Here is a 57671-nt window from a genome sequence, read left to right as displayed (position 1 = left end):
CGAACAGGGAGGCGCGAAAGCAGCCAGAGATATTGATGATCTTGTCAGTGAAGTGACTGGTATGTTTGCCGGTGGACGGCTCAGTGACGAAGCGCTGGATGGCGCGATGAAGGCATTGAACGAGGCCTACTGGATTGCCAAAGAGAAGAACAAGAAATACACTCCGAAGAAGTACCGCAAGGGAGCGAATCAGCAGTAGCCGCATCATGCTATCTGCGATTCTCCCATCCCCGGGAGGTGAACACGATGAATGCTGAAAACCTCTCGAAAGTCGGCAGCAAACTTGTAAAGCGCTGCGGGACGCGAGATCCATTTCGCATAGCACGGCAGCTTGGCATCGAAGTCCTGTTCTGCGAAGACTTCGGCCCTCTGAAAGGGATGTACCGGGTGATCAAGCGCAGCCGTTTTATCTTCATAAACGAAAACCTGAGCGGTCGGATGCAGCGGATCGTCTGTGCTCACGAGCTTGGGCACGACCAGTTGCACCGCAATCTGGCAAAAGGAAGCGCAATACAGGAGTTCATGTTATATGACATGACTACAAAGCCGGAGTACGAGGCGAACATCATTGCAGCAGAAATCCTGCTCGACACCGATGAGATTCTTGAGTACATCTATGACTACGGCTATACATCCGAACAGATTGCACGGGCAATGGGCACGGACATTAACCTTGTCGCATTAAAAATTGCCCACTTGGCGGAAAGCGGATATGATCTCCGGCGCATTGAACATAGGAGCGACTTCCTGAAATGAAGACCTTAGAGGGAGGCGACGAACGATTTGAACTATGACTCCTATCTTGCCCGTGCCATAGAGATATTTAACGATAAGATGGATGCTGACTTTTCCCCTGATAATGTCATCCTTACCTGTTTCATGACCGACGATCAGGAAGAAATCTTTGAGCAGTTCTGCGCTCAGTATTTCCCTTACCGGCTGAAAGATCGGTATCAGGAGAAAGGCTACTTCGACTTCCGGGCATCCTCCTTTATCGGGATGGACAACGGCGGTAAGGACGGCATCCTGCTCCGCACGGACATACCCTACCATCCTGTTGAGCTGCTTCATATCTTCCTGCATGAGCTGGCGCACATTTACTGCGTCCATCATGAACTGGATGGGAAAAGCTTTTATGACGAATACTGTGAAGGCTATGCGCAGACCAACGAGGAAGACGGCATGATCAACGCCGGATATGCCGTCTGGCGGGAGTGCATTGCAGAGATTATTGCGATTGAATGCGACGATAACTGCGACATCTTTCCGATACGGGACAAAAAGAAGATGCTTGCCCAACTCAGGGACGAGATCGACCAGCGGGACGGCAAGCTGCTCGTAAGCGAGATTCTAACAGCGGTGATGACCAGTTCTGAGGTCGAGGCATCCCAAACATGGGACGAAGCTGAGAAAGCAATCCACAGCTTAAAGCTGTTTGATACCCCGCCGGAGCTGGATTTGATGAGGCTTGTCTTCAACCAGCTCCAGGCCAGGCTGATTGAAATTGATGTGGACTTTATTTCAGAACTGGGCTTCCTGTATCTGAATATTTTATCCCTTAGTTTACTGCGAAACTTCCAGATGCCTTGAAGGCAACATTTCGTATTGATATGAGACAGCAAATCGGGAGGTGTGAAGATGAGTATAAAAGAAGCGCTGATCGGAGTATTTTCAGATGATCCCATCAACTGGTTAAAATGGGGAATTGTATTTGCGATTCTAATTGGCGGTTATATTATTGCCATTCCGCTTTATGGGAAAGTCTCATCCCGTCTGAGCTGGGAGCGCAAGCGGGATATTGCGCGAAGCAGGGACCATGTGATTAAGGCAGCTCTTGTTAAAAAGCATCCAAAAGGCGAAGTTGGAAAGTACGATTGGAGCGCTACCTACCATTACGAATTACAGGGTGAAGAGCGAGAATATCACGCCTACTTCAAAGAACCAACCAGACCGCCTGTTTATCTGTATCTGTACTATTTGGATAATCCCCGCAAGCTGTTTTCGGTGGAGGAATATCACTATGAGAACCACAAAGCAATCCTGCTTCTGCCTGTCATTTTTCTCCCGTGGATTTTGGCGTTAGCTGCGATGTTCCTTTTGAACATCCCGTTGCCAACAAGGTGAGTCGGAACCAATAGAATTTGCATGGAGAAATATAAAATGGAAAATACCGTATTTGAACGCAATTATGAGATTGTAGAAAAAGATGACCGCGCAACGGCTGTATTTGAGCGAGCCTTTGCCCCCCGTGGCTTTATGGAAGAGTTTACAAAGAAAATGGACGCAATCCCGAAGGTGGTTGTGCCGAAGGATAAGGAGAATTATGAATATCTGCTTGACCGGTGCGATGACTATGCAAAGCGGCATCACGGTAGGATTCGCGGTGTTGTAGACTATGAGCATTGGGACGCACACATCGACCTCTACCTGAGAATGCTGGAATTTGACGATGCTGAGGATATGGCCTTTGTAAAAGACATCGGTGAGAAAGCCCACTACCTCTGCATCACGCCGGAAGAAAGCGGCGGGTATCGTGTCCATATCATGATCAACTATTTTGAAGAGCTGATGTCCGAAGAATACCGCTCCTATCTCAAATACGAGACGCTTATGGAGGATGAAGAGCTGGCATCCATGTTTGATATACCGGAGTTGTCCCCGGAGGAAGAGGCGGTTGTCCAGTTGATCAATGAAATCCTTGACCGGTTTGATAATGAAACCCAACTGGACAGGACAACGGCCTTCAAGGCTGCAATCTGTTATTTGACGCAGCAGGACGAAGAAAATGCTTTAAGCTTTGAGAAAATCGCTGCGACCCTGACTGCACTTCTCGAAAAGGTACTTGACGAAGAAAAGGAAATGGAGGAACAGGACTCATGAAATACATTCTCTACCGCTCTTTTGGCGATCTTGATAAGGATATTAAAAAGCATGAGCTGGTGGCTGTTGAAACCGGAAAGAACATTGATGATGTGGCCGATGCCCTGATTAAAGCGGCAGCAGATGACCTTGCCGGTATGCCGGAGTATGAGCACTGCGAAACAGCGGCCTATGCCCCGGAGCCGATCAAAGACTTTCGGAAGGTGCGGCGCTATCAGTATGAGATGACGGGCATCGTATATCCGCCTAATGCAGAGAAGAACATCTTGGTTGACTTTGGCATTATAGAAACAGAAGAATAGATAAAATTTTCATCTACAAATTCATTGATTTGTGAGGCAGAACGACAAATCGCAGTTTTATGGAGGCATATATGAAAATTGAACATATTGCTGTATATGTGAATGACCTTGAAAAGGTCAGAAATTTCTTTATGAAATATTTGGGTGCGACATCCAATGACGGATATTACAATCCCCAAACCAACTTTCGCTCATATTTTCTTTCTTTCGATAATGGGACCCGACTTGAAATCATGAACAAACCGGGAATGTCTGACCTCCCCAAAAACCTTTCTCGCACAGGGTATGCGCATATCGCTTTTAGTGTGGGCAGCAAAGAAAAGGTAGATGATTTGACTGCTGTGCTGCGAGCTGATGGCTATGAGGTTGTCAGTGGTCCTCGAACAACTGGTGATGGTTATTATGAAAGCTGCATTGTTGCCATTGAACAGAACCAAATTGAAATCACGATTTAAGAACTATAACAGCCAATCATTCAAGATGACAGGTTAAATTAAAAAACACATTTTGAAGACACGAAAGGTGGGTGGTATTGTGCCTCTTCAAATTGTCAGAAATGACATTACCAAGATGAAGGTTGACGCTATTGTCAACGCAGCGAACAGCTCCCTTCTGGGAGGCGGCGGTGTTGACGGCTGCATCCATCGAGCGGCAGGGCCGGGACTTCTGGCCGAGTGTAAGGCGCTTGGCGGCTGCGAAACCGGCAGTGCAAAAATAACAAAGGGATATAGGCTTCCCTGCAAGTATGTGATCCATGCCGTCGGACCGCGCTGGCGGGACGGAAAACACGGAGAACGGGAAAAGCTTGTCTCCTGTTACCGCACTTCCTTGGCACTGGCGAAGGAGCACGGCTGTGAGACGGTTGCCTTTCCGCTAATCTCATCGGGCATCTATGGCTACCCGAAAGACCAGGCGTTGAAAGTCGCCATAGACACGATCAGCGACTTTCTTCTGGAAAATGACATGACGGTCTATATCGTCATCTTCGACCGCAAGGCATATCAGATCGGCGAGAAGCTGTTCTCCGACATTGCCGCATACATAGACGACACCTATGTGGACGAGCATACGGATAGCCGCGCTTCGCAGCTTCGCCGGATGCAGATGCTTTCAGAAGAACCGGAGAAAGCAATATATGGCGCTCCAATGGCGGCAAGCGCGAAAAGCCTTGACGATGCCCTTTCGCAGATCGACGAGAGCTTTTCCGAGATGCTGCTTCGTAAGATTGACGAGAAAGGCATGACCGATGCGCAGTGCTACAAGAAAGCAAACATCGACCGCAAGCTCTTCTCGAAGATCCGCAGCGACTGGCTGTATAAGCCGTCGAAGCCCACGGCGCTTGCATTTGCGATTGCCTTGGAACTTCCGCTGGATGAAACGAAAGAAATGCTCATGAAGGCGGGCTTTGCCCTCTCACACTCCAACAAGTTTGACATTATCATTGAGTATTTCATTGAGAACGGGAACTACAATGTCTTCGAGATCAATGAGGCTTTGTTCGCCTTTGACCAAAGCTTGCTCGGAGCGTAAGGAGATAGATATGGGTAATTATGTGAAGAAGAAAAAGGATATGGTCTTTCAAAGTGTCGATTCTCTGCAACAAGTGGTCAATGTTCTGAACGAAGCCGCTGTTGCAGTAAATGACAAAACAAGAACTATCCGGCATAGCGCAATTCCAGAGGTTTTGACGGGAGCTTTGGGCGCTGGAATTGGAGGTGTAGGTTCCTTCCTTGCGCTCTACGGTTTGGGTACAGTAGGATTATCTGCGGCTGGTATCACTTCGGGTCTTGCAGCGGCAGGGGCTATCGTTGGCGGAGGAATGGTGGCAGGCGTGTTCGTCTTGGCTGCTCCGGTAGCTGCCCTTGCTGCGGGAGGGGTTGGCGTTGCCGCTCATCTCAAGAGCAAACAGCTCAGGCAAGAGAAAGAACGCCTCTACAAAGAAGCCATTCAAAAGCACGAAGGTATAATCAAGGCGCTAAAAGAGGAAGCCGATGCAGCCAAAGAGCGTATTGACTACTTGCAAAGCCTTAATATCCTTCTGCAACAGGCCATCAAAGATTTGAGTAAGGATTTGGGCGTTGCATAGGAGGGCGAATATGGGCAATCTGATTTTCAACAGTAAAGACTCCATGCAAAATCTCATAAAGCTTGTGAACGAAGCCGCCGAGGCGGTTGGAAAGGTTTTTGGCGGTGGAAAAGGAACCGGAGCATTTGTTTTGGCTGCTCCGTGGCTGCATTGATTGTCTCCGGTGTTGCTGACTACATAGATGATAAACAACAAAAACAGATCCAAGCTGAAAAGGAGCGTCTTCAAAAAGAGGCAATAAGTAAGCAAGCGGCACTTATTCAAGCGTTAAGAGACGATGCACAGATGAGCCGCGAGCGTCAAGATTACTTGGAGTGCCTGAATCAGCAGCTACAAAAAGCATTGGAGGATTTCCAGAGAGAGGCGGTACAGGATGAGCAAGTATAACTATTCGGATTTTGAAAGACAGTTGAATATGGTACTTGCACATCAGTCTGCGGAACTTTCTGAAATACATTTCCCCTCTACTGAAAGTGCCGATGCTTGTATCGCATCCAGCGAGGCGTTGTTGAGAAAGCTCGGTTATAAAATTGAAAAGCCTAATTTGCAGGTTGCCCCATCTAATCGTGTGGCGGTGCTTGTCCCTAAATGGGAATCCCTTTGCGTTGAAGCCGAGCGTCATGTTGGCACAGATTGCGATTTGGAATCACTTTTTACAGAAGATGAGTTGAGAGAAAACTCTGCCGCTGTCAGGAAGCTCAATGCCGAATATGCGGCACTAAATCGTCTTGACAGAATGGATGTTGCAATCAGTGCTTTTGCCGCTTTGACAAGCGCAGCTATTGACCTTCTTCTTGTGGGGATTCCAAAGAAGGGTCCAGAAGGATTGTCGGCTGGGACGCTCTCAAACTATATCCGAGACTATTTTGAGAAAAAATACCCGGAAGACGAAATGCAAAAGTTAGCTAATAGCAAAGAAAGCAAAGTGCCTTACGATGCGCAGGACAACCGGAATACCACTGAGTATGTTCACGGCTTATCGGCATACTATCATCGGCTTCTCTCTCTGGGGCATGATCCATTGCTGGGGCTTGTTGTTGGCGTAATTGATATTCTTACAGGCAGAATGACAACAATCGACAAAGCCGGTAACATTGTCTCTCAGGTTATGGAGAATTATGCCGACCGGAAAGAGAGTGATATTTTTGCAGCGATTGCCAAGCAGATCATCCATTTCAAGACGGACATAACAACCTCGATGGGCTTACCGGCTCCGCTGATGGGACTTTTCAATCTTTTGCAATTTGGGAGCATCGGCGAAGAAGAACAGACGATTGCCGAGATTGTTCAAGGTATGTACTACGAGGGATATGACTTTATCCATTTTTGTTCTCAGTCCATTCCCGTTATGGTGTCCGAGGTAATCGTTCGACTTGGTTATGCGATAAAGCGTATCAAAGAAGGCAACAGCATTCGAGCATCTATTCCAATTTCGCTTAACCGAGAGAAACATCCCAAGTTGGCAACAATGCTGTTTATAGCTCATGCAGGAGCTACGGCTGCGAATGCCGGAAAGATTTACTTCACGAAAAATCCGATGGCAATAAACTATCCGCAGTGGCTTGCATTCGCCAAATATTCGTATTCGCAACTTAAATGGGTTATTATCAATAAGCCCGAGGCGCAAAACGCCTATGTGATGGGAAAGTTGAATGACGAATTGTTTAGTGTGATTGACAGCACAAACGAGATGTTTGAGGATTTTGCTAAAGACTACATTGTAGTCTTTGAGTGACTGAAACGGAGGCGCGTTTATTGAACCGCGAACAGTTCATACAATACATTTCAGATGAATATGGCGTTGATGAGGAATACCTCTTCGCAAAGCATCCGCTCTTCTGTGTGTTCCGGCATTCAAATAACCGTAAATGGTTTGCGGTTGTGATGGATGTGCCTAAGAACAAGCTGGGATTAGAGGGCGCAGATGCTCTTGATGTGGTAAACCTCAAATGCGACCCCATCCTCATCGGCTCGCTACGGAAAGAACCCGGTGTCTTTCCAGCTTACCACATGAGCAAAGCGAACTGGGTCTCAGTCGCCTTAGACGGCAGTGTGCCGGACGAACAGATAAAATTGCTGTTGGATATGAGCTATGACGCAACCGCGCCCAAGATAAAGAGAAAAGCCAAACAAAGCTGATACCGTTGAAAGGAGGCAGCCGAAGCATGAAGCAGCGCACCTATATCGCAATCGATCTGAAAAGCTTTTATGCTTCGGTCGAGTGCCGTGAAAGAAACTTAGACCCGCTGGACACAAACCTCGTCGTTGCGGATGAGAGCCGGACGGACAAGACCATCTGCCTTGCGGTCACGCCCTCGCTCAAGAGCTACGGTATCTCCGGGCGTGGGAGGCTGTTTGAAGTCAAGCAGCGCGTCAAGGAAGCAAACGCCGGACGGCAGCATGACGCGCCGGGACGAAAGCTGGAAGGCTCGTCGTATCTCTTCTCTGAGCTGCAAGAGAACCCGTCCCTTGCCATTGACTTCATCATCGCGCCGCCGCGCATGGCTTACTACATGGAGTACAGCACCCGCATCTATCAGGTTTACATGAAGTATGTTGCGCCGGAGGACATCATCGTCTACTCTATCGACGAGGTGTTCATGGATGTCACCGACTACCTCGCCACCTACAAGCTGTCTCCCCACGACCTTGCCATGAAGATCATTCTGGATGTTCTCACGACAACCGGTATCACGGCAACTGCGGGAATTGGCACAAACCTCTACCTCTGCAAAGTGGCGATGGATATTGTCGCCAAGCACATTCCGGCAGACAAAAACGGAGTCCGCATTGCCGAGCTGGATGAGATGAGCTATCGCAAGACGCTTTGGTCACACCAGCCCCTCACCGATTTCTGGCGGGTAGGCAAAGGGTACGCCAAGAAGCTTGAAGAAAACGGGATGTTCACAATGGGCGATGTCGCCCGCCGCTCCGTCACGGATGAGGACTTGCTTTACAAGCTTTTCGGAAAGAACGCGGAACTGCTAATCGACCATGCTTGGGGCTGGGAGCCTTGCACCATTGAGGCAGTTAAGGCGTACAAGCCGGAAAGCAACAGCTTGGGTTCTGGACAGGTACTACACCAGCCTTATGAGGCAGACAAAGCGCGGCTCGTCCTTCGGGAAATGGCGGACCTTCTCTCGATGGACTTGGTTGACAAAGGCTTTGTCACCGACCAGCTTGTTATCACGATTGGCTATGACATCGAAAATCTGACTGACCCGGAGCGTCGGAAAAAGTATCACGGCGATATAGTAAAAGACCATTACGGGCGGCAGATACCGAAACACGCCCACGGCACAATCAATCTGGAACGCTACACCTCTTCCACGAAGCAGATCATGGATTCCGCCGGGGAATTGTTCGACCGGATCACAGACAAGAGCTTGCTCATCCGGCGGTTGAACATCACAGCGACCCATGTGATCGACGAAGCTTCTGCCCCCTCTGCAAAAGGAGATTTTGAGCAGCTTGACCTCTTCACTGATTATGCTGCACTCGACGCGAAGCGCAAGCAGGAAGATGAAGAGCTGGTACGAGAAAAGAAAGTTCAACAAGCCATGCTCACCATCAAAAAGAAGTTTGGGAAGAACGCTATTCTCAAAGGGATGAACCTTGAGGAAGGCGCAACCGCGAAGGACAGGAACGCGCAGATCGGAGGGCATAAGGCATGAGTGACGAATACAGAGACATCATCAATCTTCCGCACCATGTCTCATCGAAGAGGCCGCAGATGTCGATGCTGGACAGGGCTGCACAGTTCTCACCGTTTGCTGCTCTCACCGGCTATGATGACGCAATTCATGAAACCGCACGGCTTACAAATGATAAGGTTGACCTCAGCGAAGAGGAAAAGGAAACACTGGACAGAAAGCAACAAATCCTCTTAGAAAGACTTGGCGAGCATCCCGCGCTGACCGTCACCTACTTTATCCCGGATGCAAAAAAATCCGGCGGAGCGTATGTGACAAAGAGTGGAAGCCTCAAAAAGATAGACGGGTTTGAACGCTGGATGATGCTCACAGACGGGACAAAAATCCCTCTGGATGATGTCGCTGACATTGAAAGCGAACTGTTCCGCGATATGTTTTGAATGTCGCTTTCCATGCGACCAAACCGAAGACGATTTCTCCTATACTGTGACTGTAAGCAAAAGCAGTCACAGTTTTTCTATATGGGAGGAATCATCATGAAAAAGAACTTAACCGAGATCGTCTTTATCCTTGACCGCAGCGGCTCGATGAGCGGACTGGAAGCCGACACCATCGGCGGCTTCAACTCCATGATCGAGAAGCAGAGAAAGGCAGACGGCGAAGCGCTTGTCTCCACAGTCCTCTTCGACAATATGAGCGAGGTGATCCATGACCGCGTGAACATCCGCGACATCAAACCAATGACAGACAGGGATTATACCGTCCGGGGCTGCACGGCTCTTCTGGATGCCATCGGCGGTGCGATCCATCACATCGGCAATATCCATAAGTACGCCCGACCGGAGGATGTCCCGGAGCATACGCTATTTATCATCACCACGGACGGAATGGAGAATGCGAGCCGGTTTTACAGCAGTGACAGGGTGAAGCAGATGATCGAGCGGCAGAAGGCGAAGTATGGCTGGGAGTTCCTGTTTCTCGGCGCAAACATCGACGCAGTGGAAACAGCACGGCATTTTGGGATCGGAGCTGACCGGGCTGCCAACTACAACTCTGACAGTGCCGGGACACAGCTCAACTATGAAGTGTTGAGTGAGGCGATCTCCGCGGTCCGTTGCAGCGCTCCGCTCGGCGCAGATTGGAAGCGCCGGATTGACGAGGACTACGAGAAACGCGGTAAAGAGAAAAAGAAATAAGCTACACAAGCATGAGGAAAGGCGCTTTCGAGCGCCTTTTTTATATCTGCTACCAAGTTTTTCGCAAAAATTGTCCGTTGTAAAGTGAAGGGGATTTTTATGGGGAGAAGCACCGGGAATACGATTTTGAGAGAATAGCAAGCACAGCCGGTGTATATACACACGGCGATTTTCGGGTAAGGGAACCCTGCCCTTACTCTTCAATATGCTTGTTGGGAAGCCTCCCAAACCCTCTATCTTTATGAAAGGACGAAATGCCTATGGCAAACAGAACACGGCCAAATCAGATACTCTTCTTTGTCTCTGATGAAGAAAAAAGAATCATAAAGGCGAAGATGGCTCAGCTCGGCACAAAGAATATGGGCGCGTATCTCAGGAAGATGGCGATTGACGGCTACATCATCAAGGTTGACTATACTCAGCAGAAAAAGCTCGCAGCCGCAGTCAGCCGTGCCGCGTCAAATATCAATCAGATTTGTCGCCGCATAAACTCAAAGGGGAACCTGTATGAGGACGATGTTGTCGAGCTGAAAGAGAGGCAAAAGGAAATATGGCAGTTACTAAAATCAAGCCAATCCGAGGAACTGTAAATAAGGCGCTTGCTTACATCCTTGACCCTAAGAAGACAGATGACCAGCTCTATGTTTCCTCCTTCGGTTGTGCGGCCAGCGATGCTGCGGCCAAAGAATTTGAGTGGACACGCAACCTCGCCGTCCAGCGGGGAATGCAGATGCCGAAGGTAATTGCCCGGCACCTGATCCAGTCTTTCGATGTTGGAGAAGTTACGCCTGAACAGGCGCACGAAATCGGCAAGCAGTTTGCAGACGAATGGCTCAAAGGAAAGTATGAATATGTGATCGCTACCCACATAGACAAGGGACATTGCCATAATCACATCATCTTCAACGCCGTCAACTTTGTGGACTATCATGCCTACCGAAGTAACCGGCGCACCTACCGGGAAATGCGTCAGCTCAGTGACGAAATCTGCAAGGAGCACGGGCTTTCTGTAATCCCGCCCTCACAGAGCAAGGGCATGGACTACAAAGAATACACTGAGGCCAAACGCGGCACGAGCTGGAAGCAAAAGCTCAAACAGACCATCGACCGCTGCATCATCACAGCGAAGGATTACGATGAGTTTTTGAAGCTCATGCAGGAAGCCGGATATGAAATCAAGACCGGAAAATACATCTCTTTCCGTACTGAGGGACAGGAGCGTTTTACCCGTGCAAAGACCATCGGCGACAACTACACCGAGGAACGGATCAAAGAGCGCATTCAGGGGCGCGGGAACCGCAAGCGCCAGATGCAGACCTCTCGCCGTGGTATCTCCCTCATCAGCGATATTCAGGAGCGCATCCAGCTCATCGGCAGCAAAGGTTACGAGCATAAAGCGAAGCTCACAATTCTCAAAGAAGCTGCGCGAACACTCAACTATCTCACCGAGAACAACCTTCTCCAATATGCCGACCTTGAAGCAAAGGCTGAGGACATTCACAGCTCCTATGACCGCATCAGCAAGGATCTGAAAGGTGTCGAAGCCAGACTTCGGGAGATACAGCCGCTAATCAAAAATATCGGCAACTATCAGCGGCTCAAGCCGGTCAATGAAGCCTATCAGAAAGCCAAAGACAAGACCGCATTCCGGGCAAAGCATGAAGCCGAGTTGGTGATCTTTGAGGCAGCAAAGAGTACGCTCCTTGCCGTTCAGGGTGATAGAAAACTTCCCAGAATGAAGGCTCTACAAGCAGAACAAGAACGACTGACCGAAGAGCAGCAGCGGCTCTATGACAAAAGAGCCAAGCTCAAGAAGGAAGCCAAGCAAATCGACACTATCAAGGCGAATGTCGATAGTTATTTGAGGCCCATTGCATCTCAGGAGCAGAAAACCAAGAGAAGAAGCGAACTGGAATAATGAAAAGCTCATCAATCCATCAAGAGTAACGGATTGATGAGCTTTTTCATATTGAATTAAGGCTTGACCAGTGTTATAGCTCTTCGTCTAATATGTTCAGACATTTCCCACAGACGATACGATTATATAGCTCGCGTTCTTGAAACTTTTTTGTGAATTATCAGAGGAACTAATTGAAAACACCGAATATGTATGCTATAATTTAATCTGTATATCTGTATCCACACTGGTGCATGAAAGCTTGGGGTGTAATATGAAGATAAGCTATAAACGGCTATGGGTACTGCTTATTCAAAAAGACATTACGAAAGTTACACTAAAAAGGGATGTCGGCATCTCTGCCGGAACAATGTGTAAGCTTAACAAAGGAGAGGAAGTAGCTCTTTCTGTCCTTCTGCGCATTTGCGATTACTTGGACTGCGACATTGGCGATATTTGTGAGGCTGTAAAAATTGAAGGAGAATAAGTCCGTTTTTTTGTACTTTGTATTTGCTATACTTATGTTGAGAAGCTGTAAATCTAATTCCACGAAAGGAGGGGTCATTCATGTGGTGCAACAACTGTAATATTGAAACTAACGATAGCATTTGCCCTCTTTGTGGTGCTCAAACTATTGAGGACCTCCCCGTGGAAATATATTGGTGCGACCATTGTCACACGCCAATAATTCAAACAGCGTCTCAAGCGGATAAAGGTACTTGCCCCCTCTGCAAGGGTAAAACAAAATATATGACCGCTGACCTTCGTCCTGTATTTCCCGAGGAGCGGTTACTTGTTGAGCTTCTTCTGAAAAAAGAACCGCATCAGTATATTGAGAACTCGGTATGGGCAAGCAACAATCGTTATTACATTGATGGCAAATCTATTTCAATTCCTAACGGGCTATACCAAAATGTTGACACTGATAAAATCGCAGAGCTGCTGCATCAGTACCAGAGTGAGAATACATACAAGTTTTTTGATAAGCACATGGCGACCTTCGTCTCGGCTAACCGTGACCGGTTAAATTATCTCATAGATGAAGCACATAACTTCATTCGTAAAGCTGCCAAAAACTTCCCCGAAGAAAGAATCGTTTTGTCTTTCTCAGGAGGCAAAGATTCGACAGTTACAGCAGATTTGGCGGTTAAGGCTTTGAGCAACCCGTCGCTTGTTCATATATTTGGAAACACGACATTAGAGTTTCCAAGCACAATAGAGTATGCTCAGCGTTTTCGGGATAACCATCCTGATGCAATTTTTCAGGTAGCCAAAAATGACGATCAAAACTTCTATGATGTCTGCGAAGATATAGGACCACCTGCAAGAATGATGCGCTGGTGCTGTTCTATGTTCAAAACAGGACCAATTACAAGAGTAATAAATAGTTTGTACCGTAGTCAGCAAATACTCACATTCTATGGAATTAGGAAATCGGAGTCTGTAAGCCGGAGCAAATATAATCGAATTGAAGATAGTGCCGATGCTGTAAAGATTCAGCAGCAAACAGTGGCATCTCCGATTTTCTTCTGGAAAGACATAGATATTTGGCTCTACATAATCGCAGAAAATGTAGACTTCAACGACGCTTATCGTCTCGGCTACGATCGTGTAGGCTGTTGGTGCTGCCCTAACAATAACCAACGCGCTCAGTTTTTGTCAAAAATCTATATGCCTGAGCAATCCAGAAAATGGCGTAACTTTTTGTTGGAGTTCGCAGAGAAAATAGGAAAACCAGATCCCGAAGTATATGTAGATACTGGAAAATGGAAAGCTCGTCAAGGCGGCAATGGTCTTGCATCAGCAAGTGATGTAAAGATTAGATTCACAAACTGCACAGCCGAAGATCATGCCAAAATATACCGGCTGGTCAGACCATTTGATGATGAGCTTATAGGGATGTTTGTACCGTTTGGACGAGTAGCACCTGAACTGGGTAGAAAGTTGCTAAGAGAAGTTGTTGTTCTCGATCACAAAACAAAAATCCCAATTCTCTCTCTCCAACCTTTTAGTCAAGACGGTTATGAATATGCCGTAAAAGTTAGAACAATGAATGTTGCAGACCATGACGATTTACAACGCATGGTTGGGTATCAAATAAGGAAATTCAACGCTTGTAGAAAGTGCTTGAAATGTGAGTCGCTTTGTCGAGCTGGTGCCATTACTATTAGCAGTTTCGGTTACTTCATCGACCCGGAAAAATGCGTCCATTGTAAGGCTTGTATGACTGCAAAGTATCTTGACGGCGGCTGCATGATGGACAAATATCTTAGGACAAAGTAAGCAATGGAGGTTTTTTTATGGCAATGAAGTTTCGTGCCCATGATACATTTTTTATAAGAAAAGGTTGGCTTAGCAAGGGCATGAAGTATGTCCAGAAGAAACCAGATGTGTTTGTTGCTAAAGACGAAAACCCTATGGATGTCCTCGGAATAGGCGCAAACATGGTTAAAGCTCTCCGCTATTGGCTTCAAGCAGTGGGCTTAACCGAAGAGCCGAGCAGCGGCAAGCGCGTTCAAACCTTTACTTCTCTCGGAAATAGTGTCTTTACAAATGATCGCTACATAGAAGAATTGGGTACGCTATACCTACTCCATTATCGGTTATCTTCAAATAAAGATGAGGCAACTGCGTGGTATTTTTTCTTTAATGAGTTTAATATGACGGAGTTCTCAAGAGATGACTTCGTAGAGTTTTTGCAGAGACGCATCCGCATGGAAGAAGGCGAGGTAAGTGTTGCAATACGATCCCTCAACGATGATTTCTCGTGTATCATAAATACTTATTTACCGCGATATAAATCCAACCCCAATCGCATAGCACCAGAGAGCAACATTGATTGTCCATTTGGAGAACTCGGACTGATCGACACACTCAGCAAAGAAAAGAAAACATATCGGAAAGCGATACCTCTCGCAAACTCAATCGATCCATGGATCGCTTTAGCTGTAATTGTTGATCAGGCAAAAGGAGCTAAAGAAATTAGCCTCAATGAATTACTAACTGCTCCCTGCAACATTGGCAAGACCTTCAATCTCGATGCAATCTCCATGCTTGATGTTTTATATCAGGTTGAGAGAATTGGAAAAATTAAAATTAACAGAACTGCCGGTTTGGATGTTATTCACATTTTAGAAGACCTTACATTCCAGGACTGTGTTGATGCGTATTATACAGGCATAAACAAGCAGTGACAGGAGATAGAACTATGAGCAAAATGATCTCTGTTGCATCAGGTTTCCAGTATTCGGTTAATATTGGATATGACCTGAGCAGCAATGAAAAACTGAAAAACTTCATACCTACAAAGTCATCACTCGGTCTCCTTGAAGAAATCCTTCTAAGCACTGCTGAGACATCCACTGAGCGTTCTCGTGTTTTGATCGGGGCATATGGCAAAGGAAAGTCACATATCGTTCTGACTATCCTCTCAATCCTGATGAAACGCGACTTGCGTTTGTTTGAAAAACTTCTCCCTAAACTGGAAGAACACCCAAAGCTAAAACAGTGTGTTCTCAATTATTATGAGAGTCCAAATAAAATACTTCCGGTTGTAATAACAGGTAGCAACACAAGTTTGTCCCAAGCTTTCCTACTGGCATTGCAAAGAACGCTCTCGGATAACGATCTTCTTGATGTCATGCCGGAAACGAATTACAAAGCTGCTATCTCTGTTATTGAAAGATGGGAAAAAGATTTTCCCGAAACCTATACGGCATTTGAAGCAGCTATTGATATGCCGGTTGCTGCATTTATAAATGCGCTTTCTACTTATGACATCTCTGCTTATGAGCAGTTTGAACGGGTTTATCCGACACTGACCGCAGGAAGTGTTTTCAATCCCTTTCTTGGTTTTGATGTTGTTGAACTATACGAAAGTGTAGCTAAGGGTTTGATGTCCAAAGGCTTCACTGGAATGTATGTGGTTTACGATGAATTCAGCAAATATCTTGAAGCAAATATTACGGAAGCATCTTTGAGTGATACTAAGATGCTCCAAGACTTTGCTGAAAAATGTAATCGAAGTGGCAAGATGCAGCTCCACTTGATGCTTATTTCCCACAAAGAAATTGCGAATTATATTGACAAACTGCCCAAGCAAAAAGTTGATGGGTGGCGTGGGGTGTCAGAGCGTTTCAAGCATATTCACTTGAACAACAATTTCTCTCAGACATATGAAATCATCTCATCCGTAATTCAAAAAGATGAGACTTTGTGGAGCGCCTTTATCAAGGAACATGAAGATGATTTTGGAGCAATTTCCCAGCGATATGCTACCCATCCGCTATTCTCTGAGAACAGCGATGAATTGAATATCGCATTATATGGCTGCTACCCTTTACACCCTGTTTCGACATTTATTCTGCCGAGACTATCTGAGCGCGTTGCGCAGAACGAACGCACTCTATTCACTTTTCTCTCCGCAGCGGGAAGTGCAACACTACCGTCTTACTTGGCGTGTTCAGACGATAGGTTTGAGTTTATTACCCCGGATGTCATTTATGACTACTTCGAGCCGCTTTTCAAGAAAGAAGTTTATGCCGGTGAGATACACCAGAACTATCTTTTAACTGCAAACATACTGTCACGGATTTCCAAAGAGTCTTTAGAGGCAAAAATCGTAAAGACGCTTTCTCTGTTCTATGTGCTTGGGCAATTTGATAGGCTAAAGCCCACAAAGGATGAGATCGTTGGCGTTTTCTCTTCTGCTTATACGGTGCCTGAGATCACGACTGCCATAGATAATCTTATTGAGCGTGATTATGTTATCTACCTCAAGAGAAGCAATGATTTTTTGAAACTGAAACAAACCTCTGGCGTAGATATTAAGCAGAAAATACACGATTATGCTGAATCTCACGCAAAAAAGGTTTCCGTAAAAGAAACCCTCAATGCCTCGAACTTCGACAACTATATGTATCCTTCCCGATACAACGATGACCGAGAGATGACTCGCTTCTTCTCTTTTGTGTTCATTGACGAAAGCGAGGTAAGACCCGATACAAACTGGGTTATTAAGAGCGAATCCATTGATGCAGATGGCGTGATTTACGCTATCATCCCACATAGTGAGGACTCCATAAAAAAATTAAAGGAAATCCTCCTCGATACAAGCAGAGAATGTGATAGGCATATCTTTATTTTGCCTAATCATTTCACAAGCATTGACGAGGCTGCGCATGAATATGAAGCTGTTTCTTTCCTGCGAGAGACTGCTTCTGACGATCCAGTATTGTTCGATGAGTACGATGTTGTGTATGAAGATTTGCGTGAAGTGATTAGTAACTTTATGTCTATTTATACACACCCTGAAAAATACAAGGCAAGCTATATTTTCAATGGCAGGATTCGCAATATACAACGGAAAGCTGCTCTAACAGAACTAATGGCTGACATATGTGATGATGTTTACTCCCTCACCCCAATTATTTGCAATGAGGCAGTAAATAGAGATGTCATCACAAATATTGCAAGCAATAGCCGGAGTAAGTTAGTTGCTGCACTGCTCCGTAACCAACTTGAAGCCAACTTGGGACTTTCTGGTACTGGGCAAGAGGTTTCTATCATGCGAAGCACATTGCTCAGAACAGGTATATTGGTGGAGCAAGGAGGAATGCCATCGCTTGACTTGCGTCCGGGCGATCCTAACCTTGCGAATATGTTAGAAACCATCGAGAACTTTGTCCTGAGCGCAAGACATAATGAGCGAATTGGATTTGATGTCCTGTACGATACTCTTACTCTTCCAGAGCATCATATTGGATTACGCAAGGGCTTGATTCCGATTTACTTAGCTGTTGTCCTCCATGAGTACAAACAACAAGTCGTGATATTGGATAAGTTTGGACAAGTTCCTACATCAGCAGATGTTCTTCTCCAAATCAATGCCGATCCCAAATCTTTCTCCCTATCTTATCTTGACTGGGACCCTGAAAAGGAGAACTTTGTAGAGCTGTTGGCTCAAGCATTTGCAAATCATATCATAGATGCAGAAAAAGGTGCAAACACATACGATTACATCGCAAATGCAATGAGGCGCTGGGTGATGTCTCTGCCAAAGTATGCGAAAGAAATCAAATGTCAGCCTAACGGGAAAAAAATTGATAGCAGGCATTTGTCATTGTTAAAGCTATTGAAGCAAAATACGAGTAGCTACGAACTGCTTTTCGATAAGCTTCCCAAAGCATACGGATATGCTGAGACTTTTTCGGCTGGATTGGCAGAAAACATTATTGCATCGAAAAACTTCATTGACAGACTTATTTCTGATTTGAAGAAGTCTCTGATTGCTCAGACCAAAGAGATTTTCATGCTGCCTCAGAACGAGCCACAGGCTAATAAAATGTCCTTAGCATCTACCATTAAGGAGTGGTGTGACTCGCTAAGTCCTTCCGTATTCAATCATATCTTTGCTGATGGCACGGATAAATGCCTTGTCTTGTTTAGGACTGTCACGAACGATGAAGATTCTTTCATTGTCCGTCTTGCAAAAGCTTCGACCGGCTTGAGGATTGAAGACTGGGATGATGGCACTTGCAAGACATTCACCAACAAACTCCAACAATATAAGCAAACCGCTGAAAGCTATGAAGGCGAAGCTGTACAAGAAAGCGCCGATTCTTCTAACTACAAGGTAACATTTGTAAATGCTGATGGATCCGCCACTACTAAGAGTTTTGAACGAGTAGCATACAGCAATCGTGGCAAACTTCTCTACAACCAAATCACTCAATCGTTGGACTCCATGGGACACGCCATTTCGGAACAGGAAAAGCGTCAGATCATCATGGAAATATTGCAAAAACTATGTTAAGGAGGTGAGCTGATGGCTTACTTTGATAATGCTGCAACTACTTACCCGAAACCTGAAATCGTTTATCAGAGTATGGATCAGTTTCAGCGTCATACCGGTGGCAGCTTTGGACGGGGCAACTATGGATTTTCAAGTTCCGCAAAGAGCATAGTTGACGATACAAGGGCTGCCCTCCAACAACTTCTTCATTGCCCTGCAAAACAGGTTATCTTTGAGCCATCAGCTACCATCTCTCTGAACATTATCATTCAGGGAATTATCGAAAAAGGCGCAAGGAACATATACATAAGCCCCTTTGAACACAATGCGGTAACGCGCACCCTTCACCATTATGAAACGAAGGGTTTGGTTAAGGTAGTTGAATTAACGGTAAACAAGGATCTTTGCTATGATATTCAACGGATCAGATTTCAGTTTGAGAATACAAAGCCTGATTTAGTCATAGTCAGTCACGCAAGTAATGTGATTGGTCTAGTTGCACCGGTCGAGGAAATATTTACGCTTGCAAAAGAGTTTCACTCGCTTACTCTTTTGGATATGGCTCAAACAGCAGGTCTTGTTGACTGTGATATTGGGAAAGACATTTTTGATTTTGCGGTATTCGCTGGTCACAAAACTCTGCTGGGTCCGACTGGTATATCAGGGTTTGTAATGAAACCAACCATTGACCTTGAACCGGTTTTCTTTGGAGGAACAGGGTTCGATTCTGCAAATCAAGATATGCCAGGATCGTTACCAGAGAGATTTGAATTTGGTACGATGAACACCATTGGAGTAGTTGGACTAAATGCGTCAGTTAAATGGATATTGCAGCAGGAAATAAACAATCTTGCCGCAGCAGAGTTGAAAAACAGAGCAAGACTAATTGAGATCCTGAACGAATATGACTTTATTTCTGTTGTTGGAAACTGTGACGGACGAGATTATGTCGGAATTGTCTCTTGTGTGCTTAATGACATAAGCAGTGACACAGCAGGACAGTTATTCAGCGAAAGAAACATTTCAGTTCGTACTGGATTGCAGTGCGCCCCTGCTGCGCATAGGTTCCTTAATACCTTCCCAGCAGGAACGGTACGGTTTAGTGTGAACTGCTTTACAACTGACGAGGACTTTGATGTTTTGAGAGAAGCACTTGATGACATCAATGATAATCTATAAGGAGATCGTATCATGAGCTTACAGGATGTTAGTGTAAAAAATGAATATCGTTCCCTTATAGACAATGTTGTTCAAGAGTTCTATATCCCATTGCTGGAACAGGCAAAGGTCTACAAAAGAGCAGTCGGTTTCTTTTCTTCGTCCTCTCTTGTAGAGATCACAAAAGGAATAGCAACTATGGCTTCAAATGGAGGTAAAATACAGATTGTTGCTTCTCCGTACCTCTCTGATGAAGATATAGAAGCCATTCAGAAGGGTTATGCAGAACGCAACAGCATTATCGAAAGGGCTATTCTGCGCCAAATAACCGGAGAGCAAGTTGATTACTATTCCATGCAGAGACTCAATCTTCTTGCTTGCCTGATTGCAGATGGGATTTTGGACATTCGCATTGCATACACAGAGGGAAAAAACGGTATTGGAATGTACCATGAAAAAATGGGACTTATCGAAGACGGTGAAGGAAATATTGTAGCCTTCTCCGGATCGATGAACGAATCTGCAACTGCAATGTCCATCAATTACGAAACAATAGATGTTTTTAGAAGCTGGGGCGATCAAAACGAAACTGACCGTGTAAGGCTAAAAGAGAACGCTTTTTTCTCTATTTGGAATGACAGTGAACCTAACATCAAAGTCTTGGAGTTTCCCAGCATATCACAAGCTCTTATTGATAAATACAGGAGGTCCCCGCCAAACTTTGACTTGGATAAGGAGCAGTTTCCATCGAAAGATTCAAAGATTCGCACACTGAAAGACGGAAATATTGAAATCGTAACGAGAGCCATAGGACCCCGCATACCTGAAAATATCTCTTTACATGATTATCAAAAAGAGGCTATTGCTTCGTGGGTAGGAGAAAATTATCACGGTATATTTGATATGGCAACAGGTACAGGCAAGACATTTACCGGACTTGGTGCAATTTCAAAGCTTTCCGAAGACTTGAACGACAAACTTGCAGTTGTAATCGTTTGCCCTTATCAGCATCTTGTTGAGCAATGGGTAGAAGATATTGTCCGCTTTAATATGAAACCCATCATCGGATATAGCAGCTCACCACAGAAAGACTGGAAACAACGATTATCGAAAGCTGTGAGGGACCAGAAGATTCGAGTAGACAAAAGTTTCTTCTGTTTTGTATGTACTAATGCTACATTCACGAATAGTTATGTTCAGGAACAAATAAGTAAAATACATTCACCCGTCTTGCTTGTCGTTGACGAAGCACATAATTTCGGAGCAGCTTCCTACGCAAGATTATTAGACGATCGTTTTACATACCGGTTGGCTCTGTCGGCTACCCTTGAAAGGCATCGCGATGAGGAAGGCACCGCGCTCCTATATGCCTTCTTTGGGAAAAAGTGCATTGAGTATTCTTTGGATCGAGCAATAGAAGAAGATAAGCTCACACCGTATAAATATTATCCTGTTGTTGTTCACCTAAATGATGACGAACTTACAGCTTATGAGCAATTATCCTATGAAATGTCGAAGTGCGTCATTAAAGGTAAAAATGGAAAGTATAAACTCAACAAGCATGGCGAGATTCTGGCACTGAAACGGGCAAGGATTGTAGCTGGTGCGTCTGAAAAGCTTGATGCTCTCAGGGAAGAGATCAGACCTTATATTCACGACAATAATATACTGGTGTACTGTGGTGCAACCAATGTGTTGGACGAGAACGCCGATTATACATCCTCTGATACAAGAGATATTCGACAAATCGAGGCAGTAACTCGTATTCTCGGCAATGAGTTTGGTATGGATGTAGCTCAATTTACATCCAGAGAAAATATGGAAACGAGAGCAGCAATCAAGGAGCAATTCCAGCGTGGAGATCGGCTTCAAGCAATAGTGGCGATCAAGTGCTTGGATGAAGGCGTCAATATTCCTGGTATTCGGACTGCTTTTATCTTGGCAAGCACAACAAATCCCAAAGAGTATATTCAGCGTCGGGGGCGTGTACTAAGGAAAGCGCCAAACAAACCTTATGCCGTGATTTATGACTTTGTGACCTTGCCTCGACCTCTTGATTCAGTGTCATCGCTAACAACTGAACAGGCTCAAAGAGATCTAGCCCTTGTGAAGAATGAACTGGCAAGGATAAAAGAATTTGGACGCTTATCTCAGAACTCAATGGACGCAAACAACTTGATTTGGGACATTCAGGAGGCATATCATATTACCGACGAAGAATCGGAGGAAGGTGGTTTCGAGTATGGAACAGATTGAGATAAACGAGAAGGCTGTTGAGCGCCTGAAACGCAAAATCATCCTTCAAGAAAATCAGAATCTCAAAACAAGGGCTATGACCGATCAGCAGATGGTCGCATGGATTAAGAAGCAGATCGAGGAGGAAGCGCAATGTTACTCGAATCGATAACACTGGAAAACTTTAGACAGTTCCGTCATGAATCCATCGACTTTGCACAGGGTGATAACGGGAAAAATGTCACGATCATAATTGGTGAAAATGGCACGGGTAAAACAACCTTCGCCCAAGCATTCTTTTGGTGTATGTATGGAGAGACAGAGTTTTCCGATAAGAATATGCTTAACAAACTTGTCGCAGCGGAAATGAAACCAGGTCAAGAAAGCAAAGTTCAAGTCATTCTCAAGCTGCGTCACGGAACTGTAAATTATACGCTCATGCGGGAGCAGACTTACCGTAAAGACTACTCAAATCGTGTCAAGGGCGATAATACGGTCTTCGATATTGCAATTAAAGACGCAAATGGCAATACATCCTATGTCAAAAAATCGCAATGTGAAAGTGAAGTTAAAGGAATCCTCCCGAAAGAATTGTCCAGATATTTCTTCTTTGACGGCGAAAGAATCGAGAAGATGAGTAAAGACATTTCAACCGGAAAGAAAGCCACTGACTTTGCAGAAGCAGTAAAAGGGCTTCTTGGATTGAATGCTATGTACAGTGCTATTCAGCATTTTAATCCGAAATCCAGACTTGGCGTTATCGGCAGTTATGAGAGTAGCTATGACTCCCACAGCAACTCAAAAATACAAGAGTACACTCAGACTATCGAACGATGCAAATCTGAAATAGCTAAAATTGATGCAAGATTGGAAGAACTGGAAAGTCAAATCGAGCAAGCAAGTGCGCGGAAGACTGAAAAGACTGAGGAAATCAAGCAGTACGCAGAAGGTGAAGAATTACAACGCCAAAAGGAACGGCTTATCCAAAAGATAGCAAGAGCGAAGGACTCTAAAGCAAATGTTGTTAAAGCAATTTGCAAGGACTTTAACAGCAACATGAGTTCCTTCTTCTCGGTTGCACTGATGTCTCGCGCACTTGAGCTTCTGTCCGACAGAGACTTCACTGGCAAGGACATTCCGTATATGCACGCAAAGACTATTGAATATTTGCTGAACCAGAAAGTCTGTATTTGCGGGACACATTTGGATGAAGGCTCAGTGCCATACACTAAAGTTAAGGCGCTTATCGACTTTTTGCCCCCTCAGTCCATCAGCAATATGATTAGCGACTTCAAAAAGGAAGCTAAGCGCCGTGCCAACGCTCAGCAGGATTTGTTTTCCCATATAAGTGATAATCTTGCTGTGATAAGCCAGCAGGATGAAGAAGTCACTGATCTTCAAGATGAACTACATACTATCGAAGGGAAACTTAGCGGTGGAGATGTTCGGAGCAAAGTCCGGGCAATCAACAGTGAGATTCAACTGTGCGACAAAGTTATCAGAGAAAGTGGAGCCGAAAAGGACCGTATCCTTTTAAGAAAAGGCGGTTATGAGTCTGAGGCTGAACGAGCAGACACAGAGCGTCGTAATCTTACCTTGTTGGATGATAAAAACAAGAAGATTGAGATCTACAAAGCATACGCCGAACGCATTTACCAAGAACTTCTTGAAGTTTATGCCACCAGCGAGGCTGAAATCCGCAGCAAATTGGAGACTACCATCAACGAAATATTCAAGCAGATTTATGAAGGTGGATTATACTTAACCATTGATGAGAAATATCATATTTCTGTATATGCAAATGACTATGATGGGGATGTCGAAACATCCACCGCTCAAAGCATCTCGGTAATTTTTGCCTTCATCACCGGCATTATAAAGATGGCTCGTGATAACAGAAACGCTTCGGATGATGATGCCAAGCTCCTGTCTTCTGAACCTTATCCTCTGGTGATGGATGCTCCCCTATCTGCTTTCGATAAGCGGCGTATCAAGACTGTTTGTGAGGCGCTTCCCAATACAGCGGAGCAGGTTATTATCTTTATCAAGGATACTGATGGTGAACTTGCAGAAGAGTACATGGGCGACAAGATCGGCTGTCGGCATTACTTTGATAAGAAAAACGAATTTGAAACTGTGTTGGTGTAAGGGGGTGGGCAAATGTTTGATAAACAATATCGCTTTCGTGGCAGACATGCTGTTCGTGTAGATGCTTTAACAAGCGTCTTTGACAGCAACAGTAAAGCCAAGTTATTTGATCGGAATGTTGATGTGTACGCAAATGCTCCGTTAGTCGGTTTCCTCTATGGCAGAACTGCCGAGCAAGATGATACTCGGAATCCTGAGACAAATCAGGTCTACAACCAAAATGTTATGGGCGATCGTGTTATCTATTCTCAGGAAGAACTCCAATTCAATTTTAGATTGATCATGTTGCTTGACAAAGATTATGAGCCTAACGAAGATGAGCGAATCGACAAGGCGTTTAAGCACATGGGAGAAAATCCCGATGATGAAGCTCGTTTTGACAGTTATGTTCGCGGCGGCGTAGATGTTCTTTATGAAAAACTTATTGAGGGAGTATCATCGCCGGATGAGTATGTAACAAGACTTTATGACTTTATTGAAGAGTTTCAAGAGAAGTTCAACGATGAAATATCAAGTGACGATATTTTGAAGCTTTGTTCTAAGTGAAATGTGGTGAATAGGGATGGAAAACCGTCAAACGGCATATGAAAAACTGATAGAGCTTGCCGAAAAGCAGGGCTATGTGACATTTGATAATATCATGGACTGTGCTGACGAATATTCCCTCCCTATTCAAGACTTTGATTGGCTCAGCAACTCTATTACAACTCGCGGAATCCTCGTTTATAGCGAAGCACCTACTCGTAATGTTCCTTCCGATGAAGATGATTTCGATGATTTTGCACAGAGTGATTATGATGCAGTATATACTCGCATCATCGAACTGAGTCCTTCTCTTGAATCCTTCGTAACTTATGTGAGAATGGTGATACCTCCACAAAGGGGGGAAATCAGGCAACTCAAATATCAAATTGTTGATGGCAATGCATATGCACGAGAACGGATGATTGAAATGCACTTGAGATTAGCTTTGCGAGTGGCATTGCAGAGAGCGGAAACATATGATATGGACATAGAAGATGCCATAGGATATGCTTGTATTGGGCTTGTAATTGCGGTTGATAAATATGATCCCGATACATCAGGAGCGTTTGCTTCATACGCATCTCTCTGGATGATTCAAAACATTTCTCGTGTACAAAGTACACAGCGACCTTTAATTTATTATCCCGTTCACCAGAAAGAGGGATATTTCGCTATGTACCCCGTGCTGAAAGCGCACGATTGCATAGGTTGTGAGCGGTTGAATGAATGCGCTTATGCCATTTCGATGGTTCAAGAAAAAATCGAATGCTCTCCGGATGAAGCAAAAAAGATCCTTGACCAAATGATACCCGATGCCCAAATTGAGGATCTTCTTGAATTATTTGAGAATTACGATGAGGAAGACACTCCCAGAGACACACTTATTGACACATTATTAAGCAATCTCTCCGAAGAAACCATTCTCTCTGATGAAGATGCACTGTCCACTGTTCAAAAGAATGCTCTTAAAGAGGAAGTCGCTTCTGTTCTAAGCAAACTAACACCAAAAGAGGAAAGAGTTCTCCGTTTAAGATATGGGTTCGATGGACACGAACGAACACTTGAAGAAGTGGGCGCTGAGTTTAATGTCACCCGTGAGAGAATCCGTCAAATCGAGGGGAAAGCACTCCGCAAACTAAGACATCCATCAAAAGCGAAAAAACTCAAGGAATATTATTAGAGCAATCACTCGAAAGGAGTCAGACTTGGACTGGGATCAATATTACGAAAAGTTCTACGACTGGGCTACGAGTACACAGATCAGCCGGATGTCATCCCTAACTTCTTATGGCGCATCCTCAGAGGTTGCCGAGGTTGCTCAGGAATACATGGACGAAAAGGCTGCATCCCGTCTCATCAAAAAAGCAGTGGCGTATGGAGTTCAGTTTACACCGGAAGAGATTTATGACCTATCCGGATGCTGCAACACAGAAGCTATGAATGTACTTCTTGATTCCTCGAAATGCAGATTCACAAAGGAGCAATTAGAAGACCTTTACGGTGCAGTCGATGATGAAGTCCTTGAAAGAGTAGCTGCGAGGAACAAGATAAGCCTCTTTGAAGATGACGAGGACGAAGAAATTGATGATGAGACTGTCGAGGAAGAGTTCTTCGATGAGCCGGTTGCTTCTGACCCTAAAATCGGCTTCTTTACAAAGTTTTTCGCAGGAATTGGAATTGCTGATGCACTCTCATCCTCTCACGCTTCTCATCCGGGACATTGTACCGGCGATTGTGCGAACTGTCCTCCCCATTATGGCTATCGCTATGGGCGATGGTATTATGGTCATGGTCATGTGCATGGCTGTGAGTTCGGCGGGAACAAAGGCGACGGAAGCCTGTAACGGAGTCATACATGTTGGGCTATAAGAAAAAGCCTCAAACGCAACCAAAAGGCGCGTTTGAGACTTTTTCTCAGTCAACAGACATCGTTTTCGGATTGATAATTGTGACCGGCTTGCCTTGCCGCTGGGCATACTGGACTGTCTTGCCCGTCCCGCTTGGTCTGCCGTCCCATACAGCTATGATGAAGTCTGCCTGATCCACCATGTAGCGGTTTCTCTTGTGCATACAGTCAGGGGTGTAGTGATGCTGGATCAATGTCTCCTTGTCGCACTTGGAGGCAATATCGAAATAGCGGTCTCTCTGTTCCTCAGTCCACTTCTCAGCCTGACTTTCACAAGGAATTGCGCTTTCAAGAGTAATGCCTTCATAGTTTGATTTAAGACCAAGTACAATTTCCGCTGCGTATATATCAACGCCGAGTGCCATGCCGCTGATGAAATGGGTAACGCCTTCCTGTTCGATGAGCCTGATAATCTCTGCACGGAGCGTTTGCTTGAGGGCAATGCAGCGTTCATCCGATTCGTTAAAGCCGAACGGAAGACTTTGTGGTCTATGACCGGTAAAAGCACATTTCTTCACTTTCATCTTTTTTTCTCCATCTATGTATTAGCGCGTGTATCTCATTCGCTTATACATAGTATAGCACATGATTGTGAAGAATTGTGTCGATTGATGTCAGAAAAAAACGAACCACACAATAAATTGCGTAGTTCGTTGAAGGAAGTCATTTGCTGTTGTTCTTTTCCTGCTCAATCATCAATTCTACCATCTGAATGATCCGCTTCTGGGCATCAAGAGGCAAGGTCTCAAGCTCTTCGGAGAGCTTATTCGCCTTGTACTTCGTAGAATGGTCAACCACATCACAGAAGATTGCATCCGCTGAAACCTCAAGTGCATTGAGCAGGGTGATCAGTTTTTCGCAGCGTGGGAAGGATGCCCCGCGCTCAAGGGTAGAAATGTAGTTTGCTGTAAAGCCGGTCTTTTCGGCAAATTGTTCCTGCGTCAGTCCAAGACGCTCACGGCATTGCTTTATTCGCTTGCCTATTCTATTATCGATCATGACACATACCATGTCCCTTTCCATGTATCTAATAATAAGTATATGGATTAGCGACACATCTATACAGAAACGCTAATGCACTGACTATGGATTAGCGTTAGATTTCTGGGAATTATTTACGAAAAAGACACAAAAAAAGCCTCAGCCGACACCCAAACGGGCATCGACCGAGGCTCTTTGCAGTAATAAGATTATGGCTGAAAACCGACCTTTATTCTCACATTGGCGGCGCTTGACTGCCACATGAGAAAACATACGGGGCTACATTTTCGCGCGGCTCTGGGAGGCTAAAAACCGTCATTTTCGACCTTTATCCTGACAGTAAATCGCTTCCTCCGACCGCTTTGAGATATAGTGCGGACAAGCGAGGATCACAGCGCGAAAACTCTGTTTGCAGTCATGAATGCAGCGTCGGCAGACCTCGCTATATTTACGCCGTCCGTCCGTATCTAAGAAGAATGCCCACTCCTGCTTCCATTTTGCACTTCGGCTCATAAGTCACGGTCAGGCTTGCGCTCCTTTACCGGCGCAGCCTTCTCCTTCGGAGGCTCGGTCTTTGCCGCTTTCAGCCTGTCCATGATGGAAGACTTCTCTCGCTTTTCGCTGCTTTCCTTCTCTTTGGAACCGTTGTTGATGATACCGTCAATCATGCCGTAGTCATCCTCAAGCGACATTTCAGCGGCTTTGAGTGGATTCTGCTTTTCCAGCTCGGCCACCCAATCCGCTTTCTCCACACCGAAGATACCGCCTTTGGCGGCGTGTTCCCTGATCTCCTTAGCGTCCAGAACCAGCCCCTCGGTATCGTCGCCGTACAGCCGGTAAATCTGGCACGACTTCATGACCTCCGCCGCAGCCTCTTCCCGCATGGGCAGCATCCCGCCCCATTTGTAGCCGTACTGCTTCATTTCCTCGATGCTGATGCTGTCATCCGGCATCTTCTCGACCGGCATGACCTCCTGACGGAGCAGATTGACTGCGGTCTCATCGAAACCGTCATAGATATGGGACAGTACCAGCTCGCCGCGCTCATCGACAATGATACAGGAGGCATCGTCCCCGAAGGTATCATGCTCCATCAGCCAAAAGGTGTGGCCATCGATCTCCTTATGGTCAATCGTGTGCCATGTGCCGATATGACCATCCACCGCCATGCCGGAGGTGTTTTCATTGACAATGGAGCTTTTCTCTTCAAGAACCGTCTGTTTTTGCTGTCCTTCGGAAATCATCGGGATAGCAACAATCCTGTCTCCGATTTTGGCAAACTGCTCCGGCATTTTGAACTCAGTCATAAACTGCCGCAGCAAATCCGGCGAAAGCGAGCCGAAGCTGTCATCCGTCAGACCCGTAACAAGGAAGGTACCGGCAACAATATCATAGATTTCACCGCTGTCATCCCGCAGAGCGCGGTTGAGAGGCAGCCCGTTCATCTTGCCTTCTTCATTGCAGACAATGGCAACCGGCTCTTCAAAGGGATAGACCGCCTCAATGTCCCCGCCAACCTCATGCTGTAAGGACTCGAGGCTGGAAGGGATTTCTTTCACATAGGGCTTCTTGTCCGGCTCAACCACCAGCACAGTGATCGTGCTCGGCTGCTCCAATTCTTCGCCGCTTCCGGTGACGCGGTACTCGTCGGGAATATCCTCAAGCGTCCCGTCAAAGTAGCGGTTCCAGCTATCGCCGGTAGGACGGATGTACCCGGCGTCGGTCAGTGTGCCGCCTTCATTGATTGCGCAGTCTTCGCCGTACCGCTCAAAGTCAATGTAATCCACAAAGCTGCCGAACTTGTTGTCGATGTTGTACCCACCCTCAAAGAAGTAGTAGCGACCGAGATCGTCATAGTCCTTGATGTCGGGGATAAAATCATAGTTGTCGAGATTGTAGGTCAGGTTGATCAGATCGTCGAGGTCATTTACTTCATCGCAGCCGCTATCCATGATTGCCACGAAATGCTCAAGCTCAGAGCGGGACATCTCATCCAGCCGGGCGGCGAGGTAGTTGAGCTTATCGAGGTTTTCGTATTCGCCAAGGAGATTGCTGACTCCATGAATGGAGCAGTCATAATCCGTGATAAACCATTCCTCATAGACCTGACCGAACTCATCCTTTGAGCCGATACCGATCCGCTCGAAAACCTTCTTCATTTCCTCTTCGGTGGTCGGGAAATGAACCCATTCACCGACAAGCTCGCCTTCGTTGTACTTGCCAAGATTGGTCACGAAGGCTTCAAAACTGCCATCCAATACGGGCATAGGCACCCTCCTTTCAATCGTCCATCATGCTGTCCGGCGCGATGTAGAGCTGGGCAAACGCCTCGTCGGTGATCCCCTCAAGCTTCCGAACGGTATGAAAAAGCAGCTCCGCCATCTCGTCGTCCAGCTCGTTGATGGGCAGCGACTTCATTTCAGCAATCAGCCTCTTGCGGCTGGAAGTGTCGAAGCAACACATCAGATTTGTCTCTTCCACGGTAAAAAACATAATCACATCTCCATTTCTTTTGATTTCGGTTTCTTTGTTTGCTCAGGCTTTTTAGCACCTTTGTCCGGCGCAGTCTGGGCGTGTTCTTTGAGCTTTGCTAGGACAGAAGTCTTCTTCTGAGAGGGATGCTCTCTGCGATCCATTGCTTTCCAGAGGCTTTCTGCCGGAGCGTCCTCCACATAGGAACGGACAATAGACAGCCGCTCATGGAATGGAACGGGATTCTTCCTGTCCGTGATGTCAGTCAGGCTAACTTCTTCATTTGGAAAATCCACTTTGTCAACGCGGACGGTTTTGCCGTCCATTTCCATTACCATGCCGACAGGGATGTAATCCTCAGCGAGAAGGTGTTTGACGGTTTCCTGTCTGCCGTCTTCACCGGGCTGCGTAACAAGGACATCGTTGCCTTGTCCCCACAGAGCCTTTGCCTTGGCAACCCACTGATCTTCCCGAAAGCCGGTCACGGCAACCTGTCCGCCGCCTTCCAGCTCTTTCATCAGAAGCTTCGACCCGAGCGCGGGCGCTGCCTTCTTCGCATCTTCCCCGTAAATCTCGAAGTAGCCGTTCTGGGCAAAGCAGACAATCGCTTCGGGATGGGCTTCCTTGACGGCGTTGTAAGCGGTCTGCGCTTCAAGGGGCAATATGCCAAGCTTTTCGGTCACGCCATGCTGAACGGCAAGCTTGTGAATGTGATCCTCAATACTGCCAGTTTTCGCATGGAAGCTCGTTTTGAAGCGCTCACGGCGGAGAATCATGTCAAGCTCAACCGCATTCTCAGGCAGATAACTCACCGACACGACCTCGCCGTGCTTTTCTTTCAGCGGGATCGCTCCGCGCCGGTAGCTGCGGAAAGGCAGATAAAAGGTGGCATCGTCCTTAAAGGTGACTGCCACTGTCTCAACCGGAACGGTGAGCTTTTGCATCCTCTCCACATGAGCGGCATAGTCCAGCTCAATGAGGTTGCCTCTGATGGTATCGCCCTCTACGCCCTTGATCTCGACTGCATAGGCAAGGATGGGATCGCGGGTTTGCTCATGGTAAAACTCCCACACTTTGTTTTCGTAGGAATCCTTCACATAGACTTCACGCTCAGGCAGGAGGTAAGTGCCGTTCGGACGGGACATCCAGAGAAGGTGCTTGTCCTCGGGGGATTGGGAACCGGCAAGGCTGTGAAGCAACCCGGCGTCCAGCTCAAAATCCTCTTTGTAGTTCTGGGTATGGATGTCCATAATCCGGCGAAGGGCATCCACAAGATTGATGTTTTCAAACTTCATAGGCATCACTCCAAACCGACATCGCGGGACTTCTGCTTGACCGGCGTTTTCCGCTCAGGCTGGCTCTTTGCCGCAGCGCGGAGCTGTTCTCGGATAGAAGGCTTTTCCCGCGCTGCTTCCTGAGTCTTCTCTTTGCCGATATATTCAAGCGTCGGTGTCAGCTCGCGGTAGCAGCCCTGTACCTTCTTCGCAGAATGGCGGCGGTGAATGGCGAACATCGGCTCGCCATCCCGGGTAACGGTGTTGCCCTCAATCCTGACCTTGTACTCCATCATCACCTTAAAGGACTGATTGGACGAACGGTAAGTAGCCAGCATCCCGTCGTTGCGACCGGAGATCTGCGCTTTGAGCGTGTCCATGACGGCTTCCTTGATTTTCTTTTCCTCCGGTGTGAGGCGATGCTTCACCGGTACCGCCTGTTCCGGCTCTTTGGGAGCCGGAGCTTCGGGAGCCTTCTCCGGCACAGCCGATTCGCTCTGTTCAGCCGGTGCCTGCTCCTGAGTTCTGCTGATGGCAGTCTGCCGGACAAACTCTTCGGTGAAAAGGCTGACCAGCCCCGGATTTACACTGTCAATAATGAGTTGAGCTGCATGATCCGGGCTGCCATCCATGCCCTTTGCCCATTCCTTGCAGTCTGGGGAAATGCGCCCGTCATGGTCTTTCTGCTGGATGGTTTGCGCGAGGACATAGGCGACGCGCTCAGGCGAGAATTTCTCAAGGATGCTCTTAACGGCGGACTCCGCCGCAAGTCGGTTGTTGCCGTAGTAGTCGTTGATGGTCTGCTCAATCGCCTCTTTACAGTCCATGTTGGCTTGCATCGAGGTGCGGTAAGCATCCAGCTCACCGGCTTCAAAGGCATACATCGCAGCTTCTCGGTAAACCGGAATCACCGCATCCCGCAGCGGCGTAGGGGCTTCCTGTTCCTTCACGGCAAGCCGCTCTTTGAGCTTTTCATCAATACCGGTGATCATCTCAGCCGCCGTTTTGCGGATGGTTTCCAGCGAGCCTTTCAGCTCCTTGGTCTCCTTGTCGGAGGACCAACCGGCGATATAGCCGAAAGAATAATCAGAGGTTTCAATGCCGTACCGCTGGCAGACGGTATAGGCGACGCTTTCTGCCTCGACCTCCTTAGTGCGCCGGTCTTTCTTGTCCTCGGGAGCAACCTTTTCGCCCGGAGTGACGGCATGGAGCTTGGCATGGGCAATCTCGTGGATCGCCGTCTTGATGGTCTGGATTTCACTCATACCCTCCTGAATGGCAATGCGGTTTTCTACATGAGAGAAGTAGCCTTTTGCGCCATCGGTGATGTTTTCAAAGGCAATGGGGACCGGAGACAGCTCTTTGAGAGCATCAAAAAAGGCGGCGTAGTTTTCCACGCTGCCTGTCAGCTCGTCTACGGCAATATCGGGAAGCTCTTTGCCGTCCGTCTGGGACACATCGAAGACGCTCACCACCTTGAAGGCGGGGCGGGTCACTTCAACCGTCTCAGTGACCGGCTTGCCGTCTTTGTCGAGAACGGGCTTCTGCGTTGCTGGGTCGAGTTTTTCCCGCTCTTCCTGCACCTTGTAGGGCGCAGGAGCAAGGATTTTGATACCCTTTTCGCCCTTCATCACATGGCGGTCGAAGTTGCGCTGCCATGCCGTGTAACCGGCGATCAGCGTCGCATCTGGCTTCTGCATGGCGATGAGAAGCGTATTGTTAAACGAGTAGTTGTAGAACTTGGACATCGTTTTCAGGTACTCTTTGAAGCGTTCGGATTCAAACAGTTCCTTGAGTCCCTGTTCCAGCTTGTCGGTGATTTCCCGGACTTGCTGGGCGTTTCTGTTTTCAGCCATTTCTAACCTCCAATCTTACTGATTTGAAATAGAAAACTCCGGCTGAGATTTGCCCGAAAGACGGGCTTTGATCTCAGACGGAGTTTCCGTTCTGGTCAATCTGCGATGATACAAATTATCTGTATGTTCCCATTCAATCAACTTCTCAAATAAGTCAGGGTGACGGTTGACCATGTGGGAAAGCTCAGAAGTCGATGCGTTCGGGCAGAACCAACAACCGTTGCGTTTGGAATGTTGATAACAGGGCGAGAGCATATCGTATTTCTCGCACAGCCGCCAAGCATCCGCTTCCGTCATGCCATACTTTGCAAGAAGGCTGATGTCCTTCTCCTTATTCAGTCTGGCAAGACGCTTTGGCTCGTCCAATGCAATACCTACATAGCTACGGGTGTCATCAGGTTGAGCCTTATGGTACTTGCGGAGCGGAGGCATTTTACAGTCCCGATTTACCGCGCACTTTCCCGGCCAGACAAAACCTCGAATCAGCCCTTCATAAGGTCCTCTTGTGATAATGTGATGGAACACATCATCGTAAGTTTTGTCACTTCGCAGAACCGTGAATTTGCATCCGAGTTCATTTTCAACGAACCGTTTGAGCTTTTGGTGGATAAAGTCCCGATGCTCCGGGACTTCTCCACTGATCTCCTGATCGAACATCACCTCACTGTAAATGACCTCATCCAACGGCTCGTTTTTCTCCGCAGCAAGAAGAATTGTTGCTACGCTGTCCTTGCCTCCGCTGCATGAGGCAATATATCGCGGGCGCGTCATCGGTCGAACTCCATCTTGAAGCTGACATACTTGCCGCCTGTATCATCCAGACGGATCACCGCATCATAGAGCTGCGGGCGCTTTGGCGTATAAAGCCCGGTCACTCTGCACCAACCCTTGTCCAGCAGTTCGGCGGCGATTTTCTTGGTCAGCTTCTTTTTCTTACTCGTAAAGAACTTGTTATCCTCCCACATACAGAAGGAGCATTCCTTGTTCGAGCAGTAGTAGTTTCCCTTGCCTACATAGACCGGCGAGCCGCAGCGCGGGCATTTGCCGATGGACTCTCTGCCGGTATCGAAGCGGTTTGCCTCGGAGTCCGAGAGGAAAGGATAGGCTTTGACCAGCTCGGAGGTCATCCCCACAATGCCGGAAAGGAACTTGTTCGAATCCGCATTGCCGCGCTCAATCTGCATCAGGGTATTTTCCCATTCTGCCGTCATGGAAGGAGAAGTGATCTGTTCGGGCAGGACGCATACAAGGTTGTTGCCATCCTTTGTAGGCACGAGAGATTTGCCCTTGCGCTCAACGAAGCCGCCTTTGACCAGCTTTTCGATGATACCGGCGCGGGTGGCGGGAGTGCCAAGCCCATTCTTTTCGGTATCATCGTCGAACTCAGCGTTTCCCGCAGTTTCCATTGCCGACAGAAGGGAGTCTTCGGTGTAGGGCTTCGGCGGGGATGTATAGTGCTCGGTAACGCTGGCATCGACAAAAGAGAGAATATCTTTCTCATTCAGAGAAGGCAGTGAGCGCTCCGGCTCGTCCTTTTCCTTGCTCTTGAGTGTTTCCTTGAAGTGGCGCTCAATGGCTTTCCATCCATCCTGCACGACCGTTTTGCCCTTTGCCTTGAACTCGTAACCCTCACAGGTGAGCGTAACCGAAGTCTCATCATAGATGTGCTTCTCACTGGTAGCGCTCAGAAGGCGCATGGCGACAAGCCGGATGATTTTCTGCTCCGACTCCGGCAGCTCGCCGAGATCCTGCTTTTCAAGCTGGACGGTGGGGATAATGGCATGATGGTCAGTGACCTTGGCGTTGTTGGTAATTCGCCCAATGTCCGGCTCATGAGTGATACCCTCGGAGAGCGGCAGCTTGCGGGAGACAATACCGATCACCTGACGGGCGGTGCTCTCCATATCCTCAGTGATGAACTGACTGTCCGTTCGGGGATAGGTAAGCAGCTTTTTCTCATAGAGGGACTGCACCAAATCGAGCGTCTGCTGGGCGGTAAAGCCATAGTAGCGGTTGGCTTCCCGCTGCAAGGTGGTCAGATCATAGAGCCTCGGCGGGTTGACCGTCTTCGTCTCCTTCTTGAGAGAAGAAACGACGGCTTGCTTTTTATTGCAAGCCGCCGCAATCGCCTTCGCCTCGTCTTCGGTTTTGACCTTTTCCATGTCCGCCGTCAGGCTGTCTTTGCTGATATGGACATTGAAGTATTTCTCCTTGTGGAAGGTTGTGATTTTGCCTTCACGCTCCACCAGCATTGCCAGCGTAGGCGTTTGGACGCGCCCGACCACCAGCTTCTTATGATAGAGTGTCGAGAACAGCCTTGTGCCGTTGATGCCGACAATCCAATCTGCCTTGGAACGGGCAAGCGCGGCTTCATAGAGCCGGTCATAGTCGCCGCTGTCTCGCAGATGGGCAAAGCCCTCCCGGATTGCGCTGTCTTCCAACGAGCTGATCCACAGGCGCTTGAAAGGCTTCGTGCAACCGGCTTTCTTGTAGACCAACCGGAAAATCAGCTCGCCCTCGCGCCCCGCATCGGTGGCGCAGACAAGCTCGGTTACACGCTTATCGCGCATGAGGTCGCACAGCACTTTGAACTGCTTCTGCTTGTCCTTCGGGACTTCAAACAGCCATTCCTCCGGGACGATGGGGAGATCGCTGTACCGCCATTTGGCAAAGCGCTCATCGTAGGAGCTTGCGTCCGCAAGCCCCACAAGATGACCGACGCACCATGAGACGATGTAGTTGTTTCCTTCGAGATAGCCGTCCCTACGGGAAGAAGCGCCCAGCACCTTCCCGATAGCGGCTCCAACACTTGGTTTTTCCGCAATCACTAAGATCAAATCGTTTCCTCCGTTTCTCTGGTTTCAGCCTCGTCATCCTCATCATCTGCAATGACAGTCTCTTCGTCCTCGTTGATATACGGCTCTTCCTCATAACCCTCGTCATCGAAGAAATCCAGATCCTCGTCCTTCTGCTTCTTGCCGCGCACGAACTTGAAGTAGTAATATGCACCACCGCCGATGCCGACCAGCGCGATGATACCGATGATCAGGGCAATGTTCGGGGAAGCGTTTTCCGGCTCTTCGGGCACCTCGGTTTCCTCGCCCTCGACCGGCTCTTCCGGCTCAGGTACAGCGCCGGTACACTCGCTCATGTTTGTTTTGCAGACTGGGCATTCCGTATTGACAGCTCCGGCCTCGCAGCGGGTATCGCAGTTACAGGTAGTAAGCGAAGATGCCGTTTCCTCATCCAACAGGGCAAGCAGATCGGCCTCGTCCACCATGTTGAGGAAATAGGTCTGGTACTGTTCCTCTTCCTCGTTGATGGGCGCATCGTAATCGATCACGACATAGAAGGTGTTGCCGGTCTTGGTCTGCACCGTGATGAACTGCTTATTCGTCGCCTTGTCATAGAGCAGATCGCGGGTATAAGCGTTGCCTTCACCGTCAATCGGCTCGCCCTCATACGGTTCAGGCTCTTCGGGTGCTGCGGTTTCCGGTGTTGCCTCGGGCTGGGTTGCCTCCGTGACCGGAAGCTCCTGCTCGGTGTCATCCGCATAGGCGAATGCGGATACAGTGAACGAGATACAAAGCGTGAAGCACAGTGCAAGCGCCGCCAGAAGGCGGATTCCTTTTCTCTTAGTCATTGTCCGTCACCTCCTGCTGGGTAGTGATAGGCTTTTCCGCCTTGCCGTCCTTCATCGCAGCGAGGAAGGCCATGATCTGATCCTTGTCCATGACCATTGCACGGACGGTGTTGACGATTTCAAGGTTTTCCAGCTCGGTTTTCTTGTCGTAAAGCTCCTTGAGCTGCCCCTGCAGGTCCTCGACCTTCTTCTCGGTTTTGGTGATTTCCGCGCAAACCTTCTGATATTTCGGGTTCATAAAAACGCTCCTTTCAGTTAATAGTTGGGTCTTCCAAAGGCATAAAAGTGAGACTGCCAGTAGGAAGTGTTGATGGATGTGTACTGGATGGGATCGCCGCAGTGCAACATCACATTGTCGCCCACATAGATGCCCACATGGGAAACGCCCGGTGTGTCATAAGTGCCGACAAAGAAGACGAGATCCCCCGGCTTCACATCGGCGCTGGAAACAGGCGAACAGACATTGTAAAGCCCCTGCGCACCCAGCCGTCCGGTGTTGACAAGTCCGCTGTTTGTGAGGACATAGCTGACGAATCCCGAACAGTCAAAGGAAGTGGACGGGTTTGAACCGCCCCAAACATACGGGTAGCCGAGATATTTTTCTGCCTCTGCGATGAGAGTTGCGAACTTCTCGTCCGTCAGATACGCCGCATTGACCGTGTAGTCATCGGGTGGGTTTTCAATGTACTTGTCCACATAGCCGGAGCCGGGGAACAAATCCTCACGGTTGCCCAGAGTTGACATATAGGCTGAGTACATGGAGAGCTGGTCTTCATTCATGATGTAGACCGGTAAATGGGAGAGGTCAAAGTTTTCCAGCGTGACAGTACAGATGTAGTAGTTATACGGCACTTCGACCTCATAGGTGTAAGTTTCCGTGCTGGTCTCGCCGGTTTCGGGATCGGTGACAGTCGTTGTCCCGGTACGGGTCTCTGTCCGGTAGCGTACCTCAACCTCCACATCTTCGGTGAGGATGTATTGCCGGTCAAAGAGCGTTTGAAGAAGCCCCTGAACTTCGTCCAGAGTGAACTCTCCTTCATTGAAGGCGGAGAGAATGGAAATGAGCACATAGGGATCGTGCTCAATCGCGTCGAGGTCAAAGTGGTACTCGTCGTAGTCGTGTGTGCTTTCGTAGTTGTCCAGATACGATTGCAGCTCGGCCTCCATCTGACAATACTGCGCCTCCGCGCCGGTCATGGCATCGTCCTCACTGAGGTAGGAAGTGGCGATGACAGACGAGGTGGTAGAGGTGAACATTGCCGTGCAGGAGCTAATCCCAGCAGACAACAGGATCAGAATCATCAAGCCAGCTCCCAGCCAAGCAAAGACCTTTTTGTTCTTGACGATAAAGTCCTTTACCTTATCCGACGCTTTCTCTCGGATGGTTTTACCGGTGGACTTGGTGGCGGTGGAGGCCGTTTGCGTCCCTGCCTTGCGAGCCGCAGCATATTCCTTCTTGATGTGCTGCTTCTGGTAGTGCTTATTCATATTGGCTCGGGAAGCCTTCATCTCAGGATTTTCGGCGACCGTCTTCTCAAAATGGAGCTTCCGGTCAGCGGCCTCGGCCTTCTGCTCCAGCTTGGACACCTTCTCGAACGGCTTGTTTGCACTGCGCTCTGTATGATGCTGGTAGTGGCGGACAACGGACTCGGCGGCAATCTCTGTCTTATGGGCAGCTTCTACACCGGAGTTTTCCTGCTCCACCTCATGGATTTTGCCGTGGATGCCAGAGGCAAGCGTATCGCCGACCTTGCGGACGGTCTTGTCTGCCTCAAACTGCAATTTGCTCTGTCCCTTGGGGACTTTCAGCTCGTCTTCAAAGTAGAGGCGGGTTTTGCCTTTACCGGTTTCCTCGTCAAAGACGCGCTCTTTTTTCAACACCTTCTTGGTGGGCAGCTTCTCACGGGCGGCATCCAGACGCTCATGCGCCTTCTGAGATTTTCGCTCCAACCGTTCAATCCGCCGGGAAGCTGGGGCATCGCCGTCAAGGTCCGGCATCTCTGCGGAGGTTTCCGCCGCTCTTTCCAGAACGGACTCTCCATCAATCTGCCTTTCAGCGCGAGGTCTGCTGACCTTACCGGTAACAGCGGTATCGGCAAATGCTTTTCCGTAGTCAACGGAATGGGTGCGGTATGTCTCAGAGTGCAGAGTGTGAGATGTGGGATCATCGCTGACGGGTAGATCGCCCGGATTGTACTCTTGCGCCGCATCTGCGGACTGTGTTTCGGCTTGAGCCTGACTCACTGCGTCTTCCAGCTCATCAGGACGAAGCTGCCGCCGCTTCTTGACCTCTTCGGCAATATCGCCGGTTTCCGTGTCATGGGGCGCGACAAGCTGGGCGTCCTCAAGCCGTTTTGACACTTTTTCTGAGGTGCCTTCGGTAAGGTTTTCTTCCACAGCGCCGTCTCTGGTCATCCGCAGGACAACCCGGTCTTTTGGCTTCAATTCATCATGAGGCATCAAATTTCACCTCCAATCCGCGCCTCGGCAAGTTCTTTATATTCAGGATTTAACTCGATCCCGACATAGTGACGGTCAAGCTGCTTTGCGACCATGCCGGTTGTGCCGCTTCCCATGAAGGGATCAAGGACAACGCCGTCTTTCGGGCATCCGGCAAGCAGACAGGTTTCAACCAGTTTAGGCGGGTATGCGGCATAGTGACCGCCTTTGAAGGGGACAGTGTTGATAATCCAGACATCCCGCTTGTTGCGCAGCGGGTTTATCATGTCATCGGTGATCTCGCCATGTTCCCGGCAAAGATTGATGGTTTGCTGCTTTACCTGTCCGGGGATAGGTTCCCCGTATTTGTTGCTTCCCTTGACCCCACGCTTGAGCCTGCTCGCTGTTCCGGGAGCAATCGGCTCGGAGATTGCCCGGTAGTCAAAGAAATACTTCCGTGACTTTGAGAACAGGAAGATGTGTTCATAGCAGCGGGTGCAGCGGTCTTTGACACTCTCCGGCATCGGGTTTTCTTTTATCCAGATAATGTCATTGCGCAAATACCAGCCGGAGTCGCGGAGCGAAAAGGCCAGCATCCACGGGATGCCGATCATGTCCTTGGGCTTGCAGCCCTCAACCTTGTAGTTAAGAGCCACAGCCTGACCATTTCTGCCCTTGGGATTTTTTGCGTCCACATAGCCGCCCTGATTGCCTTTCCCGGCATAGGTGTCGGAGATGTTAAGCCAGAGCGTCCCGTCTGAGCGCAGTACGCGCCTGACTTCGGTGAACACTTCCGTCAGGCGCGAGATGTATTCCTTTGGCGTTGCCTCTCTGCCGATCTGCCCGTCCACACCGTAATCGCGCAGCGCGTAATACGGCGGGGAGGTGATGCAGCAATGGACGCTTTCATCGGGCAGCGTTTTGAGGACTTCAAGACAATCGCCGGTGTAAATGTGATCAAGCTGTATGGGGACTCCCTCCTTTCTGCGAGACTTGATGCGCAATCAGTCGGAGAAATACTCGTCCGGCTCGTAGTCCTCGTCCTCGTCCAACTCATCCTCCCAGCGGTCGATGATGGACTCGGCCTCCTTCGCCGCTTCGCGGTACAGGGAAAGACGATTGCGCTCATAGGCGGCATAAGCGGGGATGAACTTGCCAAACTCCTGAATGGCGCGGACATCCTTGGTGCGCATATCCGATACCATGTCGATCAGCTCGGCCATCGTCAGCAGATCCTCAATCATGCTGTCGTACTTCTCCTTGGGGATGGTGACGAAATCATCCTCATACTCGTCTTCCTCATCCATATCAAAAGCGGAAGGAGAGCCGGACACACGGTAGATGTGTTCTTTCTCCTGAATGGAGTCGAGAATACCGCCGATGACCTCCGTCGCCTCATTGGCGCACTCGGCGATTTCCTCGCGGACATGGAGGTAAGCGCGGTGGTGCTTTTTCAGCTCGTCCTCCTTGCGGATCAGGTTGACCAACTCCACGGTCAGCCCCATCAGGCCGAAGAAGCTGTCCATGCCTTCCTTGACCTCGCGGAAGCTCATCTCAACCGGCGTATCGCCGAAAATCTCGGTCATCTCGTCAACGGTGATCTCAAAGTTCTCATTCATATTCTTTTTCATAAAGGTAGTCCTCCTTAATTCTGCAAGGTTTCTTCGGGTTTGGTGGTCATGTAACGATAGAGCATCGTGTCCTTCGGGAAGTCATCCTTGAAGGGGACGATGGTCGAGCCGTAGAAGATCAAGCCTTCACCGGCGTTGGAATTGGTGATGTAGTTCTGCTGGCTGGGCGAGATGTTCAGCGCCTTCGAGAGAATCTGCCGGTCGCCGGATGCCTGGTTCAGAAGGTAAACGAAGTCGGAGTTCTCGAAGATGTTCTCGATCTCACGGGAAGCCAGCAAATCCTTGACATTCTGCGTGATCCCGGTGGGGATGCCGCCCCATTTACGGAACCGCTTCCAAATCTCGACACTGTATGCCGCTGTCTGCTCTTCCTTGAGCAGAAGGTGGAACTCGTCCATGTAATAGCGCGTCGCCTTGTGCTGGGCACGGTTGATGGTCACGCGGTTCCAGACCTGATCCTGCACAATGAGCATCCCCAGCTTTTTGAGCTGCTTTCCGAGCTGCTTGATGTCATAGCAGACGAAGCGATTATTCACATCCACATTCGTCCGGTGATTGAAGACATTCAGCGAGCCATGCACATAGATTTCAAGGGCAGTGGCAATCCGCTGTGCCTCCGGCTCACTCTGACTGCGCAGGATGTTGTAGAGGTCTTCGAGAATAGGCATCTTCTCAGGGACCGGATCGGCAAGGTAGTCCTGATACACCTTGCGGACGCTGCGGTCGATGATGGTCTTTTCCACCGGTTGCAGCCCATCCTTGCCGCCCACAATCAGCTCACACATGGAGAGGATGAAGTCGGACTTCAAGGTCAGCGGGTTTTCCTCTTCCGAGTAGTTCACATTGATGTCCAGCGGATTGATGTAGTCGCTGCTTACCGGCGAGATGCGGATGACCTGACCGCCGAGCTTCTGCACAAGGGGATAATACTCTGCCTCGGGATCGCAGACGATGATGTCATCTTCTGTGATGAGGAAGGCGTTGGTCATTTCCCGCTTCGCCGAAAAGCTCTTGCCGGAGCCGGGGGTGCCGAGGATCAGACCGTTCGGGTTTTTGAGCTGTTTTCGGTCAACCATGATCATGTTGTTGGAGAGCGCATTCAGCCCGTAATACAGCGCCTCGCCGCCCTGAAAAAGCTCCTGCGTCGTGAACGGGACGAACACCGCCGTCGAAGAGGTGGTCAGCCCGCGCTCAATCTCGATCTGATTCAGGCCAATCGGAAGAGAGGACATCAGCCCTTCTTCCTGCTGGAAGTCCAGCCGCTTGAGCGCACAGTTGTATTTCTGGGCAATGGAAGCCGTCTGGAAGATGGCGTTTTCGAGCTTCTGGCGGGAGGCAGCGGTATTCATGATGAGGATGGTCACAAGGAACATTCTCTCGTTGCGCGTCTGAAGGTCCTGCAACAGGCGCTTGGCCTCACCGCCGTAGGTGGCAAGGTCGGACGGGATGATTTCCATGTCATATCCGCTTCTCACGGCCTTCTTCTGCTCTTCAATTTTCATCTTGTCGAGGTCAGTAATCTTCATCTTGATGCTCTTGATGGCTTTCGCCTGATCAATCGTGCGGATATGAAGATTGACCGTGATGTTGCTGTCCATGTCGAGGAAGTCAGCCAGCATCCGGTCATTGAGTTCCGGCGCGAGGATTTGCAGGAAGCTCACTGCGCCGATGGCCTTGCCCATCTTGAAGCACTTGCCTTCACGGAAGTCGAAGGAAGTGGGCGCGATGAAATCTTTGCTGCTGAGTCCCGTCCGGGCTACCATGTCAAAGGAGAAGCGGAACGGCTCGTTCGAGTCCATGTTGAACACATCATGGAGCACTTTCAGCCGTTCGTAGCCGGACAGCGGCTCGGTCTTCACACCGAGGGTTTTGAAATTGTTGAGGATGTCCGTCTCAATCCGATCCAGCTTGGCCTTCGCCATGCGCAGGGAGTCGGCCTCAATGCCGAAGGTAATGTACTTGCGCTTGATGAGGCCGTTGTTGCCCTTCGTGAGCTGGTTTTGCAGCATCTCGGAATACTCGCTGCGGATGTCGTTGAACTCGTCAGCCTGCTCCGGGATGTTGATCTGCTTCTTGAACTCGCTGATGCTCGTCCTCTGGTTGATGAAAGAGAACTGGACAAAAATCGAGCTGTCAAAGTAGTTCAGGAAGTCGCACCAGTTCTCGAAGATGGCCGTCTTGTCCTCGTTCTGGGCGAGCTGATAGTTGATGTCGTTGAAACGGATAGTCTTTGTATAAAGACGGCTGTTGACCTTGCAGATGCCGTCGCGGCACATCTCCACATAGGGGATGGTCTGCTGCGCCGATTTGCGGACTTTCTTTGCCTTCTTGTCCTTTTTCTTCTGCATGACCAGCTTCTTCTTTTCCTCGGCGGAGAGAAGATCGCCGTACACCTTGCCGTTTTTGGTAAGCCGCTTAGGTTCTGCGGCCTTTTTCGTGCTGCTGTGCAATCTGCAATTCCTCCTTCTCTTTGATTTCCTGCTGGATCGCAGCGTATAGGTTGCTCGTGCGGTATGGCCGCACCTTATCCCTCAAAAACATGGACTTGATCACATGACCGAGGATTTTTTCAGCCGGTTGCCCGTCCTTCTCATAGAGAGCGAAGAAGATAAACGGGAGCATGATGACCACCATCAGCATTGCCGAAGTGGAGATGCCGAGGCTGGGCTTAGTCAGGAAGAAGATCGGAACACCCGCTGCCGCAGCCAGCGCAAAGCAGATGAGCTGCCGCTTTGTCAGGTTGAACATGACCTTCGTCTTGACACGATTCAGGTCCTTCGGGACCGGTACAAACGCCATTGGGAACCTCCTTTCCAAGCGTGATGCTGCATTCGACCTCATTGCCCCATACATCCCAGCCTTCGGGGGACTGGCGGGCGAAAAGTTCGATGCGCGGGACATCGCCCATGAGCTGGACGATGCGGTTGCGGGCTTCCTCCGGTTTCTTGGAGTGCTCTTCGATGTGGCTCATGATGACCTGATGCACACCGGGGCTTGCCCGTTTGGGATGGCCTTTCGTTGCAAGGATGCAGAGTTCAGCATTCGCCCGTGTCCAGTACCCCATGCCCCAAAAGAGACTGTCGGACACCCGGTTCTGCTTGATCCAGACAAAAGCCGTCGTTTTGTATTCAAATCCCCATGCTTCAAGGACTTGGAACGCCTCCTGCATACAGGGGAAGGTAATCCACATGAAGAGCGCACAGTCTTTTGCTGCAAGCTCTCCAATAGGCAGAGCCTTGATGTCTTCAAGGCTCATGGTCGGGTAATGGCTTTCCGCTGAGCGGCCAAGCCCCTTCTTTGAGTAGACCTTGTACCGCCACGGAGGGTCGGCGTAGATCACGGAGTATTTCTTCAAGCTGACCCTCCTTTCTCAGTGGGCATTGAATAGTGACTTTGCAAGCGAACCTGTCTTGAACAGGGAGAAGCAAAGAATGACCGTATAAGCTGCCACCGAGAATAGCGCCGAGTGGATATTGGCTGCGATGATCATGTTGTTGATGAGCACGGCATAGATCGCAACGCACACCATGATGAGGAAGCCTTGGAATGCCAGCGCGAACAGCCCTTTGAGGTAGTTCGTGCCGATGCTGCCCCATTCGCGGTTGCTCATCGTCGCAATGGGAATGGGCGCGATGCTCACGGTGCAATAAATCTCAATCATACGGCCATAGAGAATGACCGTGATGAGAATGGACATGATCTTGAGGCACAGGCTGATCAGCAGCGTCTCTATGGACAAGCCGAGCAGTTCGCCAATGCCCATCGTTTCCATGCTGGCGCGCATTTGTTCAAGAGTGGATTCGATGTCGATATTCGTGTCGCCGCTTATGACACCGGCTGCACCGGCTACGACATTTTGACCGATGTCGAAGACCGCCATCACAATGTCAAAGGTGTTGGTAACGAGGTAGATCGCCACAGCTGCCTTGAAAAACCACTTGAAGAACATCCATGTGTCCATATCATGCAAGTTGTTTTTCTCGGTGATCATGGAAATCAGCTCGTAACACAGGACAAAGGTGATGATGATACCAGCGATGGGGACTATCACATTTTCGGATAGTCCCCGGATCATCTGGTATATGCTGCTATCCCATGAAGAGGGCGTTTTGCCTACCTCAGCAGCTATCGTCCCTACCTTGTCGTTGACATCGGTGAACATATTGGTCATGTTGCTTTCAATCCAGCCGATCAGAAGCTCTTTTATGGCTTCCTCGATTTTTTCAAGGATAAATCCCAATATTTCACCACCTTTCGGTTATGCTGGGGCTGCCGGATCAGAACAGGCCAGACAGGAGCGGGATAAGGGTCGTGCCGATGAGTACCACACCACCACCGGCCATCAACTGCTTGATTCCTTGGCTCTTGGCACCGGGATTGTCATTGCCGTACCCCTCCATGAGGTTGACCACGCCCCACACGGCAAGGCCAGCGCCAAGGGCGACAACGAGGGTCTGCAAAACGGTAACTGCCTGATTGATAAATTCCATAAATGACCTCCTTATGTTGGAAATTGATTAAAAATTAAGGGAGAGCGCGGCATTTCGCGCCCTCCCATGTGGACACGCGAACCGGTGATCAGAACAAACCGGACAGCAGGGGGATGAGGGTCGTGCCGATGAGTACCACGCCGCCACCGGCCATCAACTGCTTGATGCCCTGGCTCTTGGCACCGGGATTGTCATTGCCGTAGCCCTCCATGAGGTTGACCACACCCCACACAGCCAGACCGGCACCGAGGGCAACAACGAGCGTCTGAAGGACCGTAACCGCCTGATTGATAAATTCCATAGAGTGACCTCCTTGATTTTTGAGTGTGAATTATTGAAAATGGGCAAAAAAATAGAAGCCCCGTCATTGTTCTGCTTTGGGCATTGCCCATGCGCAGTGCATGACGGGGCTTCAATCGGCTTCAACCTCTCCCATGTCATAGAGGTCGAAGGTTTGGGTGGGCTTGACTACCAGCTTGTGAGAACGGTATTTCTCGATGTCAAAGGCGTTGCGCTTATCGTAGTCGGACAGCATTTTGTATTTTGGATGCTTCGTAATGTCGTACTTGTCACTGAGAAAAGGTCTCACGCCTCTAAGCTGCAAAATACATTTGCCGCCGTCCATGACAGCGATTTCGTCCTCCGACATGAGCTGCTTGCCGGTCTTCTGATAGTTCAGGCCGTATGAGTTGTTGGTCGAACGGGTTTCTGATGTGTTATATAGGTCGATTGTCTCCTTTCCGAGGATTTCACTGAGTTCCTTCAAAGTGGATTTTTCCTTGCCGCCGAGGAAGAGCGTACAGTCGCAGTTGCCGACAATCGTGTCCGCCGCGTCCTTGTAGATGGTCTTGAGCTGGCTCTGGGACTGCAAGATGATGGATGCTGAGATTTCCCGGCTTCGGATCGTAGCAATCAGTTTGTCGAATTTCGGGATTTGACCGATGTTCGCAAACTCGTCGAGCAGGCAGCGGACATGAACGGGAAGCCGCCCATTGTAGACATCATCCGCCTTATCGCAGAGCAAGTTAAAAAGCTGGGAGTACATAATCGCAACGACAAAGTTGAAGGTATCGTCGGTATCAGAGATAATGACAAACAGCGCCGTCTTGCGGTCGCCGATGCAATCCAGCTCCATCTCGTCGTAACTCATCAGCTCCCGCAGCTCCGCGATGTCAAACGGGGCAAGCCGTGCGCCGCAGCTAATCAGGATCGACTTGGCTGTTTTGCCAGCGGCTAACTTATATTTACGGTATTGCTTGACCGCGAAGTGGTCAGGGTCACGCTCTTCCAGCTCATCGAACATGAGGTCAACGGGATTTTTGAAAGTCTCGTCATCCTCTCTGGCCTCCGAAGCGTTGATCAATTCGAGCAAGGTAGTGAAGTTTTTCTCGTGTTCCGGCGCTTCGTACCAGATATAGCCGATGAGTGCGGTATAGTAGAGCTTTTCTGCCTTGACCCAGAAATCCTCCCCGGACTTATCGCCATCTCCCTTCGTGTTGACGATGATCGTATTGACCAGTTTGAGGATGTCCTTCTCTGACCTGATGTAAGCGAACGGGTTGTAGTGCATGGATTTACGGAAGTTGATCGTATTCAGCGACTTGATGACATACCCGTTTTTCTCAAGCATCTTTCCGCATTCGACCAATACTGTGCCCTTGGGATCAGTAACCACATAGGAGCTGTGCATCTGCATGAGGTTGGGCTTCACAAAGAAGCGGGTCTTGCCGGAGCCGGAACCGCCGATCACAAGGATGTTCTTATTCCTCGCGTACTTCGGCTGCTTCGGTCGGCTGTTCATCGTCAGCCCCTCGGTCTGGGTGAGGATGACATTGTTGGAGAAGTCGTCATCCATGTAAGGCCGGATGTCTTCCGGTCGCCCCCAACGGGCTGACCCGTATTCCTCCCCTTGGCGGAATTTCTTGCGGTTTTTGCCTTTGATGTAGACGGCCAGCTTGAGCAATGCGCCTCCTGCCACACCAATGAGAAGGTCTACCGGGTGGAAGCTGGGGAGCGGATTGGCAAACGCTGCGCCGAAATTGGCAAAGCCGCCGGTGAGCTTGTCAATAAACTCCGTACCGGGAGCCAGCCGGAAGACCGCCGCCAGCTTATCCACAAAGTAGAAGGCGAACACATACGGGAGATTGAGAAGGACGAGCTTTTTGATGTCGAGTTTCTTTTTCATAGCTCAACGCCCCGATCCTTCGTCTTAACCTTGACCTTCTCCTTGTGCTGGGCTTTAGACTGCTCCCTGCTGCGGGAGAGCTTCTGCTTGAGGGATTGCTTTTCTTTCTGCTTGACCGTCTTGGCGGAAAACTCCTTGAACGCCTGAGTCATCACATCCACATCCCGGCCTTTGAAGAAGACGAGATAGCGCGGCGGCTGCTCAGAGGTGTCTTTCTTGAGCGCGTAGTCGATCCCGTACTTGTTCGCTGTACGCTCGAAAGACTTGATGTTTCCGTCGGTCACTTCGATGTTGCTGATTGCGGCGTTCTGCTCGACAAGGTGCTTGATGGACTGCTTGCCCCGGTAGGTCTTGGGCTGAGAGGCTTGCTTTTCGGCCTTTTCAATTTCCTCAATGAATTTGGCGAGCGCCTTTTTCAGCACTTCCGCAGTGATCCTGCCGCCCTTAATGGCAATCGCAACGACTTTGGTATTTACTTCATCCTGCATGGGGACCTCCTTTCTGAGATTTGCGGGGCAATCCTGTCACTAAGGCGGGACACCGTGTAAAATGTGGATCATGTTTTCATCTCACCCCCTTTAAGTTGATTGAGAATGCTTACGCATCAGCCTTTTCCGTGAAAATCGTAGTTCACGCGGGCTGAATAGTAGTTGTCTATGGTCAGTGAAGCGTTATACAACGCCGTAAGCAGATATGCCCGGATGTTCCGAATGTCGGAAGGGCAATCGTTCATCGCTTGGAGCACATAGTCGATGTGACCGCTGTCCAGCTTGAGGAAGCGTGACTTAACCACCGGCTGCGGCATATCTTCTCCGTTGATACGGATGGTGGGTCTTGTGGAGCAAACAGCATCCAGCATGATCTCGACAATTTCATTTACCCGGTCAAGGTCATAGTGCCTATCCTGAGAGCGGATGTCGATCTCAAGGTTATCCCGGATCAATTCCCTGTATTGCTCCCGTTCATCCATCCTGTCCATCCCATCAAGATTGATAGATTGATAGTTTCTCAGAGAGTTATTTCTTTCGTTGGTAATTACTTGATTAGTATTTAATTGTGCGGGATTTTCCGTACACGGTTTTCCCGTGAACGGATTATCCGTGTCCGGCTTTTCCGTATGCGGTTTTTCCGTGTCCGGCAAACCCGTCTGCGGCTTCTCGTATATCTCGAAAACCATGCTGCTCATCCGGCCTTTTTCATCCCGTGACTGATGACGGACGAGATACCCTGCGTCCTCAAGCTCCCTGAGAGCTGCCAGAACAGCATCGGGGCCTTCCTTGCAGATCGCCGAAAGACCTTTCGTTGAGAACTGCCAGCCATCGTTGAAGGACAGCATTTTGGAGAGTAGCCCCACGGCCTTGAGGGACAGGGTTTTATCCCTGAGATGGTAATTTGCCATGACCGTGTAGCCACGGTTTTTGTTGACGCGATAGACTGCCATGCGGTTATCCCTCCCTTGCCATCACCGGCTGACAGCGCAGCGTTGACAGCTTCACCGGGGAATAGGGACATTCCTCGAAGACACAGGTTTGATATTTCCAGTAGGGACGATGGAAGCAGCACGACCGGCATTCCGGGCAGATCCCGTCGCATCCGCTGTCATAGTGGTTGTGGCCGGGCACCTCCTTCATGAGGGCTTCAAAGGCTTGCAGCTTACCGGCTGTCATGTAGCTCATTTTGTTTTCTCTCCTTTCCTCGCCGCACCGCCGTCATCTGCAAGGGGCAGATTGTTCCAGCTTTCGGGCAACAAAAAAAGAGGGTTTGCTTCATGCTCCGAATTGGAGAATGAAACAAACCCTCTTAGCTTTTCAGATATTCAGATGATGTCTCGGATGGTATGGATGATGCCGAGCAGCAGCCCGACAATCAGGGCGAGTCCTCCGATAAGACCGCCGATGATGATGTTGAGTGCGAAGATTCCTACTGTGCCGGATATGCCGTAACCGAAGGGGACGAGCCAGAGACACATCCTGCGGATGCCGAATGGGAAGCCGACACAGAGCCACATCAGGAAGTAGTCACATACGCCGTCCGCCATATAGACCGGCTTGAAGAATGCGGCAAGACAAAGGGCAATCAGCAGAGGAAGCAGCACTTCCTTGAGAAAAGTCTTCACATCCTCACCCTCAATCCCTGCAAATCGTCCGTGCGGATGCCGACGAGATACCAGTCCGCAGCCATCTCGATCCGAGTGGGTTTCCACTTGCCCCCGATCATGACATCGAAGCATTCCCCGCAGTGCAGACCGCCGTAGTAGCAGTCAAGGTCAAAGCGAATGTCGTACCGATCCGTTGCGTGATCATAAACCAAAGTTCCCTGTTTCATGATGGACTCCTTTCGTTGTGGGCAGCGCAACGGGAAGGGCTTATGCAGTGTACCTCCATAGCCACCGCCAGCCGGTTTTGATCCTGTGCGCCGATTGTTGAGCGATTGTTCCTCTTTCAGGTCAAAAAAGAAGGGACTAAGCCAGAATCCCTTGATTTTCAAGGTCTTTCTGATTTAGTCCCATTATCGCACAACAATCCTTGACGATAATACAGTTGATTTTCCGATTCTCAATGTCCTGTATCATCCGTTTGAAATCCGGGCGTTCAAAATTCGTACCACTGTATCCATCGTCTACATACTCATCGACCTTATGCAGTTCCGGGTGCTTTCCCAGATAATCATTCAGTAAAGCTCTTTGATTTTTGATGCTGTTGCTTTCCTGCTGATCGCCGTCCGAACGTGACAATCGAAGATACACAGCACAGCGATATTGTCCGTTTTCCTGAAAAAACATAAAAAGCCGATAACCTCCTTAATCTATTTGTCGTTCTGACAATAAACCAAGAAAATTATCGGCTTTAGTTAGCATATTCTGTTTTGACCCAAAGCCATTATCTCATATTTCGCGGTCCATGTCAACGCTTTAATGTGCTAAAGTGTAAATTTTCTTCTGCTTTCTTCTTTTTTATCTCCGATGCGTCCGTGCGCATTTTTTCAGTGTGTCCTCTAATCGGTTCTCTCCGGCAAACCTGATCTTTACGACCATTCCCCGGTCAAGATAGCAGTAGGGGTTCTTGATCTGTGAAACAAAATCAACCATCCGTTCTCGTTGCGACAGGTCTTTCTTGATTTCCACATCGTTGATGTCCACCAGTTCTTCACGGTTCACATCCCGAAGTTCCACCGCTGCTAATTTCTTCAAATCCTCAAGTGTATGCGTCATTTTCTGGTACATCAAATACCTCCCTTCACCTATAGCATTCTAAAAGGGGTGTTTGGCAACCAAATTTTGAAATTTCACAAAAATATTTTTTCAAGTGGTTGCCAAAAGGTGCTTCCAGAATGTTATAGGTATAAGGACAATTCTCGATTTTCCAGGTCGTGGGGCTTTTTTCTCTCTTAGCGCAAGATTCGCCCATAGCCGCTCAAAACTCACTCTCGTGGTTTTTCCCGGCTGGCAATCTTGATGGGGATTCCGTTCCCCATTCCCACGGTACGCACAAAATCTTGGATTTTGGCTTTCTGGCTCCACATAAATGTGTTCGCAGCCGAACGCCTACGGCTTATCGGGAGTTGCTCTGCAACTATAAAATGCAGGAGGATTATACTATGGCTCGACCAAAGAAAGAGAAATCACTTCATAGGGGAAAGCGGGTTTACATCCGTTTCACAGAATTGGAATATGAGCTGGTGGCCGGATACGCTAAAGATGCCGGATACCCGATTGGTACTTTTGTACGCAAACAGGCTCTCCGCGAAAAGCTGGAAGTCAACTATAATATCGTTGCCGATCTGGGAGAGATTCAGAATTTGACGGTGCAGGCCGCCGGCATCGGGAACAATCTCAACCAGATTGCCCGCTATTTTCACAGCGGTGGTCTGGCATCACGCGGAATGTTAGAAGAACTAAAAAGGTGCATTGCGGAAATTCGTGAACTGCGGCAGGAAATCGTTCAGCTTGGAGGTGTGTATCGTGGCAATTCTAAAACACATCGCAAGTAAAAATGCCAATTATGGGAGTGCCATCGACTATCTGAAATACCAGCATGATGAGTTTCATCTGGTTCCCGTTCTGGATGAAAGCGGGAATATGCTGCTTCGGGAAGAATTTTATCTTGACGGTTTGAACTGCAATCCCGAAACCTTCGACCTTGAATGTGAACTGTTAAACCAGCAGTACCATAAGAACAACACTTACGATGAAATCAAAAGCCACCACTACATTATCAGCCATGACCCCAGAGATAACGCCGACCACGATTTAACAGGAGAACGTGCACAGGCCATCGGGCTGGAATACGCAAAAGCTAATTTTCCGGGGCATCAGGCTTTGGTCTGCACCCATACAGATGGCAATAATGGAACAGGCAACATCCATACCCACATCATAATCAACAGCCTGCGCAAATCCGATATAGAGCCTCAGACCTACACCGAACGGCCAATCGACTGCAAGGCTGGATACAAGCACCACCTTACCAAAGACTATTTGAAGCACCTGCAAAAATCTTTGATGGATATTTGCCAGCGCGAAGGGCTGCATCAGGTCGATCTGCTCTCCCCTGCTGCGGATAAAATCACACAACAGGAGTACCATGCGCAGCGGCGTGGGCAACTGAATCTGGACATCGCAAACATGGAACTCCTGGGCGATGGCATTACACCCATGCACGCCACCTTTGAAACCGATAAAGAAAAAATCCGCAATGCCATTTCTGACATTGCGGAACGTGCCACATCTTTTGAGGAGTTTCAGCGATTATTAAAAGCAGAATACGGAATTTTGGTAAAAGACCATCGCGGACGATTCAGCTATCTTCCTGCTGACCGACAGAAATTTATTTCTGCCCGCGCTCTCGGTTCTAATTATGACCGCGACAGGCTTCTCCGCATTTTTGCAGAAAATGCGCGGAACGAAGAACGGAACAATCCTCATTGGGCAGCAGATGATCCTATGGCTATTTTGTTCATTAAGTCCGACCTGCGCCTTGTGGTTGACTTGCAGACCTGCGTAAAAGCACAGCAGAACCGCGCCTATGCGCAGAAAGTCAAGATTTCCAATTTGCAGCAGATGGCACGAACAGTCGCTTATGTGCAGGAACATGGATACGATTCTTACGAAAAACTCTCCGATACCACTGACGCCATTCAATCTAAAATGGCAAAAGCCCGAAGTGATGCCAAATTCACCGAAGCAAAATTGAAAAAAGTCAATGAGCAGATTCGTTATTTAGGCCAGTATCTTTCTACAAAATCAGTCTATGGTGATTTCTTAAAATCCGGCAATAAGAAATCTTTCCGTCAGGCTCATGCAGAGGATATTGCCAAATATGAAGAAGCCCTCCGCATCCTAAAGCAGCACTCCCCAGATGGAAGGTTCCCGACCATGAAAGACCTCCGGGCTGAAAAGGAGCAGCTTACCATTCAGAAAGATGCCCAGTATGACACCTACCACTATTTCAAAGATTACCACAGGGAACTCCAGACTGTATGTGCCAATGTAGATAACATTCTGGGAACAGAACGAGAAGCACGACGCGAACAGCAGCAATCCCGAAAGAACGAACACTCTCTATAAAACAAAAAGCCAGCCCTGGTCTTTCCTGCGAAAGACTAGGGCTGACCCTTTTCTACCATATTACTCTTAGAACAGGATTTGAACTGTCGCATCCTGAATCAAATCAATGAACTGCTCTTTCGTTATAACTTCTTTGCGGCAAATAATCGACTTATCCGCTTGCTGCCGTGTATAAGTCAATTTTCTATCATCGTGGCGAAGCTGCCGCACCGCATCCAAAGTCAGGGCTCCCTCACGATACATCTGGCACAAAATAAAGTCATTTGACTTAAAGGCCACCGAAATCGGAGAATCCAGCGCAGGAGTAAATTCAGAATTTCCAATTAAAATGCGCTCTGCATTCGTTTGGAACTCATGCGCATCCGTATCCTGCGTATAGATTGTCAGGCTGTCCACTCCATCATGATACCACGCGAATATTTCAGCAAGGATCGTCAACGAGATTTCTCCCGCATTCTTTTTAAGAGTGCGGCCCGTTGACAGCGTTCTTCCATGAATCGGCCATTCATCATACAGCCGGTTCATCCATTCCTCTGCGGAAGGCAAATCAATCAAATCTTCGGTTTTTACTTTTCTGCGAAGGAAGCGCATCAATTCTGACACACGCGATACCGCAGCTTCAACGATGTAGTACAGGTTCACATCTTCATCATTGACAAAAGCACCGTACTTTGTTTCATCAATCCAACGAATAGGATACCCTTGTGCCTGAAGCTGCTCAACATAGGTGCTTCTGTATGTAGAATCCTCAATTTCCTCCATTACCCACTTTGGTATCAGAATCAAATCGTATACGCTGAGGATTCCATCAGATGGATAACTTCTCTGGCTCAACTCGTGCATAAATGCCAGTGATGAGTTATCCATAAGTGCTATTTTGGTCTCCCCAGCATATTCTTTATACTCTGGTATATTAAGCATCGGCCTCTCCCGTCAGCATTTTAAATTCACTTAAAACCGTTTTCAGAAATGCTTCATTGTCTTTATGGTATTCCACTTCCGGCTCATTGCGAATCGTCTTATTGATTTTCTCTTGCAGCGGACTTACATTTACTACATACGAAGGCCGTACAAGGGAATCATCCAATCCCAAATCGCGGAATCTCTGTGCAATATCTTCAACCTGCACATCAAAGTTTTCCTTAACTTCTTCCGCAATAGCCGTATTCCCATTCTTTACTGCACTTTCATACAGAGAAATCAGCACCGCCTTATAGGGAGCTTGGAAAGCATTCATGCACTGAAACGCTTTTGCTTGGAACTCCATATCCTTTAAGCCCTCAAAATACGGCATAAGGTTTCCCAGAAGCATAAGCGCAGCAAAGTATTCTGCTTTTCGTTCTTCCATCAGGATTTCGGATTCAATCAAATGGTCAAAAGAAACTTCATCAAACAATAGATGATAAATCTCATGCCACGCAGTAAAATACTGATTTGCTCTCGGAAGTGCCGTATTTATCAAGGGGATTCGTTTTCCATCCCGAACAAAAATCGCTCCGCTCAAATAGTGATTATCAATCGGCAGCTGTATCAAACCATACGGTCTTAAAATCTGTAACGCCAACTGTATCGGAGAATTTATCTGCATCGGATTGTATTTTGACCAGATAAGCGAAGCACTCTGCTTCATCTGTTCCTCAATGACTTCGTTCCTTTTGATAACTTCATCTAAGTTGGCTGCTGTAATTCGCTCACTCATAGCCTTCCGCCTTTAATAATAAACACTGCAAAGGTTTAGAATATCCTGCAACAGATCGTACTCTATCTTTGCCTTATCATTCATCTGATAATCAATCGGCGCATTCTGCGAGTACACGGCATCTACACTTTGCACCCTCGGTGAAAATCCCATCAAGGTATCCGGGTCAATGCTCAAACTGGTAAGAATTTTATTCAAATGCTTATCGAATGTACTTTTACTATCTATCTCGCCATTCAAAATCTTATCTAAAGTAGGGCGAGAAATCTCTGTCTTCTTGCAGAACGATACTTTTGAGAATCCATTGCTGCGAATATAGTCCTTTAATTTTGTCCCTGTCAGTTTTCTCATTTCAAAAAGTTCATCAAAACGCATTTTCATCTCTCCCTTCTGCTATTATTATATACCATCAACTTCGGGAAATCAATCGTGATGTAAAAAAGTTTTTTATATTTTTGATTCTAACGCAAAAAAGATGGCCTCCTTTTGGGGGAAGCCATCTCAACGATATTACGGTATTTTAACTTTTTCGGCTTCTTTCCTGTTCCTGCTGCGGCGCATTGTCTTTTTGTCGCCGCTCAGCCTGCTTAATATGCAGCCGATCAAGCACCGACCACCTGCCGCCAATGCGCCGGGGCTTTTTCGGTACATTGTTGACGCAGCCATCTATCATATTGTAGTTTTGCTCCGTGCCGGATTCTTTGGCGCGTTCCGCTGTACCGTTTTCAAAGAACTTCTGATGGTGCAGCAGTTCAGGCTTTGGGCCTTGTAAAAAAGCACTCATCTTTCTGGTAGCTTCTCCATCGAAACCTAAAGCTGTCTGCGTCACAAAGGCTCCACTCTCGTGAAGAATAATGCTCGGTGGTGGATTCTTCGTTTGTTCACTTCTCATCTGAACAAACCGCTGACCATCGACCTCTACTTCATCCGATACCAGCCATGTGCCTTTTTGCCCTGCCACCTGATAGCCGCCCTCATCAAGAATCAGGTATGTGCCGCTCTGGGGCTTTGGGAAAAAGCCGTTGAATCTCACCAGCCTATCCTTATCAACATAGAAAAAAGAGGTTTTGCCTGCCGCAGTCAATCCGATGACATCACTGACCCCAAATTTTCTAATTTTGAATTTGTCCGGGTTAATGCTTTCCATCTTTTTACGAATCGCTTCCGCGCCCATTCCCCGTGAAGCCGTACCAGAGTAGCCCGTGCCATAATTGTCTGCGGTTATCATAAAGCCATGCTGAATCTGGTATTCATAGCTGCGGCAGCGATACTCACGGTTTTTCTCAGAATTATCGATCTGATAGATTGCAAACACATCTGAACTCATTTTCCTGCATCATCCTCCGGCCTATACCATTCCAGCTCCAGCCCTTTGAACTGCTGCTCATTCAACTGCTGCATCTTTGGGATCGTCTGCTGGACAAGCGCAGCCATCTCTGCATCCTCTGCCACAAGCGGCTGAACCTCCGTCAACACCTGAATCGTATCTTTGAGTGTCGGCTGCTCAAACATCGCCATCAGCATCAATTCCAGTTCATCAAAGTGTACATTGCTCATAACTCCATCCCTTTCTTTTTCGCTTTCTTCGGCTTATCCTGTTCCTGTGCAGGTTGCTCCTGCTTCTTTGCTTTCAGACTGCGCAGGGCATCCAGAACAGACTTTTTCGTACTGCTGCGTTCCTGCTCCTTGCTCTTCTGCCGTGCCTCCATCAGTTTTTCCATATCGGAAATAGCCTGTTGCACCAGCTTATCATCCCTGAAATAGTTGATGGAATTGATGTTCTCGCGCTGTACTTTATCGTTCACGACCAGCTCATACATTCCAACAAAGCCGCCATCTTCCTCGATGCAGAATCCAATGCACTTGTCGGCGTTCATCCGTTCGGACGGAATCTTGTCATAGGCTTCCAAAGCTTCTTCCATCGTCAGATGGTCGTGGAACTCTCCCGCAAATGTAAACTCCAAGCACTCCGCAACGTAAAAGCTGAGCGTTTCTTCCGGTGCAGGTCTTTCTGCAACGAGTTTTTCTTTCAAAACTTCTGCCTGCTGTTCAGCCACCGTATCAGCCTGTTCCCGCAGTTCTGCCGCATCCATGACTTTACCCTCTGCCGCATCGCAGCCAAACTCTGCCAGCAGCTCCGTCATAGCCTCCTGCACAGACTTATCTCCATCTGTTTCAAGGACACCGCCATCCCGTTCCGTGAAGTCCTTATTATATAAGGTATAGTCAAAGCCATCGTCACAGGTCTGAATGTGAAAATAGGCATCCGGCAATTCGTAGGCCAACTCCACATCCTGCACGGCTAAGGCCCCCTGTAACGGCTGCACAACATGATTCTGGATATATGGGTTATCCCAGCCCGGAACTGTTTTGTAGTCCTCTACGATGGTATCAAGGCCGTTCTTGCACTGTAAAACATCCAGTGAACCCGGCAGCGGATCAGGATTTTTCTCCACACCCAAGGCTTTCATGTAATGGTACGGAAGTGCCTGATACTGCGACATCGCATCGTCGAGATTTCCGAACCGCTCAATTTTCAAAGGCGCGGCCTGCAAATTTTCGACCACATAGAACTGCTTTACAAAAGACTGCTCCTGTTTCAGTTCTTTCTGCGCATCCAGTTCTTCCCGGAACATCGTCACAAAGCCATCCAGCA

Annotated in this window: 63 protein-coding genes and 1 pseudogene (2 of these 64 cut by a window edge); 31 read left to right on the top strand and 33 right to left on the bottom strand. The window is 48.3% G+C overall.

The annotated features are described in order from the left end of the window. From C4885_RS00550 to C4885_RS00420, 29 genes are all read left to right on the top strand, one after another. On the top strand, nt 1-199 hold the end of the coding sequence (locus C4885_RS00550; RefSeq protein WP_113998553.1) for a helix-turn-helix transcriptional regulator. Its footprint begins 221 nt before the window's first position; only the last 199 of its 420 coding nucleotides appear in the window; its start codon lies beyond the left edge, outside the window; its stop codon occupies nt 197-199. A gap of 47 nt (nt 200-246) precedes the next feature. Continuing rightward, a complete protein-coding gene (locus C4885_RS00545) occupies nt 247-756 on the top strand; it encodes an ImmA/IrrE family metallo-endopeptidase (RefSeq protein WP_113998552.1) in 510 nt (169 codons plus the stop codon). 27 nt (nt 757-783) lie between these two features. After that, a complete protein-coding gene (locus C4885_RS00540) occupies nt 784-1590 on the top strand; it encodes a hypothetical protein (protein WP_242979411.1) in 807 nt (268 codons plus the stop codon). A gap of 48 nt (nt 1591-1638) precedes the next feature. After that, nucleotides 1639-2124, top strand: coding sequence for a hypothetical protein (locus C4885_RS00535; protein ID WP_113998551.1), 486 nt, complete (start codon nt 1639-1641; stop codon nt 2122-2124). A 36-nt stretch (nt 2125-2160) separates the two neighbouring features. After that, nucleotides 2161-2880, top strand: coding sequence for a hypothetical protein (locus C4885_RS00530; protein WP_113998550.1), 720 nt, complete (start codon nt 2161-2163; stop codon nt 2878-2880). Further along, on the top strand, nt 2877-3182 hold the full coding sequence (locus tag C4885_RS00525) for a carboxylate--amine ligase (protein ID WP_113998549.1): 306 nt from the start codon (nt 2877-2879) through the stop codon (nt 3180-3182). Before C4885_RS00530 ends, C4885_RS00525 begins: the two co-directional genes overlap by 4 nt. A 71-nt stretch (nt 3183-3253) precedes the next feature. Further along, on the top strand, nt 3254-3637 hold the full coding sequence (locus C4885_RS00520) for a VOC family protein (RefSeq protein WP_113998548.1): 384 nt from the start codon (nt 3254-3256) through the stop codon (nt 3635-3637). A 79-nt stretch (nt 3638-3716) separates the two neighbouring features. Continuing rightward, the gene (locus C4885_RS00515) at nt 3717-4712 is read left to right on the top strand and encodes an O-acetyl-ADP-ribose deacetylase (protein ID WP_113998547.1); all 996 of its coding nucleotides are present in this window, start codon (nt 3717-3719) and stop codon (nt 4710-4712) included. Between the two features lie 10 nt (nt 4713-4722). Continuing rightward, entirely contained in the window at nt 4723-5268 is a 546-nt protein-coding gene (locus C4885_RS00510) for a hypothetical protein (RefSeq protein ID WP_087383887.1), read from the top strand. Between the two features lie 10 nt (nt 5269-5278). Continuing rightward, a complete protein-coding gene (locus C4885_RS16335) occupies nt 5279-5422 on the top strand; it encodes a hypothetical protein (protein ID WP_158538754.1) in 144 nt (47 codons plus the stop codon). Further along, nucleotides 5410-5655, top strand: a complete 246-nt coding sequence (locus tag C4885_RS00505; RefSeq protein ID WP_147237708.1) for a hypothetical protein — start codon at nt 5410-5412, stop codon at nt 5653-5655. Before C4885_RS16335 ends, C4885_RS00505 begins: the two co-directional genes overlap by 13 nt. After that, nucleotides 5642-7003: a hypothetical protein gene (locus C4885_RS00500; protein WP_113998545.1), complete on the top strand. Its 1362-nt coding sequence runs from the start codon at nt 5642-5644 to the stop codon at nt 7001-7003. The genes C4885_RS00505 and C4885_RS00500 overlap by 14 nt, the downstream gene beginning before the upstream one ends. A gap of 20 nt (nt 7004-7023) precedes the next feature. Then, nucleotides 7024-7407 carry an MmcQ/YjbR family DNA-binding protein gene (locus tag C4885_RS00495; RefSeq protein WP_113998544.1) on the top strand — a complete coding sequence of 128 codons (384 nt, stop codon included), beginning with the start codon at nt 7024-7026 and terminating at the stop codon, nt 7405-7407. A 26-nt stretch (nt 7408-7433) separates the two neighbouring features. Further along, nucleotides 7434-8942, top strand: a complete 1509-nt coding sequence (locus C4885_RS00490) for a DNA methylase (protein WP_113998543.1) — start codon at nt 7434-7436, stop codon at nt 8940-8942. After that, on the top strand, nt 8939-9361 hold the full coding sequence (locus C4885_RS00485) for a hypothetical protein (protein WP_113998542.1): 423 nt from the start codon (nt 8939-8941) through the stop codon (nt 9359-9361). Before C4885_RS00490 ends, C4885_RS00485 begins: the two co-directional genes overlap by 4 nt. A gap of 96 nt (nt 9362-9457) precedes the next feature. Further along, nucleotides 9458-10117: a hypothetical protein gene (locus C4885_RS00480; RefSeq protein ID WP_113998541.1), complete on the top strand. Its 660-nt coding sequence runs from the start codon at nt 9458-9460 to the stop codon at nt 10115-10117. A 260-nt stretch (nt 10118-10377) separates the two neighbouring features. Continuing rightward, a complete protein-coding gene (mobC, locus tag C4885_RS00475; protein WP_113998540.1) occupies nt 10378-10707 on the top strand; it encodes a plasmid mobilization relaxosome protein MobC in 330 nt (109 codons plus the stop codon). Beyond that, a complete protein-coding gene (locus C4885_RS00470) occupies nt 10668-12035 on the top strand; it encodes a relaxase/mobilization nuclease domain-containing protein (protein WP_113998539.1) in 1368 nt (455 codons plus the stop codon). The genes mobC (C4885_RS00475) and C4885_RS00470 overlap by 40 nt, the downstream gene beginning before the upstream one ends. 253 nt (nt 12036-12288) lie before the next feature. Beyond that, on the top strand, nt 12289-12501 hold the full coding sequence (locus C4885_RS00465) for a helix-turn-helix transcriptional regulator (protein ID WP_113998538.1): 213 nt from the start codon (nt 12289-12291) through the stop codon (nt 12499-12501). 80 nt (nt 12502-12581) lie between these two features. Next, nucleotides 12582-14297 carry a phosphoadenosine phosphosulfate reductase family protein gene (locus tag C4885_RS00460; protein WP_113998537.1) on the top strand — a complete coding sequence of 572 codons (1716 nt, stop codon included), beginning with the start codon at nt 12582-12584 and terminating at the stop codon, nt 14295-14297. A gap of 17 nt (nt 14298-14314) precedes the next feature. Then, complete coding sequence (locus tag C4885_RS00455; RefSeq protein WP_113998536.1) at nt 14315-15208, top strand: DUF4007 family protein; 894 nt, start codon at nt 14315-14317, stop codon at nt 15206-15208. A 14-nt stretch (nt 15209-15222) separates the two neighbouring features. After that, complete coding sequence (locus C4885_RS00450) at nt 15223-18828, top strand: restriction endonuclease subunit S (protein ID WP_113998535.1); 3606 nt, start codon at nt 15223-15225, stop codon at nt 18826-18828. Between the two features lie 12 nt (nt 18829-18840). Beyond that, complete coding sequence (locus C4885_RS00445; RefSeq protein ID WP_113998534.1) at nt 18841-19986, top strand: aminotransferase class V-fold PLP-dependent enzyme; 1146 nt, start codon at nt 18841-18843, stop codon at nt 19984-19986. Nucleotides 19987-19998: 12 nt separating this feature from the next. Continuing rightward, the gene (locus C4885_RS00440) at nt 19999-22221 is read left to right on the top strand and encodes a DEAD/DEAH box helicase family protein (RefSeq protein ID WP_113998533.1); all 2223 of its coding nucleotides are present in this window, start codon (nt 19999-20001) and stop codon (nt 22219-22221) included. Further along, nucleotides 22208-22372 carry a hypothetical protein gene (locus C4885_RS16600; RefSeq protein WP_195560293.1) on the top strand — a complete coding sequence of 55 codons (165 nt, stop codon included), beginning with the start codon at nt 22208-22210 and terminating at the stop codon, nt 22370-22372. Before C4885_RS00440 ends, C4885_RS16600 begins: the two co-directional genes overlap by 14 nt. Continuing rightward, nucleotides 22354-24348 (top strand): AAA family ATPase, encoded by a 1995-nt coding sequence (locus C4885_RS00435; RefSeq protein ID WP_113998532.1) that lies wholly within the window; start codon nt 22354-22356, stop codon nt 24346-24348. The genes C4885_RS16600 and C4885_RS00435 overlap by 19 nt, the downstream gene beginning before the upstream one ends. Nucleotides 24349-24360: 12 nt before the next feature. Continuing rightward, nucleotides 24361-24894, top strand: coding sequence for a hypothetical protein (locus tag C4885_RS00430; protein WP_113998531.1), 534 nt, complete (start codon nt 24361-24363; stop codon nt 24892-24894). Between the two features lie 16 nt (nt 24895-24910). After that, nucleotides 24911-26053, top strand: coding sequence for a sigma-70 family RNA polymerase sigma factor (locus C4885_RS00425; RefSeq protein WP_113998530.1), 1143 nt, complete (start codon nt 24911-24913; stop codon nt 26051-26053). 25 nt (nt 26054-26078) lie between these two features. Next, nucleotides 26079-26717 (top strand): hypothetical protein, encoded by a 639-nt coding sequence (locus C4885_RS00420; protein ID WP_113998529.1) that lies wholly within the window; start codon nt 26079-26081, stop codon nt 26715-26717. 70 nt (nt 26718-26787) lie between these two features. On the opposite strand, the gene C4885_RS00415 is transcribed toward C4885_RS00420, so the two are convergent. From C4885_RS00415 to C4885_RS00280, 27 genes and pseudogenes are all read right to left on the bottom strand, one after another. Next, on the bottom strand, nt 26788-27303 hold the full coding sequence (locus C4885_RS00415) for an SLOG family protein (RefSeq protein WP_113998528.1): 516 nt from the start codon (nt 27301-27303) through the stop codon (nt 26788-26790). Nucleotides 27304-27442: 139 nt separating this feature from the next. Continuing rightward, on the bottom strand, nt 27443-27778 hold the full coding sequence (locus tag C4885_RS00410) for a helix-turn-helix domain-containing protein (RefSeq protein ID WP_113998661.1): 336 nt from the start codon (nt 27776-27778) through the stop codon (nt 27443-27445). Between the two features lie 491 nt (nt 27779-28269). Beyond that, the gene (locus C4885_RS00400) at nt 28270-30027 is read right to left on the bottom strand and encodes an antirestriction protein ArdA (protein WP_113998526.1); all 1758 of its coding nucleotides are present in this window, start codon (nt 30025-30027) and stop codon (nt 28270-28272) included. 13 nt (nt 30028-30040) lie between these two features. Further along, nucleotides 30041-30253 carry a transposon-transfer assisting family protein gene (locus C4885_RS00395; RefSeq protein ID WP_069432464.1) on the bottom strand — a complete coding sequence of 71 codons (213 nt, stop codon included), beginning with the start codon at nt 30251-30253 and terminating at the stop codon, nt 30041-30043. 2 nt (nt 30254-30255) lie between these two features. Further along, entirely contained in the window at nt 30256-31527 is a 1272-nt protein-coding gene (locus C4885_RS00390; RefSeq protein ID WP_158538753.1) for a hypothetical protein, read from the bottom strand. 5 nt (nt 31528-31532) lie between these two features. Next, complete coding sequence (locus tag C4885_RS00385; protein WP_113998524.1) at nt 31533-33362, bottom strand: DUF3849 domain-containing protein; 1830 nt, start codon at nt 33360-33362, stop codon at nt 31533-31535. 15 nt (nt 33363-33377) lie between these two features. Next, nucleotides 33378-34133, bottom strand: a complete 756-nt coding sequence (locus tag C4885_RS00380; RefSeq protein WP_113998523.1) for a phosphoadenosine phosphosulfate reductase — start codon at nt 34131-34133, stop codon at nt 33378-33380. Beyond that, nucleotides 34130-36199 carry a DNA topoisomerase 3 gene (locus tag C4885_RS00375; RefSeq protein WP_113998522.1) on the bottom strand — a complete coding sequence of 690 codons (2070 nt, stop codon included), beginning with the start codon at nt 36197-36199 and terminating at the stop codon, nt 34130-34132. Before C4885_RS00375 ends, C4885_RS00380 begins: the two co-directional genes overlap by 4 nt. Continuing rightward, nucleotides 36196-37005: a DUF4366 domain-containing protein gene (locus C4885_RS00370; protein WP_113998521.1), complete on the bottom strand. Its 810-nt coding sequence runs from the start codon at nt 37003-37005 to the stop codon at nt 36196-36198. The genes C4885_RS00375 and C4885_RS00370 overlap by 4 nt, the downstream gene beginning before the upstream one ends. Next, the gene (locus C4885_RS00365; RefSeq protein ID WP_113998520.1) at nt 36998-37243 is read right to left on the bottom strand and encodes a DUF4315 family protein; all 246 of its coding nucleotides are present in this window, start codon (nt 37241-37243) and stop codon (nt 36998-37000) included. The genes C4885_RS00370 and C4885_RS00365 overlap by 8 nt, the downstream gene beginning before the upstream one ends. A 17-nt stretch (nt 37244-37260) precedes the next feature. Further along, entirely contained in the window at nt 37261-39465 is a 2205-nt protein-coding gene (locus C4885_RS00360; RefSeq protein WP_113998519.1) for a C40 family peptidase, read from the bottom strand. Next, nucleotides 39465-40442, bottom strand: coding sequence for a site-specific DNA-methyltransferase (locus C4885_RS00355; RefSeq protein ID WP_371681608.1), 978 nt, complete (start codon nt 40440-40442; stop codon nt 39465-39467). The genes C4885_RS00360 and C4885_RS00355 overlap by 1 nt, the downstream gene beginning before the upstream one ends. A gap of 6 nt (nt 40443-40448) precedes the next feature. Then, nucleotides 40449-40970: a nitrogen fixation protein gene (locus tag C4885_RS00350; protein ID WP_371681607.1), complete on the bottom strand. Its 522-nt coding sequence runs from the start codon at nt 40968-40970 to the stop codon at nt 40449-40451. 119 nt (nt 40971-41089) lie between these two features. After that, complete coding sequence (locus C4885_RS00345) at nt 41090-43423, bottom strand: VirB4-like conjugal transfer ATPase, CD1110 family (protein WP_242979443.1); 2334 nt, start codon at nt 43421-43423, stop codon at nt 41090-41092. Nucleotides 43424-43490: 67 nt separating this feature from the next. Next, nucleotides 43491-43874, bottom strand: a complete 384-nt coding sequence (locus C4885_RS00340) for a PrgI family protein (RefSeq protein WP_242956811.1) — start codon at nt 43872-43874, stop codon at nt 43491-43493. Nucleotides 43875-43881: 7 nt separating this feature from the next. Then, nucleotides 43882-44430: pseudogene (locus C4885_RS00335) on the bottom strand (MT-A70 family methyltransferase); the annotation flags it as partial. Nucleotides 44431-44445: 15 nt separating this feature from the next. After that, complete coding sequence (locus C4885_RS00330; RefSeq protein WP_050005960.1) at nt 44446-45315, bottom strand: VirB6/TrbL-like conjugal transfer protein, CD1112 family; 870 nt, start codon at nt 45313-45315, stop codon at nt 44446-44448. A 37-nt stretch (nt 45316-45352) separates the two neighbouring features. Further along, nucleotides 45353-45565 (bottom strand): Maff2 family protein, encoded by a 213-nt coding sequence (locus C4885_RS00325; protein ID WP_004611947.1) that lies wholly within the window; start codon nt 45563-45565, stop codon nt 45353-45355. 88 nt (nt 45566-45653) lie between these two features. After that, on the bottom strand, nt 45654-45866 hold the full coding sequence (locus C4885_RS00320) for a Maff2 family protein (RefSeq protein ID WP_004611947.1): 213 nt from the start codon (nt 45864-45866) through the stop codon (nt 45654-45656). 111 nt (nt 45867-45977) lie between these two features. Then, entirely contained in the window at nt 45978-47750 is a 1773-nt protein-coding gene (locus C4885_RS00315) for a VirD4-like conjugal transfer protein, CD1115 family (protein WP_113998517.1), read from the bottom strand. Then, a complete protein-coding gene (locus C4885_RS00310) occupies nt 47747-48238 on the bottom strand; it encodes a PcfB family protein (protein ID WP_004611945.1) in 492 nt (163 codons plus the stop codon). The genes C4885_RS00315 and C4885_RS00310 overlap by 4 nt, the downstream gene beginning before the upstream one ends. 116 nt (nt 48239-48354) lie before the next feature. After that, complete coding sequence (locus tag C4885_RS00305; protein ID WP_113998516.1) at nt 48355-49191, bottom strand: DUF6017 domain-containing protein; 837 nt, start codon at nt 49189-49191, stop codon at nt 48355-48357. Nucleotides 49192-49195: 4 nt separating this feature from the next. Next, on the bottom strand, nt 49196-49426 hold the full coding sequence (locus C4885_RS00300; RefSeq protein WP_050006550.1) for a hypothetical protein: 231 nt from the start codon (nt 49424-49426) through the stop codon (nt 49196-49198). Between the two features lie 140 nt (nt 49427-49566). Continuing rightward, a complete protein-coding gene (locus tag C4885_RS00295) occupies nt 49567-49866 on the bottom strand; it encodes a DUF6050 family protein (RefSeq protein ID WP_082052353.1) in 300 nt (99 codons plus the stop codon). Further along, complete coding sequence (locus C4885_RS00290) at nt 49863-50075, bottom strand: DUF5348 domain-containing protein (protein ID WP_050006549.1); 213 nt, start codon at nt 50073-50075, stop codon at nt 49863-49865. The genes C4885_RS00295 and C4885_RS00290 overlap by 4 nt, the downstream gene beginning before the upstream one ends. Before the next feature lie 136 nt (nt 50076-50211). Next, entirely contained in the window at nt 50212-50532 is a 321-nt protein-coding gene (locus tag C4885_RS00285; protein WP_113998515.1) for a recombinase family protein, read from the bottom strand. Nucleotides 50533-50703: 171 nt separating this feature from the next. Beyond that, entirely contained in the window at nt 50704-50961 is a 258-nt protein-coding gene (locus C4885_RS00280; RefSeq protein ID WP_113998659.1) for a DUF6870 family protein, read from the bottom strand. A gap of 386 nt (nt 50962-51347) precedes the next feature. Between C4885_RS00280 and mobC (C4885_RS00275) the strand changes: the two genes are divergently transcribed. Both mobC (C4885_RS00275) and C4885_RS00270 read left to right on the top strand, forming a co-directional pair. After that, nucleotides 51348-51740 (top strand): plasmid mobilization relaxosome protein MobC, encoded by a 393-nt coding sequence (gene mobC, locus C4885_RS00275; RefSeq protein ID WP_158538752.1) that lies wholly within the window; start codon nt 51348-51350, stop codon nt 51738-51740. After that, the gene (locus C4885_RS00270) at nt 51712-53316 is read left to right on the top strand and encodes a relaxase/mobilization nuclease domain-containing protein (protein WP_113998513.1); all 1605 of its coding nucleotides are present in this window, start codon (nt 51712-51714) and stop codon (nt 53314-53316) included. Before mobC (C4885_RS00275) ends, C4885_RS00270 begins: the two co-directional genes overlap by 29 nt. Before the next feature lie 66 nt (nt 53317-53382). On the opposite strand, the gene C4885_RS00265 is transcribed toward C4885_RS00270, so the two are convergent. The 6 genes from C4885_RS00265 to C4885_RS00240 all read right to left on the bottom strand — a co-directional run. Further along, nucleotides 53383-54237, bottom strand: coding sequence for a hypothetical protein (locus C4885_RS00265; protein WP_022256731.1), 855 nt, complete (start codon nt 54235-54237; stop codon nt 53383-53385). Further along, nucleotides 54230-55015, bottom strand: coding sequence for an ImmA/IrrE family metallo-endopeptidase (locus C4885_RS00260; RefSeq protein ID WP_113998512.1), 786 nt, complete (start codon nt 55013-55015; stop codon nt 54230-54232). Before C4885_RS00260 ends, C4885_RS00265 begins: the two co-directional genes overlap by 8 nt. Nucleotides 55016-55027: 12 nt before the next feature. Then, nucleotides 55028-55390, bottom strand: coding sequence for a helix-turn-helix transcriptional regulator (locus C4885_RS00255; RefSeq protein ID WP_022256733.1), 363 nt, complete (start codon nt 55388-55390; stop codon nt 55028-55030). Nucleotides 55391-55535: 145 nt separating this feature from the next. Continuing rightward, complete coding sequence (locus C4885_RS00250) at nt 55536-56342, bottom strand: YodL domain-containing protein (RefSeq protein WP_113998511.1); 807 nt, start codon at nt 56340-56342, stop codon at nt 55536-55538. Beyond that, the gene (locus C4885_RS00245; protein ID WP_113998510.1) at nt 56339-56572 is read right to left on the bottom strand and encodes a transposon-transfer assisting family protein; all 234 of its coding nucleotides are present in this window, start codon (nt 56570-56572) and stop codon (nt 56339-56341) included. Before C4885_RS00245 ends, C4885_RS00250 begins: the two co-directional genes overlap by 4 nt. Next, nucleotides 56569-57671 carry the 3' portion of a DUF3849 domain-containing protein gene (locus tag C4885_RS00240; RefSeq protein WP_113998509.1) on the bottom strand. The gene runs 2935 nt beyond the window's last position, so only the last 1103 of its 4038 coding nucleotides appear in the window; the start codon falls outside the window, past its right edge; the stop codon is at nt 56569-56571. The genes C4885_RS00245 and C4885_RS00240 overlap by 4 nt, the downstream gene beginning before the upstream one ends.

The sequence above is a fragment of the Subdoligranulum sp. APC924/74 genome, assembly GCF_003324125.1.
Classification (GTDB): domain Bacteria; phylum Bacillota; class Clostridia; order Oscillospirales; family Ruminococcaceae; genus Gemmiger; species Gemmiger qucibialis.
This window is presented reverse-complemented; position numbering and strand designations above follow the sequence as displayed.

Coding starts and splice junctions, on each gene's coding strand:
- C4885_RS00500 (WP_113998545.1), top strand. CDS start 5,642: ATGAGCAAGTATAACTATTCGGATTTTGAAAGACAGTTGAATATGGTA.
- C4885_RS00380 (WP_113998523.1), bottom strand. CDS start 34,133: ATGACGCGCCCGCGATATATTGCCTCATGCAGCGGAGGCAAGGACAGC.
- C4885_RS00365 (WP_113998520.1), bottom strand. CDS start 37,243: ATGAACCCGAAATATCAGAAGGTTTGCGCGGAAATCACCAAAACCGAG.
- C4885_RS00250 (WP_113998511.1), bottom strand. CDS start 56,342: ATGAGTTCAGATGTGTTTGCAATCTATCAGATCGATAATTCTGAGAAA.
- C4885_RS00530 (WP_113998550.1), top strand. CDS start 2,161: ATGGAAAATACCGTATTTGAACGCAATTATGAGATTGTAGAAAAAGAT.
- C4885_RS00325 (WP_004611947.1), bottom strand. CDS start 45,565: ATGGAATTTATCAATCAGGCAGTTACCGTTTTGCAGACCCTCGTTGTC.
- C4885_RS00470 (WP_113998539.1), top strand. CDS start 10,668: ATGGCAGTTACTAAAATCAAGCCAATCCGAGGAACTGTAAATAAGGCG.
- C4885_RS00455 (WP_113998536.1), top strand. CDS start 14,315: ATGGCAATGAAGTTTCGTGCCCATGATACATTTTTTATAAGAAAAGGT.
- C4885_RS00445 (WP_113998534.1), top strand. CDS start 18,841: ATGGCTTACTTTGATAATGCTGCAACTACTTACCCGAAACCTGAAATC.
- C4885_RS00425 (WP_113998530.1), top strand. CDS start 24,911: ATGGAAAACCGTCAAACGGCATATGAAAAACTGATAGAGCTTGCCGAA.
- C4885_RS00525 (WP_113998549.1), top strand. CDS start 2,877: ATGAAATACATTCTCTACCGCTCTTTTGGCGATCTTGATAAGGATATT.
- C4885_RS00305 (WP_113998516.1), bottom strand. CDS start 49,191: ATGGCAGTCTATCGCGTCAACAAAAACCGTGGCTACACGGTCATGGCA.
- C4885_RS00320 (WP_004611947.1), bottom strand. CDS start 45,866: ATGGAATTTATCAATCAGGCGGTTACGGTCCTTCAGACGCTCGTTGTT.
- C4885_RS00415 (WP_113998528.1), bottom strand. CDS start 27,303: ATGAAAGTGAAGAAATGTGCTTTTACCGGTCATAGACCACAAAGTCTT.
- C4885_RS00345 (WP_242979443.1), bottom strand. CDS start 43,423: ATGCAGAAGAAAAAGGACAAGAAGGCAAAGAAAGTCCGCAAATCGGCG.
- C4885_RS00265 (WP_022256731.1), bottom strand. CDS start 54,237: ATGCTTAATATACCAGAGTATAAAGAATATGCTGGGGAGACCAAAATA.
- C4885_RS00260 (WP_113998512.1), bottom strand. CDS start 55,015: ATGAGTGAGCGAATTACAGCAGCCAACTTAGATGAAGTTATCAAAAGG.
- C4885_RS00400 (WP_113998526.1), bottom strand. CDS start 30,027: ATGCCCGTATTGGATGGCAGTTTTGAAGCCTTCGTGACCAATCTTGGC.
- C4885_RS00360 (WP_113998519.1), bottom strand. CDS start 39,465: ATGCCTCATGATGAATTGAAGCCAAAAGACCGGGTTGTCCTGCGGATG.
- C4885_RS00435 (WP_113998532.1), top strand. CDS start 22,354: ATGTTACTCGAATCGATAACACTGGAAAACTTTAGACAGTTCCGTCAT.
- C4885_RS00410 (WP_113998661.1), bottom strand. CDS start 27,778: ATGATCGATAATAGAATAGGCAAGCGAATAAAGCAATGCCGTGAGCGT.
- C4885_RS00465 (WP_113998538.1), top strand. CDS start 12,289: ATGAAGATAAGCTATAAACGGCTATGGGTACTGCTTATTCAAAAAGAC.
- C4885_RS00545 (WP_113998552.1), top strand. CDS start 247: ATGAATGCTGAAAACCTCTCGAAAGTCGGCAGCAAACTTGTAAAGCGC.
- mobC (WP_113998540.1), top strand. CDS start 10,378: ATGGCAAACAGAACACGGCCAAATCAGATACTCTTCTTTGTCTCTGAT.
- C4885_RS00430 (WP_113998531.1), top strand. CDS start 24,361: ATGTTTGATAAACAATATCGCTTTCGTGGCAGACATGCTGTTCGTGTA.
- C4885_RS00485 (WP_113998542.1), top strand. CDS start 8,939: ATGAGTGACGAATACAGAGACATCATCAATCTTCCGCACCATGTCTCA.
- C4885_RS00340 (WP_242956811.1), bottom strand. CDS start 43,874: ATGGCGTTTGTACCGGTCCCGAAGGACCTGAATCGTGTCAAGACGAAG.
- mobC (WP_158538752.1), top strand. CDS start 51,348: ATGGCTCGACCAAAGAAAGAGAAATCACTTCATAGGGGAAAGCGGGTT.
- C4885_RS00510 (WP_087383887.1), top strand. CDS start 4,723: ATGGGTAATTATGTGAAGAAGAAAAAGGATATGGTCTTTCAAAGTGTC.
- C4885_RS00280 (WP_113998659.1), bottom strand. CDS start 50,961: ATGACGCATACACTTGAGGATTTGAAGAAATTAGCAGCGGTGGAACTT.
- C4885_RS00310 (WP_004611945.1), bottom strand. CDS start 48,238: ATGCAGGATGAAGTAAATACCAAAGTCGTTGCGATTGCCATTAAGGGC.
- C4885_RS00285 (WP_113998515.1), bottom strand. CDS start 50,532: ATGTTTTTTCAGGAAAACGGACAATATCGCTGTGCTGTGTATCTTCGA.
- C4885_RS00450 (WP_113998535.1), top strand. CDS start 15,223: ATGAGCAAAATGATCTCTGTTGCATCAGGTTTCCAGTATTCGGTTAAT.
- C4885_RS00490 (WP_113998543.1), top strand. CDS start 7,434: ATGAAGCAGCGCACCTATATCGCAATCGATCTGAAAAGCTTTTATGCT.
- C4885_RS00395 (WP_069432464.1), bottom strand. CDS start 30,253: ATGTTTTTTACCGTGGAAGAGACAAATCTGATGTGTTGCTTCGACACT.
- C4885_RS00290 (WP_050006549.1), bottom strand. CDS start 50,075: ATGAAACAGGGAACTTTGGTTTATGATCACGCAACGGATCGGTACGAC.
- C4885_RS00390 (WP_158538753.1), bottom strand. CDS start 31,527: ATGAAGTTTGAAAACATCAATCTTGTGGATGCCCTTCGCCGGATTATG.
- C4885_RS00440 (WP_113998533.1), top strand. CDS start 19,999: ATGAGCTTACAGGATGTTAGTGTAAAAAATGAATATCGTTCCCTTATA.
- C4885_RS00535 (WP_113998551.1), top strand. CDS start 1,639: ATGAGTATAAAAGAAGCGCTGATCGGAGTATTTTCAGATGATCCCATC.
- C4885_RS00370 (WP_113998521.1), bottom strand. CDS start 37,005: ATGACTAAGAGAAAAGGAATCCGCCTTCTGGCGGCGCTTGCACTGTGC.
- C4885_RS00385 (WP_113998524.1), bottom strand. CDS start 33,362: ATGGCTGAAAACAGAAACGCCCAGCAAGTCCGGGAAATCACCGACAAG.
- C4885_RS00255 (WP_022256733.1), bottom strand. CDS start 55,390: ATGCGTTTTGATGAACTTTTTGAAATGAGAAAACTGACAGGGACAAAA.
- C4885_RS16335 (WP_158538754.1), top strand. CDS start 5,279: ATGGGCAATCTGATTTTCAACAGTAAAGACTCCATGCAAAATCTCATA.
- C4885_RS00460 (WP_113998537.1), top strand. CDS start 12,582: ATGTGGTGCAACAACTGTAATATTGAAACTAACGATAGCATTTGCCCT.
- C4885_RS00350 (WP_371681607.1), bottom strand. CDS start 40,970: ATGGACAGCTTCTTCGGCCTGATGGGGCTGACCGTGGAGTTGGTCAAC.
- C4885_RS00315 (WP_113998517.1), bottom strand. CDS start 47,750: ATGAAAAAGAAACTCGACATCAAAAAGCTCGTCCTTCTCAATCTCCCG.
- C4885_RS00300 (WP_050006550.1), bottom strand. CDS start 49,426: ATGAGCTACATGACAGCCGGTAAGCTGCAAGCCTTTGAAGCCCTCATG.
- C4885_RS00520 (WP_113998548.1), top strand. CDS start 3,254: ATGAAAATTGAACATATTGCTGTATATGTGAATGACCTTGAAAAGGTC.
- C4885_RS00245 (WP_113998510.1), bottom strand. CDS start 56,572: ATGAGCAATGTACACTTTGATGAACTGGAATTGATGCTGATGGCGATG.
- C4885_RS00480 (WP_113998541.1), top strand. CDS start 9,458: ATGAAAAAGAACTTAACCGAGATCGTCTTTATCCTTGACCGCAGCGGC.
- C4885_RS16600 (WP_195560293.1), top strand. CDS start 22,208: ATGGAACAGATTGAGATAAACGAGAAGGCTGTTGAGCGCCTGAAACGC.